Here is a 57,671-nt window from a genome sequence, read left to right as displayed (position 1 = left end):
AGAAGACGATGACCTGACGTGTCTTTGCGAGGTCGACCAGCACGTCGAGGAATCCGCCAATTTTGGCGGGGTCCATCGCCTGGATCGGGTCGTCGAGGACGAGGAACCGGAAGGGACTGGCGGGTGTAGTTGCCCGGGGAATGAACAACGCAAGCGCCAGAGCGTGGAGCTCACCTTGGCTCATCACCGACAGCGCGCCGGTGTGTACGCCATCCACGGTCCCGTCGACGACGACTCTGCGGCGAGTTGCTGATCCATGGAGAGTGATGTTGCCGATATCTACATTGCTTTCGTGACGCATCTGGGCCCAGAGGTCGGTTGCTTGGGTAACCATCGGCGCCAGGCGCCGCTCGCGCAAGGTGTCTGCGCAGTCGCGGATCCAGGTGACGGCAGTCTTCACACGCAGGAGACGTTCGTCGTCGGCCCTGGCGGTTCTCTCCAGTTCGATCCAGGTGGAGATCGCGCGGGCGGCAGGAGCCCAAGCGTCGTCGAGGTCGTTGGCACGCTGCGCGGCTTCTCTTCGTAGCGCACCGGCTGCTGCGGCGAGCTCGATCGCCGCTGTTTCCACGTGATTTGGTAGGTCGGCGAGGTTTGCAGGCACACCAATTGCTTCTTTAAGAGCGTCATCGAAGTCGGACAGGGACGCGAGATGGATCCCGTCGATCGGCGAGATGGCCTCTACGTTGATGAATATCCGCGCGCCTGCGACGCGTGCTTGCTTGAGACGCCCCGCGGCCTCGCGGTGTTGGGCGGCGGCATCGTCGGCGCGGGCAAGCCGTGCCGTCGCCGCGGCGCGCCAGGAGTCGTTGAGGGTTCCGGTCTCGCACACCGGGCATGGTGTGTCGCCGCCGTGCGCGTGCAGGTTGAGCGCGTCGCGCAGTAGATCGGCCCGCGCGATCAAGGCGTCATCCACGGCAGTGGATTCTGCGGCGAATGCATCGATCGCTTCGCGTAGTTCAGTGGCGATCGCTCGGACTTGGGCCTCGGCAGGTACCTCGGTCGCAGCGATGGCGCGCAGCCGCGTGATCGTCGCGGCCTGGTCGGTGGCAGTGCCCAATGTGGTGGAAGTGATCGCGTCGAGGTCGTAGGGCGCTTTGGTCGTGTATTCCATCACGAGCGCTGCACGCGGGTCGGCTGATTCTCCGAGAAACGTACGCAGTTGACCGCGGGCTGCGGTGGCCGCCTTGCGCGGCTCGGCGAGTTCCTTTTCGACCCGTTTGAGTCTGGCGTCAGCGTCGCTGATGTCGTCGAGCCCAAGCAGCAGGTTCAGTGCGTCGTACAGCGCTGACTGGCCCTCGTCGAAAAGGCCGCCGAGTTCGTCGTACGACATGAGTGGTCGGTGTGTGTAGAGGGCCTGGTCCCAGCCGAGTGCTGCGACAGCGTCACGTTTGTGACCTTTGATCTGGGACCAGCGTTGGGCGTTGTCCAGCTTGGCTTCCGGTGTCCACGTCGCACCGACAAGAGCCGTTGTGCCCGTTCGGTGGTCGTCGGCTTCCATCGCGAACTCGGCGGTGATGGCGCAAGGTTCGCCGGCATGCAGGTTGCGCCAAGCGGATTGCCATTGCTGGCTCTTTTTGTTCTGCCACCGGTAGCTGGTGCCGGTGAGTGCGTACTCCAGCGCTTCGGCGAAGCTTGACTTGCCCGAGCCGTTGCGCCCACTCACGACTGTGATCCCGCAGTACGGGTTCACCTCGAGCACAGTCTTAGGGCCAATCCCGCGGAATCCCTCGACGGTGATGGAGCGGATGAATGCCCGAAGAGGGGCAGGTTCATCGGTGGCAACCGCTGGTTCTGGACGCGCCGGGGCCGGGGCATCGCCGCCGAGCTGGAAGGCCAATGCATCTTCGCCCTCTAGGGCTGCGGCAACGAGATAGGTGGTCTCGTCCGCTACCCCTTCATCTGCGTCGAGCAGCTCCCAGACTTCGGCCACCACTGAACCACCGTCGCTGACACCCATAAGTGTTCCTCCCGTCCAATCCGAACGTAGTTTCACACGAGCATCGGACAGATTCGTGCGACTCGCGTGAGGTGAACGAAACCCGACAGCCGTTGCAGCTGGCGCGGCCGCGGTCCGACCAGCTCGACGGATACGCGGGCGGCAGGTTCTGTACGCTGACATGACGCCAACTAGGCATGGTGAGTGGTCGTGCGGCGCGCTGGTCCGCGAATGAATATTCCTCGCGGAGGCGGTCTCAGTGAGTCGAACGGAACGTGCAGGATCATAATCCCTGCAGACAAGCGATCTGGCGATTAGCTGATGCGATAGGTATCCACGAAGGCTTTCTCGGCCTGTGTGTACAAAGCGGTGAGTTCTTTGAGTTTTTGATCTCGCTCGAGGAACACTATTGAAACGATCTGCTCGGTTGTAAATAGGCGGAGGGGTGAGCCCAACATCACGATTCGGTCCTGGAGAAGTTGCTGCAGACCTGCGTCATCTAGGTGCTCTATGCGAGCCCAGTTAAAGATCATCGAGACGACTCCCGGGGAAAGGGTGGCAAGTGATCGCTCGTATGGAAACAAGAATTCGGCGGTGATATCGAGATGTTCCAGGGAGAATTTATTGCCCATGCCGGTTAGGTCGAAATAAACTACATCCGCTAGCAGGGTAAGGGCCTCTAAATATCTCGATTCTTCAGCGATAAATTTTGCCATAAATAGTCTGCAGTTTCGAAAGTGTCCCCAATTCCCTGCTACTGCTTCCAATACGAGCTGCTCATTTAGATGACGCCAGACTCCGTCCCGCCAGCGCCCTGAATAAGCAACTATCGCAGTATCAACCGTAAAGATGTTGAGGGTAATAATATTTGGATGATGATGGATGTAGGGGATCTGCGGGCTCAACTTCAGTGCATCTTCGCCGGTAGGGGTGAGCATGTAGTAACGTTCCGGGAACTGTTTATCTAGTGAGTCGGCGGAGATCGACGTCATGACTCGTTGCACTAACGAAGATTTTCTGCCGGAAACTATGAGTTTGTGGGCGCGAAGGAATTCCTTCAGAGTCGCGACCGTCTGCGCTTCCACCGCCTGTTCCGCAGTACCAGGAGTGAGGAACCCGCGGGCAGCGAGATCAGTGAGCAGCGCGTGAGGGTCGCTGACACCATACTGATACCACCAGAATCCTTGAAACTTTCGTGATGCAGTAGTGAAGCCTGGCGCATAGCTGAGCATGAGGACTTCGTGGGGATACAGGCCCGACGGCCCCTTGAGGCTACCTTTTAGGCGAACCTCTATGGGAACTGTTTCCATTCTACCAACGTACGATAAGTCAGCACCCGGGTGTTGTCGTCGCAAGGCTGACCGGGTCGCTTCGCGGTCGTTCGACTGGAGTCTCAGTGTGCCAGATGGTGAGGCAGTCGCACTTTCGGTGATTGCCCAAGGATGGCATGGGGGTGAAATATGCAGTGCGACACCTGGCACAGCGCTGTTTATCGAACAATGCGGCCTAGATCGGGGACCCTGCGCGCTCTCTTCACCGGGGCACCAAGAAATGCAGTCATCCATAGAAGTGGCGTGCGTGAAAGGTCCGCCCGGTCGGGTCGGTGGGTGTCAGAAGGGTGCAGTAGCTTAATCGCATGGTCAACGGCAAGCAGATCGAGCCAGCAACGAAGTTCGAGCAGACGCTGCGGGCTTCGGCTCAGATGCCTGGGGTGCGGATCCCCCGTGAGGCGTTCCTCCGCAGTGAGCTGAAGAGGTTCTGCTCGGAGGAGCAGGTTCGCCGCGCAATCGCCACGACCCCTGCCGACGCAGGTGTGCCGCTGAGCGTGGTCGACCAGATCGCCAAAAGTGTGATCAAGTACGAGACAGGCAAGGTGACTGCCATCTCGGCTGTGGCGGGCATTCCGGGTGGACCCGCGGCGTTCGCCACGGTCCCTGCCGATATCGCCCAGTACTACGGCCACGTCTTGCGAGTCGTTCAGAAACTCGCCTACATCTACAGCTGGCCTGACCTCTTCGATGACGATGGGGACGGCATGGACTCCGCGACCGAGAGCATGCTCACACTGTTCATCGGTGTCATGTTCGGGGTGAACGCGGCGCAGGCCGGTGTAGCGCAAGTGTCGGCGCTGATCGCGAAGCAGATGGCCAAGAAGCTCCCGCAGCAAGCGCTGACCAAAGGCACGATCTACCCGGTAGTCAAAAAGGTCGCGACGGTGCTCGGTGTACAGATGACCAAGCAGATCTTCGCCAAAAGCGCAGCCAAGATCGTCCCGCTGGTAGGAGCAGCGGTCTCGGGCAGTCTCACGTTCGCCACATTCATGCCCATGTCTAAGCGGCTCCAAAAGCACCTCGCGAGCCTGCCGTTGACCAAGCCGAGCGATGTGAGCGTCCCGCAGCCGTTCGAACCCACACTGGTCACGGAGTAGCGACCTGGCCAGATGATCGAGGTGACGCGTGGGCGCTTCCACTTCAACGACGTTGAGAACACCAACATCGCTATTAGTGAGTGTGCTCCCTCTAGAGCGGTACGCGGGCTCCCGGTATGACTTAACGCGTTGATGGTTGTGATATGACCTGCTGAGGATCTGTTTGTTTATAACTGTGGGGGAGCGCGATGGCACGGTTCACTGAAGGTGACCGATCGAAGATCGACCGGACGACCGAGCGGTGGGAACGTGCCTGTCTGTTGGGCGATGAGTCACTCGTTTTCGACGGCCGCCACGATGTGTGGACACAGAAGAACGTCGAGGACCTGTACGAGCGATTTAACGGCAACCAACTGGCGGGAAACACGGCCGGCGGCCGTTTTGTCACCAAATGGGAAGAGCAGCTCAGCGGAGCGTCCGACGACGTTAAGCTTTTGGGAGCAGAAGTACTCCTCGTGCATTTCCTGTTTGTCGATTCGGTGACCAGGCGGGGCAAGTTCAACGTCCTCACTCGGTCCCTCGAGGGCACAGGCATAGACCTGCCAACGGATGCGGTCGCGGTTCAGGCAATGAGCCAAGGCATTGGTCATCCGGGCATAGGATTTAACACCCGACGCGACGTCCAGGTTGCCTATCTGATCGACTTCGTACGCCGTTTGAAGGTGCTATCCGATCTAGAGCGGCGTGCTGTCCTGGCCGCTGAAAGCGCATTACGCGAGTTTGCGGACGACACTGACTGGCCGATCCGCGAGATGCGACACGTGATGTTGCACCTGCTCCGGCCCGAGTACTACGAACGCATCTCCAGTGGTACGCACAAGCGCGAGATCGCCCATGCTTTCTCAGGGCTCCTCCCCGAGGGGATCTCCGATGATGTTGACGAGCAATTGTGGGCGATCCGCCAAGAGCTTGAGAAGTACATTCCCGGAGGAAACACCAGGAGGGGGACCGTTGACTTCTACTACGAGCCTTTGCGCGGTGTCTGGGAGAGCTCCGGTGGCGCGACAGCCGGCGGAGTGGGCGACCTCGAAGCCCTGGAGTGGAAGAAACAGATCGTTCTCTACGGCCCACCAGGGACGAGTAAGACCTGGCAGGCGGAGGCATTAGCGAAAGCAGTGATTCGGCGTGCAGCGCTAACACAGTGGGGGCCTCAACGCTACTTTTCCAATGCTGCCGCAGTGGAAACGGCGATGGACACGAATATTTTTCGGCTCCAACTGCACCCGGGATTCGGCTACGAGCAGTTCATTCGCGGACTGCGCCTGGAGGGCGATGTCACTCGATATCAGACCGGATTTCTGCCCTGGGTAGTGGACAAACTCGAACATCAGCAACAACCGGGCGGGCTCGACGCACTGCCGGGCGTGTTGATCTTGGACGAGATCAATCGGACCAATCTGACAGAGATGCTAGGAGAAGCGTTCAGCCTCCTCGAGCGCGATCAGCGGGGAAAGCAACGAGAACTCCCTGGCTTCGACGCCGGTCAGGAACCAGATGTCCTGGTCATCCCGGAGAACCTCTATGTCATCGGCACGATGAATGAAATCGACCAATCCGTGGAGACACTCGACTTCGCGCTTCGACGACGGTTTTTGTGGCGAGAATGTCCGTTCGAACGCGAGACGCTGCTGTCGATAGTCGCCGATCGCTGGGATCGTGATGTGAAGCGTCATTCGTACGACGACGCAGCCGAGCAGCTAGAGCAGTTCGCCGACCGGGCACAGGCTCTGAATCGGGCGATAGAGGAGTCGGACGAGCTGGGCAGACAGTACCAAGTGGGCCACACCTACTTTGCTGACATCGCGTTCTTCCTAGGGCCGTGGGTACGCGCACGCAAGAACAAGCCATCCAAGGGCACCTACCTCTGGACTTCAAATGGGGCAGTTCAACCGGCACTGGACGACCTCTGGTCTAGATCACTGGAACCCCTGCTCGCCCAGTACCTCGCCGGTTCAGATGCGCAAACAGAAGAACTGAAAGCCTTCAAGCGAACGTTTCTGTCTCGTGACTGACAGGCTCATATTTCATGACCTGGTCGGACCCGTTCGGCCCCTGACCACCGAAGACGACCGATGGCTCCAGGAGCTCGCCGAGACAACCCAGCCTGCAGACTTCACGCTTCGAATGGGCCGCTCGCTCGCCGCGGACACTCCTGGCCCGATCGTGCGACGTGAACTGCACGGCTGGAAGGCGGGTCGGTATATCGGTGAGCTGTACCGTGACGGACGAATCCTCGAAATACGCCCACGCCTGGACTTCAACACTATCGCTGCCTGGGCTGGTGCAGCGCTTAACCTGCACGTTATTCCGCGGAGTGCTCAACATGTCGCGGCTCCGACCTTCATCGCCGAACTACTCGCAGCAACGTGGAGAGCAGCACTCGTGGACGCCGCGCGGCACGGTCCACCGGGCATACGCACCCGTCAACTGCACGTGTCGGAGCACACGAGAGGACAGCTCGATGTGCACAAAACGTTGATGCTCCGCGCCGGACGCAGACCGATGTTGGCGTCGACTGTCCGTCCCAAAAAGATCGACAATCCTGTCTCACGGTCGATCGTCCTCGCTGATCGAGTTTTAGATCGGCGCATTCACCGCGGCGACTGGCGCGGGAACCGTGTTGAGGAGCTCATGCCGCGGCTACGCGCGGCGACCGGGCCCCGGCCGGTGCTGCCGACCTGGCGGGAATTGCAGACAGTGAGGTATACGCCGATTACACTGCCCTACAAGCGAGTTGCCGAACTTTCCTGGCGGATCGTGCGACACCAAGGGTTGCGATCGACTGCCACAGCAGATCGCACCGATGGTGTCCTCATCGACGTTGCAGAGCTCTGGGAGCTGTTCCTTCTCCACTGCGCGAAAAAGGCGTTCGGCGCAGCTGACGTCTTTCACGGCACACACCTGCGCGATGGGCACCCGCTGCTCCGAAGCACGCACACCGACAAGGCATTCGGCCGAATGTATCCTGACATTGTGGTCGGACCAGTGGATCGGCCGCGAGCAATCATCGACGCCAAGTACAAGCCACTGGCAGAGCCGCGCGGTGTCGATCGCGAGGACCTTTATCAACTGAATGCGTATCTCTCCGCGCAAACTCAGCTCCCTTTGCCCAGCGGCGCCCTGGGCTTCGTCACTTTCCCCGGACAGGCCAACGAGCCCTACGCCGAGCAGTATGGCCCGTGGACAACGTCGAAAGGGCACCACGTGAGTTTTACACGCCTGCCAGTGACTGAAATTGAGTGTGCCGAGCACTTACGAAAGCTGTTTGCGAGCAGGTGATCCCTGGGACGGGTTAAGTAAATGGCCCGACTCCAGGAATGTTTCGTCACCTGAAAGTGGGCTTCGGATGCTCACAGGGGTCGACTGTCCGCGAGTCAGAGGCGAAATATTCCAGATGGCCTTCCGGCGGAGGGGAGGGCGTAGGATACGAGCTGCATCGAGTGCCGGGATGATCTTCACCACGAGGAAAATTACGCGGCAAGTGAAATCACAAGGCCTGCAACACGCGCTGTTATCTAATGGTCGCGACGTCTGACCAACGGGTTTTGGCTCTAGCTCTATAACACCACAGGAACCGTGAGCTGAGGATTTCAACCTAGCCGCCGCGACACATCGGATAGAATCTGGCCCAGATGGTTTGGTGATCGCGAGAATGGGCTGTCGACGCGGCGTGCTCAATTCGAGAGCGGTCGGCCTGGTCCAACATTTTGACGCTTACCCGTTCTGCGCACGCGCCGGCTCAAGTTGGGTCACATTCGCGAGGGCTGCGTGGGCGGCGGCCACAGACATAACGCCTTGGAAGATTGGACGGTGAAAGTGAATTTTCGACTGGCTCCCGCCTGCGCTTACGTCGCTCTGGTGAGCGCTGCACTCGCGATCGGTGCATGCGGCGACGCCGAGGATGGCGAGAACATCGCAAAGAGCACAACCACGACGAGCTCGGCCAGTACACAGTCGATGACGCCGGCACCGCGACCGAGTAGCTCCAAAGCCTCCGCTGTCCAAGAAGTGGTGCCCAAGTACATCTCATCGCCGTGCGACTTCTTACCGGTGGCACCTATCACAGCGATTGGAATCGAGGTTGGAGACCTGGACGCCAGCACTGTTGTCGCCAGCCGCGACAAAGAGTCTGCCGAGGCATTGCAACCTTCAGGAAAGACCGCGCTGTCCCTCTGCGACGGAGGCGGAATCTCTGTGGCATACCGCGTGTACCCAACACCCGAGCAAGCCCTGGCCGACTGTGCTGCCAACGTGCGCAGCAATGAGGAGTTGTCCGGTGCGCAGAGTTCTCCCGTGCCAGAGATCCCTGGTGCGATGGTCGTCATGGCTGAGGACGGCGGTAGCGGTGGTGTCCAATGGGTCAGCGGCAACGTATCGGTCTCATTGGTTGCCAACTACGATCAGGACGAGATTTCCGTTGACACTGTCCGCAGCACCCTGATGACGGCCGCGGAGAAGGTCAATTCGCAGATGTGAATGCCCCACGGTCTGCCGAGTTCGACGCGAAGGTGCCGTGTGTATTCATGTTCTCCTCACTTGCGTCTGACTCACTGGGGTGGTGTCGGACCTTATAGGGCTTGTTCCACGCCCACGAGTTCGTCACCGACACAGACGCATAGTTCTCGCGGTGGGCGACCATCCGCGACCTCACCCTGCGCCGCCCGTCACCGATGGCGTGGGCTCCGGTCCTGCACACCGCAGCGCCTCGCGCCCAGGCCTCAGAGGTCTTCTGGCATGAGCATCACAACCCCGACGCTGCGTTACTGCCGACCTTCGACCGGTGGGGCAACCCCACCGCACCGATCGGCGACACCACCACGGGCATGAAACCGCGTGCCATCGACGCCGTCCTACACACCCATCTGCGGGCACCGGGGCGGCCGATCACCGCGCGCACCGACTGGACAACGGGGGTGCTCAAGCGCCGCGCCCGCCCCACCGAGAACGTCCCTGCCCCATTGTCGCGGCGCCCTTGGACGACACCTACGACGACGGCATCGCTGCGCGGCGCCGCGCCGCCGGCGACCTGGAGAACCTCGACGACATCTTCGATGCCCTCGACCATCAGATGGCAGCACTGCTCGAGCGCACCGAACACCTCCTCGATCATGCTGACATTCCGTAGGCGCGGCGCCGGTCTCACCGCGCCTGGTGCATGTGCCGACATTCCCGCCGCGTGCGATGAGAAGTGCTGCGGCGCAGCCGAACTGACCGACCTTCTGGGCGTGCTGCGGCGATGCGTTGCGCGCCGACCGGATCGCTCAAGGTGTTGAGCGGTCGGTGAAGGCTGTGAGGATGTGCGTGGGGATTCTCCCGCGGTCACCGAGTTCGTAGCCGTTGTCTCTGGCCCACTGCCGGATGGTGGTGCTATCGGTCCCGGCCACGACCGCGATACGTGTGGGTGCGGTGGTGGTGTGGGAGGGCCTATGTTTGCGTCCGCCGACCCGCCGCGACGTGGCGAGCAGAGTCGCCAGGGGTACCCGGCCGTGTTCGATCCGGTCGAGATTGGCTGTGCTGGTCTCGAATTCGTAGTCCACACCTAGCCAGGACCAGCTCACCCGGTTGAGATCGTCGATGTCGAGCGCCTTGCCGTCGATATCGTCGGTGAACTCGACACGGGTCACGGTAGCCACAAATGCACGTCCTTCATTGCTCAGTTGAGTGTTGTTGATCCGATACTAGCGGCGACTGTGTGCGGCGGATCGTTAAAAGGCCAGCTAACGCGGTGGGTCGGCGCGGCGCCGTACCGCGCTGGGCGGTAGCCAGAACCGTTCGGTGATGACGCAGCGGGCGTTCGTGCTCCACAACTGGACCTCGCAGATGCCGATCCATTGCCCACTGCTGGCCCGCAGCCACGCCAGCAGCAGGCCGGGATGGTCCGGTTCGAACCGGACTCCGTGGGCACGGGTATCGAGGGAGACCCCGATGGGCGGGCGGCGGGTGGCGAACGCCCACCCCAACACCACAGACAGATCGACGGTCACCGGCACAGCAGGGGTGCAGATCCGCAGCGTCCGTCGGTGACCCCAGGACTCGGCCACCCCTGTCGATGCGAACATACGTTCGATACTATGGGACGGTGCGGGCCGATGGGGTAGCGATACCTGGGTGCCTCTGTGTAAGTCAAGGCCACGATCCGTTCGAATTGATCTCCCGCACGGCTGGGTCATTGGCTGAATGGCTATCGTTCGGCGGTCAGCATCAAGGCTTTAGTGCCAGAGGCGGAACTTGTCTTTGATTCCGTTCGCGGGTGGCGACGAGCCAGGCCGAGCCGGTATCGACCTAAGACACGCGATAGTCCCAGCGCAGTTCGCCGGTGTCGAAGCTGGGTTGCCAGCCGTTGAAGGGTTGCCGGTATTCGATGGCGACGGCAAGCTCGTTGAGGAGGCGTGGCAGTGATCGCCATGTGGTGGGGGTGTCGTCGGCGTCTACCTTGTCGAATTCGCGCACCAGGCCATGCTTCTTTCCGCTGCGCGTGTCGACGAAGAGAACGTATCCGTCGCGTTCAGCGATGGGGATGAACTCCGGGATGAAGGTGTAGGCGGCCTCGCCGGCGGTGGGGGAGGTGTCGTCGTCGGGTTCCCAGGCGTCGAGCATCCGTTGTCTGGTCTGTATCGATTCGTCCAGGGTGAGTGCATCGTAGGAGGGTAAAATTCTAGGCTTTTGGGTCGGGGTGAGCGCCAGGATCGCGAACCACTCGATTAGTGGACCGTTCAGATCGATGCCGCTGGCACTGGCCGCATCGCGCACTGCGTCAAGGTTTTCCATAGCGCGTTTCGCTGCGATCGCATCATGCAGTGTGGTTGTGCTGTCGCCGGCCCGTAGTAGGGCGAGCATGAGCCGGTTCCATTCCGATGAGATATCGACTGCTGTGGGCGCTTTCGAGCGAGGAACGGTTGCTGGCTTGTGCTTGATGCGACGCAGTGCCGCCGGCTTTGCGATCGGCCACAGGTCGATACGCACCCGCGGATGTCCAGTGTCTGCGGCTGCGTTCAAGTCGCGAACGCTGGCCCTGAGCATGTACCAGCCGCCAGTGGCGATCTGGCCCTCGGTGGCGGTAGCCACTTCGTCAAGTTCATGTTCGAAGGTATCCATCATTGGCAGTACGGAGCTGTTCATGCGTACCCCGGCCTCCTCGATACTTTCCCAGGCCTCTAGATCCACTCCTGGGTCATCGTCCCCAAGGTGCACCTCCAGGGCGATCGACGTTGTCGGGCCTTTTTGGGTGCGGCGATCTTGAAAGTCAATGGATACATAATTGGCTAGATCGTTTGCGGGCGGGAACGGAGGAGGACTGCCGTCTGCACTGAGGGGTTGTCCTCCTGCGCTGAGGATCTCTCCGCGATGGTTGTTGGGCCACCTGATGAAGTCGGCGGTGATGAAGAGCTGAGGTGTGTCTTTGGGCAATGAGATTCGAATGGATACCACCGCTCCATTCTCTCAGCCAGAAATGTCGACGAACAAGTGAAGTCATCGACGCGCGACGGCTCCCTTCATCGACGAGTCACATATGATTGCCCGCCGTATCCACTCTGCTGTATTCGGTTCCATGCGACTAGTAGGGGTGGGGTGCTCGAAATCCGCGGTATTGCTAGGTTGTGGCGCAGGAGAAGGAGGCAGGCGAATGCTAGGCATTCGTCTGCGAGCTATGGTTCGTCCGCGCGGTTGATTGCCACCGTAGGGTTAGGCTCGTATCAAGGGTGCCAGGCCAGGCGGCGACTAGCACAGGTGTTCGATTAGCGATAGCATTGCGACGCGGAGGCCTGGCGTGCCTGAGGCATCTTGGGTGCGCGGGAAGCAGGCCTCCGCGCTCTGTTGTCATCTTGTAAGCGCGCACGGGCATCGCCGCCTGTCGGGAGAGTTCTGGACAGCGGCAGAGAGTGCGATGTGGACCTAAACGGCGGCGGGGTCTCTCAGTTGTTCTCGTGCCTCCCACCGGCGGTGGTCCTGGCACATGGTTCGCCAGACCTTTTTCGCCACTTGGCGTTTGAGGCAGCGCATCGCCGAGCGTCGGGTCATGCCACCTTCGATTTTGTTGTGCACGTAGGGGTAGCCGGGACTACTGAGGTTTCTTCCCTGACAGACCGCGATGACATGGAGCGCGGAGTTGAGCACGCGGTCGCCGTCTCTAGACAGACGATGGCGGTTAGAGTCTGCCGAGGCGATCTGCACTGGTGCGGTCCCGGAGTAGGTAGCGAACGCGGCCTCGGAAGCAAACCGGAACGGATTGCCGGTGCGGGCGATGATGCGTCCGGCGGTGACAGATCCGCAGCCGAAGATCGTCGTCAGCGTCGAGCCGCAGTCGGTCAGCGTGATTTCGGTGCGCTCGGAGATATCGGCGAGTTGCACGTCTAACCGGCGGAGGTCTCCCACCAGTTCCAGAGCGATTCGATGCCGCATCACATCAGCCGGCGATTCAGGTACGAACCTGCGCAACAGCACCGCTGCCTTCTCCGAGTCCAGATCGACATCTGCACCACCGGGAAGGAGTTGGCGCAACACGGCGTGCAATTGGTTCACCAGTTTGCTCTTGGCGCTCAGCAGGCTGCGTCGGCGGTCGTCGAGCACCCGCAAGACACTGGTGTAGTCCTCGCAGAACACGGGTCGTTCGTCGCCTTGCAGTGCTGCCACGCATGCGGCGGCCGCGGCATCGATACGATCATTCTTTCGTCGGCCACCGCGGGAGAGTTGTCGGACGCGTGCGGTGGCTGTGGAGGGGACGTCCACGACTGATTCACCCTGCTGGACAAGCCATAACGACAGGTGATGTCCGAGGCCTTTGGCGTTCTCGACGGCCCATCGATGGTCGGGCCAGCGCCTGGCCCATTCCAACAGAGCTCGGTAGTCCGGCTCTGTCGAGCGGATGCGTAGCGATCCGAGGTCGACGTTCGTCGCAGGGTCAACGGCGGTGGCGGTGTGGCTAGATTTATGTGGATCGATACCGATGACGATCAAAAGGGGGAGTCCTTTCAGTGAGCGGTTGTGGAGATCCCCGGCCGGCAATCCGACTTCCAGTCACACCGTCGTGCGTGCGCTCATGCCTCTGTTGAGCCAGGCCAGAGACGGAAAGCGCAGAGAGTGACACACCCAGACCAAGCCATTCCCTCAACAGCGCGCCCTCGGGACGGCACGAAGCACCCGAGCCACACCCCTGCGCTCTCCTACGCCAGGCTACGAACCCGCCGGTTCGAACGCCACGACGTACTTACATACAAGTCGGAAGCATCGGCCCGCACCACATCACCACATGTCCTCTGGCATTATCGGCGCAGAGTTCGGCCAGGTGGGCGGAGGGCAGTAGCTGTGTTTGACGAGATCGAGCGGGAAGCGCTGCTCGCCGAGGGCCTCGACCCCGATAGCCCGGACACTGCTGCGGCGATAGATCTGGTTCGCTGGCAGCTTTCGCTGCTGAAGAAGTGCTGCGACCCCGACTCTGGTCAGTGACTGCCCGGCCAGTCAACATCGCTCGGGCCCTTGTCATCTCGCAGGCCCTTCCATGCTGGGTGTCTGAGCCGGTCGGTGAACTCGCGGTACTCGACGTCGCCGACCAACGTCGGGCTCACCCAGTGCGCGCCCTTGGTGAGCGAGCGTGGGGGAGCGGTGTCGAAGGGCGGGTCTGGTTGTTCGGTGGGTTCGAGCTGGGTGAGGAGCTCACGCCGGGCTTTCGCCGTGAATTCGGTCCCGACATGGCCGATGTAGACGAGTTCACGATCGGTGTTGTGCGCACCGAGCAGCAGCGATCCGATGCCGCCGGACGCAGCTCCTTCGCCCTGGGATCCAGCCGCACACAACGACTTCGGTGTTGTTGCGCAGCGGCGTCTTGATCCAGGACGGGGATCGTTTGCCCGGTAGGTAGAGGGAGGTGGACTTCTTGGCCACGATCCCTTCGAGGTCGTGGTCGCGGGCGGTGTCGAGCATCGATGGCCCGTCGGCGTCGGTCCAGAACGGCGGGGTTGCCACGGCCGTGGTGGACAACGCGAGGTCCTCGAGCAGCTCGCGGCGGCGCAGGTAGGGCAGGCGGGTGGTGTCTCCGCCGTTGATGGCCAGGACGTCGAAGACGTAGAACGCGACGGGTACCTCGCGCTGCAGCGCGGCGGTGGGTGTGAGGACATGCATCCGGCGCTGCAACCGTTTGAAGGACGGGACACCCGCAGAGTCCAGGGCGACGATTTCGCCGTCGAGGATGGCCGAGTGGTTGCCGAGTACCTTGGCGATTGCTGCTGTGAGGTCGGGGTAGCTGGCGGCGACTTGGTTAGCGTTGCGGGTGTTCAAATATGTTGTGCCATTGTCGATGTCGGCGACGATGCGCTGTCCACTGGAGTGCAGACGGGTTCCATCGGTCCTGATTGACCGAGGTTGCTGCGTGTCTGCTGGTCACGGCCTTCGAGTTGGGATCTAGGAAGCGGTAGAAAAGTTGGCAAGAACTCCTGAAATCTGCGAGTTACTCGCCTATTATCAGCGTTCATGGCAGATTTTCGGACTCGTCGGGCTGCTGCTGTTGCGGCCGAGTCCGGCGGCACCGCCGCCGACACCGGGTTGGCTGATGTCGAGACCCTGCAATCTCGAGCTGTACGCACCACCAACCCAGAGGACGAAGCGACCTTCTATTTGGAGACCCTCGCCGAATACAGCTGGGCGCGCGATGTTGCAGGCCTCGCCCCATCGACGCTGAAGTCTTTGATCAAGCCCGTCATTGAGGTGTGCGAGTACTACGACTGCGTTCCATGGCGTCTAACACCTCGGGAGTTCGACCGGTACTTCTCTGGCCCAGGTAGACAACATCGAGCAACCACTCGGAAAAAGGTAGTCCAGGTCGACAACTACTTCGCGTTTCTCGAGCGAAGGTACGGCGGCGAGATCTCCCGGCGGTTCGGGGTGAGCGTTGAATCGCCGGTCGACCTGTTCAACCGGCCGCGCCACCGTGGGGACTTCGCGCTGCGCATCCCACCGACCGAGAAGGCGATGAACGACTTCTTCGCCGCGTGGCGAGTCGACCTACCGCACTCACGCAAGTACCCGATTGCAGCTCGCGACTACGTGATGGCCAAAATCTGCTACCTCTCGGGTGTGCGTGCCAGCGAATTGTGCGCGGTGAAAATAGGCGACGTGCACTGGGAACGCGGACAGTGGGGGAGATTCGTGGTCACAGGCAAGGGCGCGCGAGGCTCTGGGCCCCGCCAGCGTGAGGCGTTTCTGTTCGCCGAGGGCCGAGAGTTGTTGTGGTGGTACATGGAAGAGATCCGAGGCCAGTTCTGCGACGACCCCACCAACGACGCGGGACCGCTGTGGCCCTCAGAACGCCTCCCCGCCGCGGTTGCGGCACTCAATCTCGCCGTCGCGCCCGCGATCGTTCCCGAAACGTTCCGCAGAACCCTCAAACAGTTCTCACGCCGGTACCTGCCCGGTCCGGTGCCCGAGCTCTACCCCCACCTGATGCGCCACGCCTGCGCCACCCACAACTACGAGAACGGCATGCCACTGTGGGACGTACAGAAACTTCTGGGACACGAATGGCCCAGCACCACGGTCGGTTATCTCGCCTCGGCGGGCGCGGACCCTGAACGAACAGTCCTGGAATCAACACAACGGGCAGTACGCCGCCTCGGTATGGAGGGTTAGATGAAGTGGAATCTGCGGATGGTCGCCGCCCAACGAGACATCTGGCGGCCCACGCAGCTGCTGAAAGCTTTCGAAGAGGTCGGGTTTGAGCCATCGCTGAGCAAGGTCGCCGCCCTGTGGTCGCACTCACCTGTGACGGTCAGGCTCGACGACCTCGACAAGATCTGCGCGGCGCTGGACTGCACCGTCGACGAACTGATGCAGGCTGAGCCCCTTGCCGGCGCTGGTGCGGTGGACACGAAGCCCCGGGCGGTCGGTGAGGCCGATAAGCAGTACCGGCCTGTTCCCCGCACCAAGGGACGCCGATCGCTGCCACCAAATTAGTCAGCGATGGACACAACTCGCCCTCGTCGGGAGGGCACTCCTCCGGAGGATCCTGCTGCGCCGGGCCGCGACGAACGTGCGGTTGGGCGGTACATGACCGATGTGCCAGCCCAATTCCGCAGCGACATCGGTGTGTGGGTACAAGCGTTGCGCGGCAACGGCTCCAGACCATCGATCCCGGTGCAGTGGGTGACAGTCAGGACCTACGTGAAGTTCGCACTGCCGGTGCTCAAGAAGTGGGCCAGGCGGTATAGCTCGCTTCGGGAGGTGACACGCAAGGACGTCGAGCTAGCACTGACACGCCATCGTGGTAACTCGCCGCACAATGTGCATACCGCATTGCGGTCGCTCTTTGGCCGCCTCAAACGAGAGAAGCGGGTCTTCACTGACCCTGCCCGAGGAGTGGTCGGCCACTTTGCCCGGCGGCTACCTCGCCCGCTGCCGACTGACAGACTTCGTGGGCTGTTGACCCAGTTGGAATCACCCAAGCATCGGCTGATCGTGGCACTAGTTGCGGTGCACGCCGTGGGTATCTCGGAAGTCCAGGCCCTGCAGCTCAGTGATGTCGACCTTGCTCACGGAACTCTGACCGTCAAGCGAAAAGACCTACAGCACATCATTTATCTTGACGAGGCAGTGCACCGGCTCGTCCAGGAATGGATTGACTACAGGTACCGGTATTGGCCGGGCACGCCCAACCGGTACCTGTTCGTCAGCCGCTACTCAGCGGACGTGCACAAACCTATGAGCCCGTATGGCCTCACCACTGGGTTTCGTATCATCGGGATCGGTGCAGGCACGTTGCGCGCAGACCGGATCTTCGACGAGGCTGCGCATACGTCTGACCCCGTCAGGTTGATGAATGTGTTCGGAATCGGGGTCACCACTGCTGTGCGCTACGTTCGTGCGGCGCACCCCACGCGCTTCGACCTCGATCCGATATCCGAGTGAACGACGCGCTAGGCCACAATTGAGCTCGGCTGATAGTTGGGGATTCAATCTGCACACTTCCTGCGTCCGCGCGTTCCCTCGAGCCGCGAGCGGGGCTACAGGCCGCCGACACCTTTGCCGATGAGCACGACGCCGATGACGAGGATCAGGACGGCCATGACTGTCGCGTTGTTCGCCTGGAGCCATTGTTTGAGGGCGTCGAGTGGTGCTCTCAAGCGTTGTGCGGCAACGAGGTAGCCGATCACCGGGATCGCGACGGTGGACGCGGCGATCACCGTGAAGACCGCAACGGAACCGATCTGCTGTCCCAGCGACAACGACGCCCCGCCGATGGTGACGCCGGCGGCCACACACATGAGGAGGTTCTTCGGGTTGATGGCGGCGAGCGCGAATGCGAGACCGAAACCTTTGGCGGCGGTGAGGTCGTCGATCGCGGCCATCCATTTCGGGGTGGCATGCTCGCCGCTGCGGCCACGCCACTGCCGCGCGCCCACCGCTAGCAGTAGAACGCCCAGAACGAGTTTGATCACCGACGCGGTCGTCGACGGACCGTCGTCGGAGGTGGTGATGGCTCCGGCCAGCGCTACGAAGATGGTGGTGGCGACCACGATCCCGGCCAGCCAGCCGAGCGCGAATCCCACACTGGTACTGCCGGCTCGTTTGGACAGCAGCATCAAGATGGCCGCGATGATGGGGACCGGGGAGACGGCCACACCGACCGCCAGTGGCAGAAGATCACCGATGACTGTGCCCACGTCTGCTGCTCCTTCGCTCGATCAGACCCAGCGTTTGTGGTGGGCCCGCCAGCGTCGGCCAGCTGCCCTCAATTTAACCCACGCAACGCGACGGCGGCACGGCAAATGGGCCGGGCGCGTATGTCTGTTGGATTCGGCTGTGGTGCTGCAAACTGATCAGGGGATGCCCTCGCGCATCTATGACAGGTAGATCCGAGCACGATGATTGCTGGAGGTTGGTCTGTGAGTGATGTGCCTGGTCGGTTGGGGCAGGTTCGCCGCGATGGTGAGCTACCCGAGCGCGACGATCTGCCGGTGGTGTTCGACGAACTCGACTATCAGATGGCGTGTCAGGTGTACCTGTGGGCGTTGCCGCTGGTGTCGTACGCGCAGTGGAAGAAGGTGCACTACGAGGTGTTCGGCGCCACGGGCTCGGACATGGTCCATTACGTGACCTACCGTGATCGGCTCGGTCTGATCACAGCGAACGCCACGACCCCGTACATCCTGAACTTTTTCGACCTCAGCCAGACCGGCCCCCTGGTCATCGAGCTGCCCGCCGGCCCCACCGCGGGCGGGTTGTCAGACTTCTGGCAACGGGAGATTGGTGTGATGGGCGAGATGGGCCCTGATCAAGGTAAGGGCGGTCGCCACTTGGTGATTCCGCCCGGCGGATCGGTACCCGAAGGCGCAGACGGCTACTTCCTCCAACACTCCAGCGGCATGAACATCATGTTCGGCTTCCGCACGCTCGATCCCGACCCGGCGCGGGCTCAACAACTGGTCGAGGCGGTCAAGGTCTACCCGTTCGCAGACCGGGACAACCCGCCGGCGACGACAGTGGTGTCTCCGGAGGGCAGACCATGGTCGGGTGATCAGCCCCGCGGGCTGGAGTACTGGGTTCGGTTGCATGGGATCTATCAAAGCGAGGTCGTCGATGAGCGCGACCGCTTCTACCTGGCGATGCTCGCGACACTCGGTATCGAGAAGGGAAAGCCGTTCACCCCCGATGAACGCCTGACCACCATTCTCGAATCCGCCACTGCCGCTGGTGAGCTGATGGCGCAGGCGAACACGTTCGCCAAACGATTCCCCGACTCCAGGTACTGGCCGGACCGGCAGTGGGATCTGGTTCTGGCATTGGACAAATCGAGCCAGCGAGCCGAGTTCTACGATCAATTGCTCGAGCGGGCCGCATGGTTCTACGAGGCGGTGAGCTTTTCAGCAGCGATGAAAAGTCAGACACCGGGCCTGGGCCAGGCCTACTTGGGGTGTTACACCGACAACGAGGGCAAGTGGCTCGACGGCGAACGAATCTACACCCTGCACATCCCGGCGGATCCGCCGGCGAAGTTGTTCTGGTCAGCCACGGTGTACTCCGTGGACACCCGGTGCTTGATCGACAACGAGCAGCAACGCGGCGACCGCGGGTCGCGCGACCCGGACCTGGTGTTCAACGACGATGGCTCGGTGGACCTGTATTTCGGGCCGCACGAACCCGAAGGACACGGAAGCAACTGGATTCAGACTCTTCCCGGCCAGCACTGGTTCTCGTACTTCCGGTTCTACGGCCCGCTGGAGAGCTATTTCGACCGCAGCTGGAAACTCGGCGATGTCGTCTCGGCCTGACCCTTGCCGATGACATCGCTGCGCCTGGGCGGGGCTGTGTTCACGTCGCTGCACCACTATCGCTCGGCGTACCTGCGGCCCGATGTGGTGGCTGGGCTGACGGTGTGGGCGGTTCTGGTGCCCGAGGCCCTGGCGTATGCGGCGATTGCCGGGGTTCCGGCGGTGGTGGGTTTGTATGCGGCAGTTCCGGCGCTGGTGCTGTATGCGGCGGCCGGGAGCTCGAGACATCTGGTGGTCGGTCCGATGTCGGCGACTGCGGCGTTGTCGGCGGCCATCGTCGGCCCGATCGCCGGTGACGATCCGCAACTGTTTCTCGCTACGACGGTCGCGTTGTCGATCGCGGCCGGTGTGGTGGCCCTGATAGCCGGTGCCCTGCGGATGGGGTTCATCGCCTCGTTCATCTCCGAACCGGTTCTCAAAGGGTTCATCGTCGGACTCGCGCTGACCATCATCATCGGACAGATCCCCAAACTGTTCGGCGTGCCGAAAGGGTCAGGGAACTTCTTCGAACAAACCGGTTCCTTCATCACCCATGTGACGGAATGGAATTGGCGGACCACGATCATCGGCGTCGCCAGCCTCGTACTCGTGCTGGCGATCCGGCGGTGGCTCCCGCTGGTCCCCGGATCGCTGGTGGCAGTCCTGGGCGGGATCGGTGCGGTGTGGCTGCTGGACCTCGACGACAAAGGCGTTGCCATCGTCGGACACATCGATCCGGGGCTGCCTTCACTCGGGCTGCCGTCCGGGGTGTCGATGGATCAGTACCTCGCATTGGTCGGTCCCGCAGTCGGGATCGTGCTGATCGGATTCGCCGAAGGCCTCGGGGCGGCGAAAACCTATGCCGCCAAGGCTGGGTACACCGTCGATGCCAACCGCGAACTCATCGGCCTCGGCGCCGCGAATGTCGGATCCGGTCTGTGTTCAGGCATGGTCGTCAACGGCAGTCTGTCGAAGACCGCGGTCAACGGGGGCGCCGGCGCCAAGACGCAGGTGAGCGGGCTCGTCGTTGCGATGCTGACCGTCCTGACCTTGCTGCTGCTGACCGGCCTATTCGAGAAACTGCCCGACGCGACACTGGCCGCGGTGGTGATCGCTGCGGTTATCGAGCTCGTCGACATCGCCGCGTTACGGCGCCTGTACCGGGTGTGGACCACCCGGCTGGGCAGCATCTACGGACGCGCGACCCGGGTCGATTTCATCGCTGCCCTGGCGGCGCTGTTTGGGGTGCTGGTATTCGACACCCTGCCCGGTCTGGTCATCGGCGTCGCCGTGTCCATGCTGCTGCTGCTCTACCGGGTCTCGCGGCCGCACGTGGCGACGTTGGTCAAAGACGGAACCAGGTGGGTGGAGGCGGCCGCTGGCGAGGCAGACTCGCGGCAGCTCACCGGGGTGAAAGTTGTGCGCGTCGAGGCCGGGTTGTTTTTCGCCAACGCCGACGATGTCCGCGACCGGATCACCGCCCTGGCCGGGTCAGATGTCGGCACCATCGTTCTCGACGCCGAAACATCACCGTTCATCGACGTCAGCGCGGTGTCGATGCTCGTCGAACTTCATGATTCCCTGGCCCACAGAGGAGTTGCGTTCCGCATTGCACGCGATGTAGGCCAGTTCCGCGACGTCATTCACGCCGCCGCCCCGGGCACGGATCTGCAGATCTTCCCGGCCGTCGCGCAGGCTCTGGCCGATGGGCCGCCGGACGATACCGGTCCGGCGGCCGCACCACAGCCAAACGATCGTGAGCAGTAGCGCTACCGAGTGCTGGGCTCGGTTTTCCAGGTCGTCACTGCCCAGATCACGATGAGATCGAGGGCGATGACCAGGATGGACCACAGGGGATAGTAGGGCAGCCACAAGAAGTTGAGGATGATCGAGATCGCGGCGATGACGATCGCGGCCGAGCGTGCCCAGAGGGCGCCGGTCAGCAACCCAAAGGCGATGGCCAGCGCGAGAATGCCGGCGATCAGGTGAATCCATCCCCACGCGGTGATGTCGAACTCGTAGGTGTAGTTTGGTGCGACCACGAAAACGTCGTCGTTGGCTATCGCGGAGATGCCCTGGAAAATGGCGAGTAGACCGCCGGTGAACAACAGGACGGAGGCAGCGAATGTGGTGCCTCCGGCCAATCCCTGTTTGACCGCGTCGTCGTGGCGGGGTTGCGTTGTCACAGTGTGTCCCTTTCGAAGTGACCATCACTGTTACGCAACAAACCCCTCGTCTATTGCCGTAGCAGTCCTCAACACCATGCCGTCCGCAGCGATGAAAAGGAATTGTTTGTGCGCCATCGGTTTAAAGTCGTGACGATCCTTGAATCCTCACTCGGGCACGCATCGAGTGGGAATGTGGAATGCAGGAGTGTGGGAACCGTTAGGTTGTGTGGAGGCGGGTGATGGCGGGCACGACGTAGGTTTGATCGAGCACGGTCGGGTCGGGTTCGTACATCCGCAGCACCGGCCGAAAGTCCCCGGCAGGCGCGGGAAGCCAATTGGCCCGTGCCACGGGATCTGCGGGTTCGGTGTGGCTGATGGTGATGGTCAGTGCGCCGTCGGCATCGCGGCGTACGCCAGGGGTGCGGTCTCCGATGGAGTACCGGTCGATCGGATTGTCGACGAGGTAGAAGTCTGGGACCGAGTACATGGTCAGCGACCAGAACGCGCCCACCGGCGGTGTCGGATCCAGCCGCAGTGTGTAGGTGTTGGTGCCGGTGAGCTTGTCGCCGGCGTCGTCGAGGTAGGTCATGATGTACGCCGCTTCATACGGATGGTTACCCCACAGTCCGCCTTTGGCGGCCGCGGCGCGCTCGATGATGCGCAGCTGGGGGTTGTCGATCTTGAATGCCGGGTCGTCCAGCGCCCCGACCTCGAAGTAGTCGAGGTTGTAATCGAATGCGTGGAACGTGAGTTTCCAGCCATTGACCTCCGGGCTGGCCCCCTTGGTCAGCGCCGTATGCAGGTTCTCCTCACCGGCGTGTAGACCGGCGGCAAGTTCAGCGGCGAACCCCGGTTCCGGTGTCGCATAGGGGGAGGCGCCCTGGGTAACGATGCCGACGGGTTCCAGGGATGCTTGCAGGTCGCGGTCTCGTGGCGCCGGCGGAAAGGATTGGGACCACAGGCGCAGCTTTTCCAGAAACAGAAGTTCAGCGTCGACACCCGCATCTGGCTTAGGTAGCCCAGTCGGCGCAGCGTCGGCATCGAGCGCCGTCAGGACGGTGGCGTCTTGTAGAGCGTGAACGGCGGGAAGGTCGTCGGTGCCGTCGCACGCCCACCGCCCGACGATGGAGGCGACGGTGGTCGGGAAAGTGATCACGGTGGCGTCCTGCGGGGTCGGGCCGTCCCATCCGGGCGGTACGAGCACGAACTGCCCGGCACCGGTGCCGGTGGCGCGGTGGCCGATGTAGGCGAAGTTGTTCGTCCAGGCGTCGACGAACTGCAGGACGTAATAGCGACCGGCGGTGTCGGGTACCTGCAACGTCACCGGGCCGACGGACAGATCGAGCTGCGCCATCGAATACACGGTGTCGTTGTTGATCGTGACGAACGTATCCTTCGGGCCGGCCAGCGTGCGCGCATGGCTGAACGAATTGAACGGCGCCGCAGGGTTTGCGCCGATTCCTTCGCTGACATATCGGTTCATCTGATCGAGATTGAACACTAACGGAAACCCGTACATATACGCACGTGCCGCAACCTCAGGCACTGCACCAGCGTCAGCCATGTTAATAGCCTACTGCGCGTGCTGACGATGCACTCGGTGTCGGGAAAGGTCTTGCAGCGCTCGCGATTCGCGGCGTTTCGGTGTCCGTAATGGTGCTGTTCCTTTGTGCCTTCCGCCGGATACGCATCGCAATGTGTGGCTCACAAATGTGGTCTTTGCATCCTGCTGTACTGTGCCAAGCCCAGATCGGCGGCTACTCAGGTTCGTTCATCGTGGTGCCGAAGTCATGGATCAAGGTGATGGTGGGGTGCCAGGGCAGCAGGTCGGTTACCGACGCCTCCAAGTCGGCTATGGGTGGGAGCGTAGGTGGTCCCAATACGGTGATGGTCGCCTTGTTGCCGTGCCAGGTCACCCCTGAGACATCTGCCCCAGGAGTCCCGGACAGCCAGTCCTCGGTGGCGGTGTAAACCTGGCGGGCCCACAGCGATGACAACGAGTTGACCACCATCGGCACCGCCACCACGACAAGCGCTACCGTCAGCACCAGGTAGGCCCGTGCGCGCTGGTGACGGCGGTCGTCGGCTGAGACGTGGTATTTCGCAACGATGAACACCACCGCTGCGGTGATGATCATCGCGATGACGTTGGAGGCGAAGAGTACGAACGCGCCGAGTGCGAGGATCGGTGCCGACGAACCCAGGCACACTCCTGCGACCGCGAGTGGGGGAACCAGCGAGATGGCGATCGCGACACCAGGCAAGACGTCTCCGACGTCGCGGCGGGTGATGGCGACGGCACCGACCAGCCCGGTGGCGAGTGCGGCCAGGAGGTCCATCAGCGTCGGCGAGGTGCGGCCAAGAACTTGGGAGTTCGACAACACGTTCGTCGGATTCGGGAGCAGCTGGGCAAGGAGGAACCCGACGGCCACGACCAGGACGATGCCGGCGAGGACGTAGAGCAGGCTGCGCGCGATGAGGGCTCCCCGGCCGGTGACGATGCCGAGTCCCACACCCAGAATCGGTGTCGACAGCGGAGCGACGATCATGGCGCCGATCACCGTGGCGGTCGAATCTGACGTGATACCCGCTGCGGCGATCACGCTCGACAGCAGCAGCATCACCCAGAACGCGGACTGCTTTGCCCGGCTGTCACCGATCGCCAGATCGAGGCGTTCGTCGAGTTCGTCGGTAGAGCGACGCTGGTTGTCCGGTATCAACACCGACATGGCGTGTCCTTCACCGGGCGGTCAGGGTGTGACGATGGCGAAATCGGGGTCGGGTTGGTCGAGGTAACCGGCGAGTTCGGCGAATCGTGTCGCGTCTCCGTCGACGGACACCGCACCGTCTGAGATGGCGCTCTGAAGGTCGACCCCTCCCAGCAACACGCTCAGCAGTGCGGTTTTGGTCAGGGTGAACGTCGCCTCGGCGGATCCGGGTCCGTCGTCGGGAACGTCGAAGTGGACGAGGAGACCATTGCGCAATTCGGTGCGATGTCGGCGGTTCTGATCGCTGATGACCCAGTCGATCGTGATGTGAGCGTCCCAGCTCGCCGGCCCGTCGAGGCGCAGCGCGATCGCATCGAACAATTGCTCGACGGTCATGGCGGCGATGATGTCAGGCGCGGCGGCGGTGGTGGGGGTGCCCACCGCTCCGTTGCGCAGCTCGTAGGCACCCATCAGAAAGAAGTTCCGCCAGGTCCCGTTCTCGGCGCCGTATCCGAGTTGCTCGAGGGTGTCTGCTTGCAGATCCCTGGCCGCGACGTGGTCCGGGTCGGTGAACAGTACGTAGTTGAGGACGGTCGCCGTCCACCGGAAGTCGCCATCGGCGTAAGTCTTTCGCGCTTTCTCGACCACAGCCTCGACACCGCCCATGAACTCCACGTGACGCTTCGCCGACTCGACCGGAGGGTGTTCCCATAGGTGGGCTGGATTGCCGTCGAACCACCCCATGTATCGCTGATAGATGGCCTTCACGTTGTGGCTGACCGAGCCGTAGTACCCGTGGGTGTGCCACGCCTCGCCCAAGGCGGGCGGCAGTTGGATGTCCTCGGCTATCTCCAGGCCGGTCTTGCCCTGATTGAGGGCCCGCAGAGTCTGGTCGTGCAGATATCCGTAGAGGTCACGCTGGAGTGCGAGAAACTCGGTGAGTTCGTCGGTGCCCCAGGTCGGCCAGTGGTGGGAAGCGAACAATACGTCCGAGCGGCCGGCAAACAGGTTGATTGCTTCGGTCAGATACTTCGACCACACGTGCGGATCCCGGACGAGCGCGCCGCGCAGCGTCAGCAGATTGTGCAGCGTATGGGTGGCGTTCTCGGCCATACACAGAGCGCGCATCTGCGGGAAGTAGAAGTTCATCTCCGCGGGCGCCTCGGTGCCGGGGGTCATCTGGAACTCGATGGTCACGCCATCGATGGTTTCGGTATGACCGGTCTTCGAGATGTTCACCGTCGGTGAGATGAGTCCGGCGTGCCCGGTGGATGTCGACTGACCCAAGCCGGCTCCGACGGCGCCTTGCGGGCCGCGGGGCAGTGCCGCGCCGTACATGTAGGCGGCCCGGCGTCCCATAGCTGTTCCGGCATAAACATTCTCGGCCACAGCGTGTTCAACCAGACCCGACGGAGCAACGATCAGGCAGTCGCCGGCGTCCACAGCCTCCTGAGTGGTGACCCCTTTGACACCGCCGAAGTGATCGATGTGGCAGTGGGTATAGATGACGGCAACCACCGGTTTGTCGCCACGCTGTTCCCGATAGAGCTGGAGACCCGCGGCCGCGGTCTCGGCCGAGATCAGCGGATCGATGACGATCACGCCGGTGTCACCCTCGACGAGGGTCATGTTCGACAGATCGAATCCTCGGATCTGATACACGCGATCGGTCACCTCGTACAGACCGTGCCGGGCAACCAGTTCCGATTGTCGCCACAGACTGGGATTGGCGGTGGGTGGGCAGCTTTCGGTGAGGAAGTCGAATTCGGCGCAATCCCACACCGGATTGCCGTCGTCGCCTGCGATCACCGATGAATCCAGAGTCGCGATCAGCCCACGGGAGGCATTGTCCAGATCGCGGGTGTCACCGAATGGAAGCGAGGAACGCGCCGCCGAGTTCGCATCGGCCACGGACGAAGTGGCTTCTTGCGGATTTCCCATCACGCTCACCATGCCTTTCCTTGGTTTGACGTCGTGAGAACCATTGTTACCTGTGTTGGACTGCAGCGCAGGCAATATGAATCGATAGCGACGTCGGGTGTCCTTTCATTTCTGCTGTGCGTCGTGAATAGCGATCAGCGACGCCGGAAGAGTGATGAAAAATCGGGTCAAGTGTGCTGCTCAGAAATTATGGTCAAGGTCGCGTTGATTCGCTGAAGCGCGGACAATGGTGACGCGCGGCAGTAGCCTCTCAGGTATGTCTGACAGCACCGACCGCCGCACCGGAAACGTGCCCGCGAAAGGCCGTTCACTTCCGGCTCTCTCCCTGTCGCGGGGGATAGCTCTGATTCTGACGATTCTGGCGGTCGTGTTCATCCTCCAGAACCGGGACTCGATTTCCGTCGATCTGTTCTGGGTCAGTGTTCGGTCGCCGTTGTGGTTCATTCTGATCGTTCTGTTCGCGGTCGGCTGGCTCGCGGGTGTCCTCACCGCTCGGGGTCGCAGCAAAAGAAAAGCAGCGCAAACAGTTTAGAGAGATCATCCAGAAGTACACATGGCGTCGGGAGGTGGCGACAATGCGGGTGGTGATCCTCGGCGGCGACGGATTCTGCGGTTGGCCCACGGCATTGCATCTTTCTGAACACGGCCACGATGTCATCATCGCCGACAGCCTTGTTCGTCGCCGAATCGACGACGAACTCGGGGTGCGCTCACTCACTCCGATCGCCACCATCGACGAGCGACTGGATGCGTGGCGCTCGGAATCCGGGAACGGCATGGATTTCGTCGAACTGGACCTCGCGCATGACTACGAATCCCTCATTTCCATGCTCGCTGCGATTCGGCCGGATTGTGTTGTTCACTTCGCAGAACAACGGGCAGCTCCATACTCGATGAAAACGCCTGCACATAAGCGTTATACCGTCGACAACAACATCAACGTCACGCACAATCTCCTCGCTGCGGTCGTCGATCTTGGCCTTGATATCCATATCGTTCATCTGGGCACGATGGGTGTCTACGGGTACGAGTCTGTGCCCGTAGACCTGCCGGAGGGATACCTGTCTGTCAGCTACCCGGACCGGAACGGTGACCTGCACACGCGCGAGATCCTCTATCCCACTGCACCGGGCAGCGTCTATCACCTGACCAAATCGATGGACCAGTTGTTGTTCCAGTTCTACGCCCGCAACGACAACGTGAGGATCACCGACCTTCACCAGGGGATCGTCTGGGGGACCCAGACCGACGAAACGAGACGGGATGACCGACTCATCAACCGGTTCGATTACGACGGCGACTACGGAACCGTCTTGAATCGGTTCCTTGTCGAAGCGGCGGTGGGATACCCGTTGACCGTCCACGGCTCCGGTGGTCAGACACGAGCGTTCATCAACATCAGGGATTCGGTGCACTGCATCCGCCTCGCCGTCGAGTCAGGGGCCCAGGTGTCCGGACGCGTCCGGGTGATGAACCAGTTGACCGAGACGCATCGGGTGCGCGACCTGGCGGACCTGGTGGCAGCCACCACCGGGGCCACCGTCGGCCCGGTGCTCAACCCGCGCGCCGAAGCCGATATGAATGATCTCGAGGCCCGCAACGATCACCTCACCGAGTTGGGCCTGGAACCCACCCGGCTGGTGTCGGGTCTCCTGGCCGAATCGGCGGAGATCGCCCAGAAGTACGCCGATCGCATCGACGTCAGCCGAATACCCTGCGTCTCCTACTGGAACGGTGATCGCAGGTCGGCGGCCCAGGAGCAGAGCGAATGAGCGACGACGACTCACCCGAGGGCGACGCTCGGCCGGGGGCACCGAATGAGGATGTGCGCCGGGCTGACCGGACTGACCCCGAGTACTTTCGCGGTGAGCAGGGGCGTTCGGTACCTCGTTCGGCGTGGTGGGTGCTCGGCATCGCACTGGTGCTGCTGCTCGCATTCGTGATCGTACGGCCGTCCTGGTTCGATCGTGACGCCGACGACGACAGTCTCGACGTCCCGGCCGATCGGCATTTCACGAAGTCGCTGTCCGGTGCGGGCTACGAGGACGGCGTCTGGCTGACGGACGATTCCCCGTCGTCGAGTTTTCTCGTGGCCTTCCCGGCCGATTCCGGGCGCGATGAGACCCGGCTGAAGTTGACCGGTACCACCCAGGTGGCACAGGACAGCGTGGTGTTCCTGGTCATCCGGATGGACGGCCAGCAGGTCTTCAAGAGCGAATTGCCGCGGGGGAGCAATCCCCTGGAGGCCTTGATCGACGTTCCCGATCAGCTCTCGAGCGACGGGCAGGTTCGTGTCCAGGCGCTGGTCCAGGGAACGCTCGACGACCGGACGTGCACTCCTGATCACTCGGCCGGTATGCAGGTCCACCTCGACCCGGCGAGTGTCGTCGAGGCAGCACTGGACGAACGTGTCCACACCATCCGCGACGCCGTGGTGTCCTGGGATCGCCGGGTCACCGTCGTCCTCGCCGACACCGGTGACCCATGGCGCACAACGGCGGCCCACCTTGGCATAGCGCTGACCCGATCGGGTCACGAGGTGACCTTCTCGGGTGAAGTGCCCGATGAAGACGTTGAGAACACAATCCTGGTCGGCCCGCGGCAGGCGATCGAAGATCTGAACTGGTCGGGCTCCGACGACTCCGACGATCCGCTGCAGATGGGCACTGTGAAGAAGAACCCTGTCGTGGCGGTTCTCGAACCCGACGGCGCGTTGATCTCACGGTTCTTGACGACACCAACAGTCGAAACGGCTGACTCCGGACAGAGCGATCCGCAGATACTTTCCTCTCCTGTTCCCGACGGAAACGAAGTCGGATTGGACGCTCTTGGCGCCGACACGACTGTGGTCCAGATCGCGGACAGCCATCGGTGGGGCTCCGGCTACTCCCTCGCCGACCTGCCCGGCGGGAGATTGCCGCAAGCGGTGCGGGTCGCTCTGTCGCTGCCCGCAGCCCCGGACGATCTGACCTGGATCCTGAACACCCAACTGAACGGGCAGCTGATCGACAGTCGACGACTGAATTCGACGGCAAGCCAGGTAACGATCGCGCTACCGCCGGCGGCGCAATTGCTGGAGAACTCGCTGACACTCACAGTTCAACGCGATCGAGATCTCGGTGGATGCGACGTTCGGGTGACAACCTATCCGATGCAACTGGAGCCGAGCTCGGCACTGCTCCTCGGTGACGATGGTGGTAGCGGTTTCACGTCCGTTCCTCGGGACTTGGCCGGAGGGTTTGCGGTCTACCTTCCCGATGCTCCCGCGCCGGCGGCGATCGAACAGCTCAACGCGATCGTTCCGGTACTCACCAAATTCACACCGGCGCAGTACGATCCGAATATCCTGTGGAATGCCGAGCCGGCCCCGGGTCAACCGTTTGTCCTCATCGGCCAGAGCGCGACCACCGATCCTCTGGTTCGGCTGACCGACGGCCGGATCGAAGCCGGACCGGCAACACCGAATCTGAACATCTCGGCGTTCGACACCGGCATGATCGTCGAACCCGCCACCAGTGACACCAGTACGGCCGGCTTGGTCATCCAATACGCAGGCAGTCCTGGGCTGCTCACGCTCCCGGCATTCGGAACCGAACCTGCACAAGTCATCACGAGCCAGGGCAGCTTCGTCATCTATCCGGACGGAACCACCCGCGCGAGTGATCCGGCCACAGCGAATCCATCTCGGTGACCGGGCTTTCATGACCGCACTCGAGGATGGACCGGAACACACCGAGGCGATCGCGGACCATTTCCGCTCAGTCGACAGCGCGCCGGTCGGCTACGCAGTCGACCGACCGCCGAGCGGGACCAACGGCTTCCTGATCACGTTCGCGGGGGTGTCCATCATCGCCATGTGTGCCCGTACCGTGATCGTCCATGCCGGTGGCTGGGACGACCTGCCCCGCGACTTGGTCGTGCTCCACGAAGCCCGCGGACAAGTGGTGTTCCCGCTCCGACTGTTCCTGGTCCTGTTCTTTCTGACCTACGCCATCCACGCGTACAGCAATGTCTGGCGGCGGATCGCGCTCGGTGCTTCCCTGCTCGGCAAGTACGCTGTCTTCTGCTTCCTCATCGACTTCTTGACCTGGTTACTGCACGATGCCGGCATCGTCTCGATCTCCGTCTACGGTGCCCAGATGTTGTCCGGGCTCATCGCTCTCGGTATCTTCCCGCACACGGTTCTGAGACAGGCCCAACTCCCGGTGCAGGGGCCGCAGCGCCATGAAGGGCGAATCGACCCTGCAGCGTTCGCGACACTGGTCGGGTGCCTCGCGTTCGCGATCGTAGGTGCGGCCCTCGCCCTCCACGTCTTCTTCGACGTCGTGGAAACACTGAAGCACTGGGCAATCCTCGGAGGCATCGGTGCCGGTGTCTTCTTGATGCAGCAACTGCTGGCGGCCTCCACAGCGCTGTTCGGCGCTCACGCACTGAAGAAGTCACGCAATCACGAGTTCTCACCGCCCACAGCCATACTGGTGCCCGCGCACAACGAAGGCCACAGCATCGCTGCCACCATCGCGGCCGTCGACGACGCGGCAAAGACATATCCAGGGCGCATTCGTCTGTACGTGGTGAACAACGCATCCACGGACGCGACTGCCGCCGTTGCGGGGGAAGCGATCGGGGAGTGTGCTCACATCACCGGGGAGGTACTCGAGTGCCCGACACCGGGCAAAGCCATCGCGTTGAATCTGGGCATCGCGCGGATCACCGAGGAGTTCGTAGTCCGTATCGACGCCGACACCGTCATCGGGCCGGGCTGCCTGGAAACAGCGATGAAGCACTTCGCAGATCCCGAAGTCGGCTGTGTCGGAGGAATTCCCATGCCTGCCGAAGAGAAGACCTGGATAGACAAGTGCCGACTCATCGAGGTGTACATGCGTCATGGCTTCTTCCAGGTGTCGCTGGACGGATACCAAGGTGTCATGGGTATTCCGGGTATGTTCGCGGTCTATCGCCGTAACCAGTTGCTCAGGGTCGGCGGAATGGTCCAGGGAATGAACGGCGAAGACACCGACATCTGTATGCGTCTGACCACTGCGGGCTACCGCAGTGTCGCCGACCCGAAAGCGGTGTACTACAGCGAGACCCCGGCGTCGTACGCTCACCTCCGAGAACAACGCACCCGGTGGTTCCGCAGCATCTACCACCTCAGTGCCCGCAACCGGGCCATGCTGCTGGACCGACGCACGATGGTGGGGACCTTCGTCTTGCCGTTCAACCTCGTCAACGCCGCCCGTCGTGCGATGCTCGCCCCATTGATCATCTTCGCGGTGATCGCCGGCGTCGCCTTCGGCTCGACGTTCTCGTCGTTGCAATGGCAACCTGTGGTCGCGACCTTGCTAGGGATGTCGATGATCATGACGGTCGTGGTGTGTGTGATCTGGCGTCCGAGCGCGGTGAGGTACATCCCGATGTACCTCTGTTTCCGCCTGCTACGCAGCTACTTCACACTCGGATCGACCCTGACCCTCATTTATCCACCACTCCACCCCAGCCGCCCGACAAAGTTCGGTTCCCGGGCACCTTCAGATCTCCGCCGCGGTTGATCGCCCTCAGCCAGAACAGGTCGGTGCGAGGCAGCGACGAGCAACCTCGTCGGTCACCGGCGACCAGAGTCAAACCGTTCCTCTCCCGGCCGCGTTCACATTTGTGCCGACCCACGGGCAGACCCGTTTGCACCATTAAACGGTCCGAACCCGTGGACACATTGACCAGAACTGCGCAACGTCCGCCGAGTTAAACACATATGCGCGACAGGATTCCGAGAACCCGTGGGATTCCGTCCCACTTCATTTCGAAGGCCCACCCCTCACCTGTGGGCGGGGTGCCCAGGGTGGCGAGCATCGGCGACGGGGCAGGCGACATGGATCTAGTGTGCCTGGCTCGTGTGCGATCGCACAGCAGCCTCGGGCGCAGAAGGGTAACGAGGCGGGCGCTGTCCGCCGCCAGGTCTGCAGTGTGTGACCGCCGGTGGTTGGGCCCACCGGCGTCGGCAGGCGACGGCGGGAGCTGGTCGGCCGTTGTCGCCGATCAGCGGTGAGCGATGGCGTCCTGCGCATCGACCGCCATGTGCCTGCCGTGGTGAGGGCCGCCATAGGGGCGATGTCGGGTGTCGTGGTGGCCAGAGTGCCGGGGCGCTCGTAGGGTGGGCGCGGGTGCCGGACCCGGCTCCCGCAGTCGTACACAGGAGGTCATGCTCATGGGTGGAATTGCCGACAAGTTCGATAAGGCCTACGAAACCAAGCCGATCAGTGATCTCGCCAACGCCCCTGTCGAGGCGCTGCAGGGCGTGAGCCCCGGCGATGCCCAGCACCTCAAGGACGCCTTCAACATCAAGACCGTCCGGGATCTGGGCACCAACAAATACTTCCTCTGGGCCCAGGCCGTCGCCAAGCTCGCCGACTGACCACTACTTCATCGAGGCAACAGCCGCGGAACCGTTCGTACTGGTTCGGCGGCTGTCGCCGTCAATGGGGGCTACTGCGCGCACGGCCCTGGGACGCAGTCACGTCGCCGCTGATGAAGGTCGACCTGCCCATGTTCTCCTGAGGAGCGAGCGTCGGAGCGTGCACTCCGGCATTGAAGGGGCTGTGGCGGTGGCGCGTTCGCGGCAGTTGCCGGGCTACCGGCTCGCGTGAGTCTAGGTGTCGGCGTCGAGATGGGTGATGGTTTCGTCGACGGCGGAGGCCAGTTCATCGTCGGTGGGCACCAGCTCGCGAACGAGGGCGGGCAGGGTGTCGTAGGTGTAGTCGGCGACCGCCAGCGGCGCTGTGGTGCCGGCGAGGGAGTAGCGCACGACTTTGTCGTTGCGGCCGGCGCAGAGCAGGATGCCGATGGTCGGGGCGTGCCGGTCGTGGTCGCGGAGGTTGTCATCGACCCAGGACACGTAAAAGCCGAGCTTGCCCAAGTACTCGGGTTCGAATCTGCCGACTTTGAGCTCGACGACGACGAACCGGGACTGTATCCAGTTGAAGAACAGCAGGTCGATGTAGAAGTCGTCGCCGCCGGCGTTGAAGTGGTACTGACGGCCGGCGAAGGCGAACCCATGCCCGAGTTCGAGGAGAAACCGCTCCAGCCGGGTCATCAGGGCGGCTTCGAGTTCGCGTTCGGCGACGCGTTCGTTGATGTCGAGGAAGTCAAATACGTAGGGGTCGCGGACCAATTGATGGGCCAGGTCGGAGTCCGCGGGCGGTAGGTGGTCGCCGAAGTTGGTGGGCGCCGCACCGACCCGCTGGTCGAGGTGGTTGCGGATCTGGTGCGTCAATACAGCCCGCGACCAGCCGTGCTGGACCGCAGCGGCGGCGTACCAGTTGCGGGTAGCGTGGTCGTCGAGCTTGTCGATCAGGACGGTGAGGTGCCCCCACGGCAATTGTCCAACAGGCTGTTGGACAATTGCCTCCCGCGGCCACGTGCCGGCGATGGTGCGCATGTAGTGCAGGTTGCTGCGGGAGAATCCCCGCATCTCGGGGAACTCTGCCCGCAGATCGGCCGCAAGCCGATCGATGACCCGGCTACCCCAGCCGCGGGCGTCCTGGCGGTCGAGGATCGCCCGGCCGATATCCCAGTACAACACCAAAAGCTGAGTGTTGACGGTGCGGGTGGCCTGCACCCGAGCGCCACGAACTTTCGTCTTGAGCTGCTCGAGCACCTCGCCGTAGTCGTCGGGTACCTGCGCCAGTTCGCTCACACCGGCCATCTTTCCCCACACCATCCATCGAGCCGAGATCACCAAACAACCAGCGGGTCGTCAGGCGGCTATGTGTGCTGTGGGTCTCTACTGGCGAGGGGCCGCGGCACCGGCCTGACCGGCAGTCGCACTGGACATGCCTAGATCGTCGCCAGAGCTGGTGCGGGTGACTACCCAGCCAAAGACGGCGGCCAGGGGGTACATCACGATGGAGTAGACGGCGACGGGTATGGCGACGTCGATGCTGTTGAGGACACTGAGCGCGATGGTCAAGGCGACGGTGGTGTTGTGCACGCCCACTTCCATCGACGTAGCAATGGCCTGGCGGGTATTTAGGCGCAGCAGGCGCGCGCCGAGGTAGCCGATGGTCAAGCTCAGGGCGCAGAACAGTGTCACCGCGCCCCCGGCTTGGCGAACATAGTCGGCGGCATTCTCGCGTTCGCTGATCAGCGCGCCCACAGTGACCACGAACAGGACCGCGACCGAAAAGATCCGCACAGGTTTGTCTGCCTTGGCGGCGAACGTGGGCGCGAGGTGTCGAATGGCCATTCCGATCAGCACCGGTATGAGGACGATCGCGATGACCTGCACGATTTTCGCGAACTGCAATCCGAGCGTGCCGTCGCTGTCGAAGTGGTCGATCGCCAGGTTGGTCACCACGGGGATGGTGGCGACGGCAAGCACCGAATTGATCGCCGTCAGTGTCACGTTGAGGGCGACATCGCCGCCGAAGAGGTGGCTCAGCAGGTTCGCGGTGGTTCCTCCGGGGGAGGCTGCGAGCAGCATGATGCCGACCGCGATCAGTGGCGAAAGTCCGAAGGCAACAGCGAGTCCGAACGCGACAGCGGGCAGTACGAGGACCTGCAAGGCCAGGGCAACCAGCACGGCTCGCGGCGTGCGGAGAACGCGGGCGAAGTCGCCTGGGGTCAGGGACAGGCCCAGACCGCACATGATGATGGCCAACGCGATCGGTAGTCCGATCGAGATCAGCGCGGAGTCTTTCATGCACGAAGTCTGCACGAACGGTCACGGCGACGGAATGATCGCCCACCGTCCGAGGTGCGGGCCCCCGCAGATAGTCGCGTAATTCGGACCTGCCGGGCTCAGCGTCACAACCTTCGATCGGCGCCCGGCCACAGGTGGGTCCGCCGCCACCACCGCAGGTGACCGCGACACACTAGCGGTATGGCGATGCCGGTCCCAGACTGTGTGAGCCCCGGCAGGTGTCCTCGTTATAGCCATCGTTGGCGGCGGAACACGGCATAGAGCGCGATGGACGAGGTCACCATCGCCAGCACCGCCATTGGGTACCCGCCCAGCCGGCGTAGTTCGGGCATGTGCTCGAAGTTCATGCCGTAGATCCCGGCGATCAGGGTGGGCGCGAACAGGATTGCGCCCCACGCGGAGATTTTCTTGACTTGCTCGTTTTGTTCGATGCTGACCTGGGTCATTGCCCGGATCTCTTCGTTTTGTTGTTGGGTGACCAGCGTCGCGTGAACCGTCAGCGCGTTCTGCAGGGTCATCCGGAACGCGTCGGCGCGTTCAGTGAGGCGCAGGATGTGATCAAGGACGTCGCGGAAACTGCGGCGCAGTTCGAGGTTGCCGTCAGCTTTGGCGTCTTCGCGCAGGGCTTCGACCATCACGACAAGCGGTGCGGTCGCCCGCTGGAACTCCATCACCTCCCGCGACAGGTCATAGATGCGGCGCGCAACGTCGGGCTGGCCAGTGAACAGCTGGTCTTCGATTTCGTCGATATCGGTCTGCAGCCCGTCAATGACCGGTTCGTATTCGTCGATGACCTGGTCGATGATCGCGTAGAGCACGGCGTCGGTTCCCAGGCCCAGCAACTCCGGGGTCTCCTCGAGGCGGTGGCGCACGCGCCCGAGGTCGGGGGATTCGGCGTGGCGAATGGTGACCACGAAGTCCGGGCCCACGAAGACGTGGACTTCACCGAACTCGACTTTCTCGGTCGCCTCGATGTACCGCGCCGGGCGTAGCACCACGAACAGTTGATCGCCATACCCTTCGAGCTTGGGGCGCTGATGGGCCGCGATCGCATCTTCGACCGCCAGATGATGCAAGCTGAATTCAGCTCTTACGGAATCGATCTCGGCCCGCCCGGGGCGGTAAAGCCCAATCCATGCCATGCCGCCGCGTTCGCGCATCACCTCGTAGGTCAGGTCGAGACTTTCGGGGTTCTTCGTTCGTTTGCCGTCGACGTACACGGCATTGTCAATGATCGCCACACCCCACCCCCCGTCGATGCCCTCTAATGGCTCGCATCCTAGCCCCGCGCCTGGGGGCACGGCTCCCCGATGGTGGTGCGGGCCGCAGGCGTTTTCTCGGGCTGTTGCCCCCTCAGACGCATCACCCGCGAGGTACCGTGGGCGTCGAACGCGTCGGCGAACATCCGGGGGTGCGGAAGATGGGCGTTCAGGTCGGCGGTATCGAGTTATTCACGGGACCTGCCGTGCTCGGCGGACCCGACGACATCGATGCTGTGATCCGCGACTTCATCTCCGGCGCCAAGCATTCACTGTCGATAGCGGTGCAGGAACTGGACTCGCGGCCTATCGCCGAAGCTATCGTCGCCGCCGCCCACAACCGACTGCGCGTGCGCATCATCTTAGAAGGCGACTATCTGATCGAGAAGCCCGCGACCGCGGACCCCTGGGCGCTAGGCGGGGGTAACGAAGACAACCGCACCATCTACGCCGCGCTGCTGCGCGCCGGCATCGACGTCATCACCGACCTCAATCCCGCGATCTTTCACCAAAAGTTCGTCGTCCGCGACGCCGGACAACCCGGGGCGGGCGTGCTGACCGGGTCGGCGAACTTCACCCACACCGACACCGGCACGAACACCGCCACCACCGGCCGCGTGATCGGCAACAACCTCAATCACGTTCTGATCCTGCGGGGTCAACGCGCCGCCGGGCAGTATCTCGACGAGTTCACTCGCATGCGCTCGGGCACCTTCGGAGACCTGCACGAACGAGTCGAACCACGGCCCCGCGAATTCAAGCTCGGCGGCGTGCGGGTCAAACCGCTGTTCGCACCGCGGCACGGTCCCGAGATGGAAATCATGAAACAGATGCTCAAAGCAGCTGTCAGCGTGGATTTCGCGATGTTCACCTTCGCTCAATCCTCCGGCATCGACGACACCATGATCCGCCTGGCCCCCGCCCTACAACGGCTTCAGGGCGTCATCGACCGCGGACAAGGCGGACAACAGTGGGCCGCCACCGCGCCACTGCTCGAGGCGGGAGTGGAACTGTCGCGCAACACCATTGGTACCGGCGTCCGCAAGATCCATCACAAACTGATGGTCATCGATGAACGCCTGACCATCGTGGGCAGCTTCAACTACACCGCACCAGCGACGACCCTGAACGACGAGAACATCATCGTGCTCGGCGACCTCGAAGAAACCGACCCCGCAGCCGAAGCAGGACAACAGCAGATTGCCGGATACGCACTCACCGAAATCAACCGCATCACAACCACACTGGCCGAACCCATCAACCACTAACCCGCCGGTCGTACGTCAGTCGCCCGTCGAAGAGCGACCCGCGTGACTATCGAACACCACCGGTCTTAGATGGGTGTTATGTGGTCACGCGACGCCTCTTGGCCACTCTGTAGGTGCCCAGGTCGGTCGACGCCCTCACCACCGCAATACGAGGTTGTTTAGGTCTCGGGTCGCTCTGACGTACACGGTGCAAGTGAGCGCAGATGATCAGCCCACTCGACTAACACTGCTTCCTACCGTGCCGGCGGGGCACCGCGCAGTACTCGCTTCTGCGCTGATTGGTTGCCGGACAGCCGGTGTGAACGCAGAACAAGCGCGTCCAGGGGCTGGGCACGCTGACCGTGCGGCGACGTACACGCGTCGCTTTACTGTGGGACGGGCGAAAACAGGCGTCGCTCGTCACCGATCGCATCACTTCGCCCCAGTGGCGATGAAGTGGGCCAGCTCAGTTTGTAACGGATGGCCCAACCTATGCAGAAGGGGTGCCCAGCAGGATCGGTGTACACCTGGTGGCCCTGAGCTGAATCACCGTGACAGCAGTCGCGCGCCCGCCGGCGTTGCCTGCTCGTGGGCCGGGCGGGGATCTGACATGTGCAGGTCTAGATGCACTTGCTGCGTAGGCACGCCTTCTGGCCACACCGGAGGCGCGTGTGGTCAAGGTTGAGCTGCACCCTCGATACGCCACTGCCCATCGCTATCGATGACGGTGTGCCAGCGCTCATCTCGGATCACAGGTCCGCCGAGGTGTGACGCACAGAAGGTAGCCCTCCGCATCGAGGTCGGCCCCTTCGAAGACCACGCCTGCCGCATCAGCTGCATCTCGACGATACCGCAACGACGACAGCCGAGCGACGGTGTCGTATGCGTGCCGGGACTATAGGACGCCGCCAGCTCGGTCGCCGTCGGGTCCGGTGGTGATGTCGGCCAGCGCGTGCATCAGAGCGACACCTCGGCCGTGTGCGGCTGATGGCCGTGGCGGCTCCAGTGGTGGCAGGCCATGACGCCGCCATCGGATGCGTGTCACGACAGGTATTGGCATACGGCGACCAGGTCCGGCCGCTGGTCGGCGGCGTGAACGCTGGTCTGTGCGAATCCCTACATCAGCGGTAGCTCGCAGGCGCCCAGCCGCGGGTGTGCTCGGGTTGGCGTTCCCTTCGTCCCCATGATCGCAGACCTCAACTCAGGGTGCGCGCGTCGACGACGACCAAATGGCGTGCTGCTGGGATGTGGCGCAACGACATGTCGGCGATGGTTGGGATCTCGACCCTGACGGCAAAGTGCCCTGGGACGGACCTGCTTTCCTATGGACGAACCAGCCCCCTACATCGTGCCTGCCAGCGACCCCGACACCCACCACACGCCGCCGGGATGGAATTAACCCCCACGCATCATCCTGGCAAACCTCGGCGGTTCATCCACGGAACGGGATGCTCGACGCTCGTCCGGTTGTCTTTTTCTGTTCCTACATGTCACCACGGGACTTGGTCCCGAGTCGTTGGAAGATCGGCCGGCCGCCGCACCTCTTAAGAGTCGTCCACACCGTCGAACCGGTCCAGCCACCACCGGCGGCCTGTGATGAACCCATGCAAGTGACTGCCGTCTATGAACGGCGGGCGCTCTGAGTGTTCAAGTTGTCTCACATGCCAAGTCGAACGGCGAATCGTTGGACTAACCAATCAACGCGGACCCGGCCCCTCGGTCTTATCGATCATGCTCAGACTGCTACAGCTTCCGCAAGCGCAGGCGGCAAGTCGGTGCTATTTTGAGCTTCACTCTGTTAGACAACTATGAAGGCTGGGGCGTGCGAAAATGGGGGGTTTGCTGCAGATGGGGTCTTCGCACCCACCGAAGAGAGCAACGCTGTCTCAGGCGGGCCACCCAGCGTGGGTACGTAACGTTCCGATGCGAGTGAATCGGACTGACCTCGAATCGAGTGCCTCGCAGTGAGTCCAGCGTGGAACGAGCCAGAGGCGATCAACGCAGTCCTCGAGGGATGCCCGCAACACATACGAGGCCCGGTTGACGCGTACGTCGTGGACCAGAAAAACAGTCGGCACCTGGCGATCTCAAGCGATTATATCAGTGCAACCCAAGCCTTTCCGGGGGAAGACGTGCGGTCCCTCGTCCGACGAGGGCTGATCGAGGCGATCAGCGACCTCGCCGCAGTTGGCGCTGAGTTCCACGGGGTTCAGATCGATTTAAGGGCCCCCGGTTCCTTCGATTACGCTGACTTCCATGCTGTAGGACAAGGGGTGCAGGACGTACTCGTCGAACACGGTGGCTACCTTCTGCAGGCTTCGAACATGTCGCGTGGCGAGTTCGGCGTCAGCAACACAGTGATCGGCACGATTGACGACTGCACGCCGATGACGCGAGCGGGGGCCCGAAGTGGCGATCAAGTCTTCATCAGCGGCCCAACGGGTGGCTGGAATTCAGCACTGGCGCTACTGAACTACGCGGGGGCGGATCTGTCAGAGTCCGAGTGGATACTAGTCCGTGACGACTTCGTGGACTACCGGCCAGAGCTTGAGTTTGGTCAAGCACTAGCCGCAAGCGGGTTAGTCTCTGCATGTACCGACGCTAACGACGGTCTGGACAAGTGTCTTCGCGACCTTGTTCGGCCACTCGGTCTTAGCGCCGATATCGACGAGACTATGGTTCCTCTATCTAATTCTGCTCTGCTGGCCGAGAGAGAGATGGGAGTTCAACCGCACGCCCTAGCGATAATGGGTCTAGCTGGCGACAATCGACTCATTTTCACCGCGGCAGCTTCCCACGAAAGCCTCTTAGGTGATGTGGCTGCGTCGTTTGGCCGTGAACTTTACCGAATTGGGACTGTGCGACACGGTAATGGTGTGGTCTCTTACCGCGAATTACACGGGCGGACAACAGCGTCAGACATTCGAAGCAATGAGATATACCACCAGTCATTCTCGGCGCCTATAATACTTCGACCTAATCGATTTGGAGCCTCCGGTATCGTCCTTGGACCACAATATTCTCCAAGTGAAACAGGGTTCGCATGAGTAGCATGGAGAACGTCCAGCCGTCCTCGCCGCGGCCCACCCCCAGCAGCGCTGTCACGGTGGGCGGAGGGACGCCGACGGTAGATTTCGCGCGCGGTAAAGGTGTATGGCTGTGGGATCGCAAAGGGCGAAAGTTTCTAGACTGTACATCTCAGAGTTGGGCCCTATATCTCGGGCACGCCCACGATGAGATCCAGCAACATGCGGCCGAAGTCATGCGCAGCTTTTGGCATGTACATCAAGGTTTTGCAACGGACAGTCGAGAGGAGTTCGCGGAGAAGCTACTTCATGCAGTGCCTCGCAATGAGCATCGCGATATCTACGCGAAGGTGGCGTTCACCGCCACATCGGGACTAGCGATCGAGACTGCACTTAAGCTTGCAACTTTGAACCGTCCCGGCCGGAGTCTGGTTGGACGAGTGCAGGGCGGGTTTCATGGCACGACGCTCGGAACCGCGCAGCTTTCTTGGCCAGCTACGGACGACGTCCCCGGCAACCGGCGGAGTCTATCCGCCTTTGCCCACATGGGTGTGTCTTCAGTGACACTCAGTTTTCCTGACTCCAATCCCGACATCGACGATGTTGCGAGGGAACGCGCTATCGCCGTCATGAATCTCGAGCTTGATGCTGTGGCAGACAAGTTGGTCGCCGTGGTTGTAGAGCCGCTGCAGGGTTCGGGTGGACAGCGAGAAGTCCCAGTCTGGTGGTTAAACGCACTGATACGTCGTGCCGACAAAGAGGGATTCACAGTCGTATTTGACGAGATTCAGACCTACCTGCGAACTGGACGCCACTACACCCAGCCGGAGCTCCTACGCCCGCACTTCATCGTGCTAGGAAAGGGACTCTGTGGCGGGTTCGCTGCCGGAGCTGTGTTGCTGAGGTCCGACATCGACGGCTTTCCAGGAGGTGGTACCTACGACTTGCACACGTTTGGATCTTCAGCGCTCGCCCATAGTGTCGGCATAAAACAGCTGGAGATAATCGACCGAGACGATGTGCTAAACAACGTGAAACATCGGGGGGTCCAATTGAGGAATGCTTCTGCTCAGATGTGCGCGCAGGCGACGGTTTTTAGCGAAATAAGGCAGGTGGGGCTTCACGTGGGGTTACGCGTTTGCGCGGAAACCTGGCAACAACGAGCGTCCCTGGCTGCAACGGTGCGGATGCGTTGCATTGACGCCGGGCTGGTCGTTGGGTTAGGAGGTTACGACCCGTCGATTGTAAAGATCAAACCCCCGCTAAATATAACTGCCGACGAGACATCCGAGTTGATAAGCCGGCTCACTGAAGCAACGGCCAAGGTGCCAGTATGAGCTCATGGAGTCATTCGGATTTCCTGAATCAGGCGCCCAACCTTACGGAAGACCACCGTTATCTAACCAGGCAGGAAATCCAGAAAATCCCCGTCGGTGTCTTCTACAAGAAGAAGGACGTCCTGACGCGGCACCGGTTTATTAAGTTTATCTTAAGCCGCGGCGGCGAGGTCATTCTTTGCGAGGCCGTCGACGACCGTGGATTCTGGCGAATAAATACTAAAGAACTGGAACGTATCGCTATCGAGTGTGGTGTCCGAGCCGGAGTTTCTGAAATAGCTATTCTAGGTGAGCTGGGCTTGCAAGGCGTGGTATTGCCTTCCGATGTCGAGATACCTAGGGGCAACATCGGGACTCCAGAGTCGAGACACGACATCGAACGCTTGTACGCCGATTACACAGACATGCATGCGCAAGGTCACTTCGACCAAGACAGTCCAGATCTAGATCGGCTTGAACTGCTGACGTCCTGGGTACCAGATGGTGCGCGCACCCTTGATCTCGGCTGTAACAGCGGGGCTTTCGGAGCCGCGCTTCTCACCAAAAATTGCGAGGTGCACGGGGTCGACCTGAGTTACGCATTGGTTGAAGAAGCGCGGGGGCGGGGTGTGAACGCAATACGCTGCTGGGCCGAAGATACGCCGTACCCAGCTGAGATGTTTGGCGCGGTAATTTGCGCTGAGCTACTTGAGCATGCGTTGAACCCCTTGGAGATATTAGTAGAAGCCCGGCGCGTGCTCATATCTGGAGGCATACTGGTGGGCTCAGTTCCGCACGCGCACGGGCCGTGGGGACACGAAGATATGGGCCATCATCCCGAGCACCTGTGGGCGCTCGAACAGTCCGACTTGGAACGGATGTTCGACAGCGCAGGCTTCACAGCGGCGCAATTCTTGATCCAGACGCATGGCACGGCTCATCCGATCGGACTGGCATTTAAGGCCCGCGCTGCATGAGTCAATTGCGAACTGTGGTCCTGGGCGTTGGTAAGAGCGGAAGTCTTTTTGTGGACGCACTTGTCTCGCACCCGCTTGTGGAGCTTAGTGCCGTAGCTGCCGGGAGTCGTCTGTCGGCTGCGCGTATAGCAGATCCTCTTGGGGTGGTGGCTCTGGGACCAACTGACGACTGGACGGCGTACAACCCCGATCTGGTGGTTATTGCGACGCCGCATGATTGCCACGCTGGACAGCTTGTACACGCTCTGGCATACGGCTCTTCTGTGCTTTGCGACAAGCCGCTAGTCACTACCCCCGACCAGTGGTTTGCGCTAATGGAAGCAGCTGCCAACTCTAATGGTGGTCGAGTCTTCTGTTCGCTTGTGCAACGATGCAGCCCAGCAATGCTCGAGTGCCGAGATTATCTTGCGAGTCGGCGTGCTGAAATCACCGCGGTAAGTGTGCAGCAAGTACTCGCGCGCAGCACCGCCTATTACGAGACGTGGAAGGGGAATTTGGCGCGGTCAGGGGGTGGTGTATTGATGAACCAGGCTATTCACGCGCTAGATCTGGCGCAGTTTGTAACCGCAAGCGACTTCCAGCTGAGGTCATGTTCTATGTTGACCGTGTCAGAAATGGAAGTGGAGACCGTGGTAACAGCACTGCTCACCCTCAACGGCGGTACACCGGTCGTTCTTGCAGCGACCACTGCGTCAGCAACTAATGAGAGTCAAATTATACGAATCGCGCTGGGCCAAGATCTTGTAGTGCTGGTTGGGAGCGAAGTAGTCTCTTGGGGTCTAATCCGGCATGGGGCACCGGTTGAAACGCAAATCGCACAGTTAGTGCGCGCAGGCGATGTATACGGGCCAGGCTATCGCGAGGCGGTTGACGACGTAGTTACATCTCTTTTAAACGGCACGCAGTCTCGGTATAGAATCGAGTTGCCGGATACCGATTCCCTACACCGTCTCGTATTTGAAATGTATTCGCGCGGAAGACGGGACTAACATGACCAATCACAGCTTTTACGATTCACATGTCACTGCCGCTGGATTCTTGCGAGAACAACTCGCACATGGTGAGCATCGATTGATGGAATATATAAACAACCGCGGCGGCCTAGTATTGGACGTCGGTTGTGGGTCTGGAAGGCTCCATGACGCGTTTACCAACGTTGACCAGATTGTCGGTATCGATTACGCGCTTGCGCAGTTAGCGCTGTATCGTAGACTCCACCCCGAAGCCCCGCTTGTAAATGCGGATGCAACTCACTTACCATTCTTCGACAACAGCTTCGATTCAGTACTTCTAGGATACCATATGATCGAGTCGGTGCTTGGTGTTCAATCGCGCTTTGCGGCGATCAGTGAGGCGGCGCGGATTCTCCGGCCGGGCGGGCTGCTTTGCTTAACGCGACATGTGCGGCGAAATTACCGTCTCCCGAGGCAGATTCTGCATTTCGTTGCCGGGCGTGTGAATGAGTTCGGTGATGTACGCGGCGGCGGTTCCAATCACGCCGGAGGGGTATCTCTAGAGGGATTCACGATGCACATACTTTCGGACTCTGAGATGCGGGTTCTGGCGAAGGCCGCTCAGCTCAAGGCGGTGACGAGCTGGGATTTCGACGATGGTCGATGTCAGCGTAGGCGATCGCGAGCTGTTATTCAGATTTATTCTAAAGGCTGAGGTGTCGCACCTTTGGTCATGTAGTCGTTTGTGACAATCCCGATCTAGGGTGATTAGGGCGAACCATCGGATAACGACATATCGACGGGACAGCCCGAGTGAACGGGTTAGATTAAGTCTGACATGGGTGTCCCTCGACCGTATTCCCGAATGTGAATCGCGTGCATTTCGCGCAGATTGTTAAGCGAGGTAGCCTGTTGCAACCTGAAATCCCTGCAGATGATGCCGCGGTGTCATCGTTGGACAGCCAGAATTTCGTTGAGGACTTACCGAGGGAGGAACCACCGACCTGGTCCGTCGTGGAAAGCACGGATCTGCACCGTGACGATTGGGTAGTGGCCTTGAGACAAGATGTTCTTCAGCGCACAAGCGCCGATGGCAATTCGACTGTCTTTCGCCGTCGGGTACTGGAACACCCCGGGTCAGTCGTCATTCTGGCGATAGACGACAACGACTGCGTTGTATGTATACGCCAATATCGCCACGCACATCAGCGTCGCTTCATTGAACTGCCAGCAGGCTTATGTGACAGCCCTGGAGAAGACCCGATGCACGTCGCCCAGCGTGAGCTGCAAGAAGAGGCGGGGCTGGTGGCCCAGCGATGGGAGCCATTGTCTACTACGTGCTCCTCGCCGGGCATGAGTAGCGAGGTTGTCAGGATTTACCTCGCGAACGACCTAACCCCGGCGCCCCTAGCGAGTTTTGAGCCGGCAGACGAAGAGGCCGACATGGAGGTTCTTCCTATTCCGTTCGATGTTTTGCTTGATGCTGCACTGACGGGTCGGGTTTCGAACGCCCAACTTGTTATCGCGGTGACGACCTATGAACTCAAGTTTCGTAACAACAGTGGGCGATGATTTCTGGCTGAGTCGAGCTCGCGAGCAGAATCCCTCGCGCAATCTGGTTCGACGACTGGTGGCAGTCTGAACTGGTACTGAGACGTGTTGATTGGAGACGAGTTGGCTGCCCCTGGCGAATCGACCTCTGCGAGCTGGGGGTGGGTACAGTTCATTCGTGGGAGAGTCTCCCGCATGAGAGGACTGGATGGTGCCAAGCGTGCGTCCTCATCGGACAACTGGTGTGTAAGAGCTCTGAAGAGTTAGCAATCGTCCGCAAGTATGTGACGCTTACTCGCGCCGAGCCTGGGTGCGTTTCGTTTGAGGTCCGACAAACGTCCGATCCGGCGATACCGCATCGACGATTCTGGTAGTTCGAGTGCAAACCGGGCAGACGGCAGCTAGCGATAGCGAATGTCACACAGCGGATTTCACGTCCTTCTCTTACGCCGATGACATATATTATGTCAAGTAACACTTGACTTCATGCCAACTACTGCTTGACAACTCTGATCGATGTGGTCACGCTTGCAGCGTGACAACGGCCCGTCTGCTTTCCATCCTCGATGCCCACCAGGATGCGTACGGTGTCCGCGACGCAGAATTGGCACGCCGTATCGGCGTGACTCGCCAGAACTTGCACCTGTGGCGGACCAAAGGGGTTCGCGGGCTACCAACCCGCGCGACCCTCGATGGCATCGCGACAGTGACCGCCCGCCCTTATCGGACGGTTCTCGATGCCGCCTTGCACGACGCCGGATACCTCGATGACGATGCAGATGGCGAACCGGTGTGATCGCCTTGCACATCGACGCGCTAATGCGCGCACTTGCAGCCCTGCACGTCGGCACGCCGTCAGCTGCGCCCGCGCCGTCACCAAGGGCCGAGCCAGGGGCATTTCTCACCCAACCGGTCGCCACAGTCATCGGCGGCCTCTGCGTCGTCGCCGCAGGTGTCCTAGCGTTCCTCGTCGCCTACTGGAATCGGCGGCAAACCGAAAAACACTGGCGCACAAGTAACCGGCAAGACCGATTCACCGCGATCGGCACCCAGCTCGCCGATAAATCAGCAGCAGTCCGTATCGCCGGCGTTTACGCCATGGAAGCCCTCGTTGACGACTGGCTGAAACCCCGTCCAATCCCCTGGACCTGGTACCTCACCAAACCTACGGTCACGTGGAACACAAAGGGTCGCACAAAAACACGCAATCACCTCGCCCAGCGCAGCACCGGCCAAGCCCAAGCCTGCATCAACGTTCTTTGTGCCTACCTCCGGCTTCCTCCCATCAAAGACGGCAGCAAACAAACGCGAATCTACGACTTCACCGCAGGCTTGGCCGCGAAGACACCTCCAGTGGACCTCCACGTTCGGCAAAGCATCGTCCGCACCATCGCAGCCCACCTCACCGACAAGGCACCAGGTGAACAATGGAGCCACCTCGACTTTGACCTCTCTGGAGCCCGCTTGTACGATGCGAAGTTCGCCGGCTCCCACTTCCGTGGGACCGCAAACTTCCAACAAGTCCAATTCTACGGCGAGTCAACTTCGTTCGGCGGGGCACAGTTTCACGGCAAGAACACCTCGTTCAGTCAGGCTGAGTTCCATAGCGATAGAACCTCATTCGGACGTGCCCATTTTTACAGCGAGCTCACGACGTTCTTTAGGACCCAGTTTCATGGGTGGACAACATCGTTCAGCCAGACTGCGTTCCACGGTAAGCGCACCTCGTTCAGTCAGGCGGAGTTCCGCAGCAAGAGCACGTCGTTCACCAATGCCCAGTTCAGCGGTGAGCAGACAACATTCAAAGAGGCCCAGTTTCACAGAGGCCGCGCATCGTTTAACCAGGCGAGGTTCTGCTGCACTCGCACCTTGTTTGACCAAGTGCAGTTTCGCGGAGAGCGCACGTCGTTCAATCAGTCGCAGTTTCGCGGCGAGCGTACTTCGTTCAAAAGAGCCCAGTTTCACAGCCAGGCCACGACGTTCTTTAAGGCCCAGTTTCACGGACAGTTGGTGTCGTTCTACCAGGTCACGTTCGACGGCCAGTCCACTGCGTTCACCGAGGCACAGTTCCAGAGTCGCCGCATCTCCTATCTCGACCCGGCCGTTTGGGAGAATGTCCACTTCGATTGGGATTGGCCACTACCTAGCGCAGAACAAGGTCCAGGCCTAGCGAAACCGGACAATGTCCAACCAGACCCATGGCCGCCACCATTGAGCATTGCTGAGCTTTGTCAAGAAGGAACGTTGCCGTGAGGGCGCGTGGAGCCGGTGGGCGCAACAACGAGGCGCAGTCGTACAGGTAGTCATTCCCGGCCAGAACTGTCTAGCCATATCTCGAAGCTGCCGCGCGGCGCCGATCCCTCCCGCCGTGTGCGCAGTCCTGTGGGGCGTGCCGGGTCGACGTTGAAGCCCGCGTACTATCTGCGGCATGAGAATCGTCCGATGGATAGGACGGTCGGTCGAAGCGGTGCCACGGATATTCGTCACCTTTGTCGGCCGACAGAACCGGCAAGGAACGGTTAAGCGATGAGAAGCCAGGTTGCAGCGTTGCGAAAGTTCTTTCCCGTCGACAAGTGGCCGGCGCTACCGTGCCCGAGGTGCGACGCGACGCTGACTGCACTCAAAGGGGACATCCACTACGACCGCCTCAGCACGACGATGGCGCGCTGGAGTGAACTCGGTTATGAACCCGACGACATCCGCGGCGTGTTCAGTGGTCGTCTCGTGTGCGTCAACCTCCTCTGCGGTGAGGTTGTCTCCGTCCTAGGTGACTTCGCCGTCGGATGGGACGAAGGCCCGACAGGTCGCACCGAGCTCGGCGAGTTCCTGAAGGTCCGGATGCTCCATCCGGCCTTGTCGCTTGTCGAGACCCCGAGCGGTGTACCCGAGCCGGTTGTGACCGAACTCGACCGGGCCGCTGCAATCATCTGGTCAGATCCGAGATCGGCTATTACGGCTCTTCGAACTGGCCTTGAGCGTCTTATGGACGCGCAGGGCGTACCCGCACAGGCCGCTTCGGGCGGGCCGCCCCTGGGGTTGCACAAGCGCCTCAAAGACTTCCGCACTGGAGCGGCATCCGGCACAACCGACGCCGCAACACGCGCCAACGCCTCCGACCTCCTTGAGGCGGTCAAGTGGGTCGGCAACGACGGAACCCACGCTGGCGGAGCAACCATCGACGCCGCCGCCGTCCTAGAGATGGCCGAGTTCATTGAAATCGCTCTCAGGATGCTTTACGCACCCAACAATGCCGCAGCCTTGGCGCGGGCCAAACGTATTATCACCAGTAAGGCGCTGGTGGACTAACCTACTGATCAAAATCCATTCATGCACATCGATTTCACACCGAGCGTCCCGGTCGACGAGCGGCGGCTCCGGTGGGCGGGGCCCTAGTCCGGAATGCCCGCGTTGAGAAAAGCGCTGGCAAACCTCGGCGTCGTCACAGGAGTCAAATGGGGGTTAAGTCGCGTGTGTTTCCTTTCGGAGGTCACGTGCCTGCTTGTGGAGGTTGACCGGTGTCGCGTCGAGCACGCGCTCGATCAAGGTCGCCAGGAAGACTGCAGGAGATAGGTTCTGCGGCGTTCGTTTGTGATCGATCCCGACTGGCGGGAGCTGGGCAAGGTCTTGGCTGATTTGTGACTCGGGTAGATCGAGAGGTTCTTCGTCCACGCCTTCATCCGGTGACGGCACGAGACCTGCTGTTACGCTGCGGTCCTCGTCGTCGTCGCCGTTGTCGATAGGCACCGCTTCGTCCTTGCTGTACTCCATCAGGATCACGCACGTTGCATGGTATGCGTCATCTTCGCGCCCAAGCTTTGCCAGCAGGTCGAGCAGCCATTCGGCGGTAATGGGCTCCTTCGTGAAGACGTCAGTGCGCAGCCCGAAAGCAAAACCGAGCGCGGCCATCGGGTGTCGCAGCCTCAGATTCTTGGCATCGCCGTAGGACTCCTCGATACGGTTCGGCGCGTTCTTCCCGTAGGACGAGTCCATCCGCTTCGTTGAGATCAGGACCTCGGGACCGGTCTGCCAGTCGGTCATTATGACGTCGACTTGCTTGAGGTAGTTTTTCCCCAGGATGGACGCTGAGGACCCGGTGACGTTCTTTATGTTGCCCTTCTTGGTCAATCTGTTTCGTAGGTCGTCTTGCATTTTTGCAGGCAGCGCGCCTTTGTCTAAGAGTCGCGCGACTGGACCGGGAAGGATGCGTGGATGGCTGGCCCGCGGCCAGACGGCGTCTTTATCAAAACCGGCCCGTCGTAGTTCGTACGCGAGCCACACGTCCAAAGCGAGGGCGGGCACGCCTGTCTGGGTGTCTGCGGCCAGGTGCAGCGGCACACCGAGAAGTCGCTCGAGGGTCGTGTAGTCCGGCTCGTATCGAAGTGTTTCGTCCGGCCGGCGCACCCAGGGCGTCACGTATTGCCCGTCCGGTGCGGCTTCAGCGACGATGCGGTCGAAGAGAACCCACGCTCTATCTTTTGCTGTCGGCTTAGCGGCCACTGTTTGCCCTCGTGGTTCGACGGGCTGCAAGGTCGGTGCGCGCCTGCCGCACATGCGAGATCTGCCTCGTACCCACCTTGCGAGAGTCGATAAGCAGTGCCTGGTCGACCAGTTCGACGGCTTCCAAGAGGTTGCCGGTTTTGAGTTTGCGGGTCACTGCGGTGCGGATCTTTCGTAGCGCGGGCGCGCGGCTCTTGACCAACGAGGGTGCGGGCATCGCCCATACGTCTGCTTCCCTAGGCTCGAGCTTGAGGATGCCGCCGCCATAGGCTCGTCCGACCATCTCGGCGTTGAGCAGCGTGAGCGAGTTCAGGCTGGCCAGCGGTAGTAGTTCTTTCCCGATTTCTTGGTGCTCGGGAGCTAGGTAGACACCGTGTATGGAGTTGAGGTGGTAGGCGTGGGCCAGGTTGGTCGTCAACCGTGGTGTGTCCGCATTCATGCAGGTCAACAAGAGGTCGGCAGGTTTGACCAGGGGTACCCGATACCAGATCCTGCGGACACGGCATTTGTAAGCCTTCTCCACTCCGGTCTTCTCCCCGGCCTCGATGTACGCCCGCGCTTCAGCCGACGGGTTCTCGCCAGGGTAGAAAAGGTAGGTCGATTTTCCTTCGCGACCTAAGCGGTTGAGCATCGCGGTCGAAAGAACTAGCCCCCGAAGGTGTGACGACCCTGGAGGGGACAATCGCAGGAGCTCGTTGGGTTGCAGCCCAACCTTTTCCACGTCGTGCGGTGACAGGGTGAAGTAGTGGTTCGCGCCGGTGACCATACCCAGTGTCGTGTCACCCCACGTCTCGAGATTGGTAAAAGCTTCGCTCTGAACAAGACGCCGCAGAGGTGCAATGCCCTCGGGGGGGACCAGGGATCCAGTCCACTTTCCGGCCGGATCCGGCGGCGTCCATGGTTGCCCGGTGCCAAGTGAGGGCAGGTCGGTGGCGTTCTTCGCCTGGCGGATCACTGCGTGGTCAGTCGGCCCCATCCGATAGCCGTCGGCCAGCAATAGCACGACGTCGGCCTCAGCTTCGGGGAAGATCTGCTCTTCGAACAGCACGAGCTCGACAGATTTGAAGTGGCTGAACAAGAACTGGCGTACCGGCGCGGCGTAGTTGACGGACAGCAATTCCGCCGGCAGAACCAGTCCCAGGCGCCCACCCTCCTTGAGGAACAGAGCGGAGTGCACGGTGAACGCAGCCCAGCTCGACGCGAGACCCGTTAAGGCGACGCCGGCTCGTAGGGCGGCCGCGCGAGAGCGCGTACGTGCCTCGCCCGTCCAGTCCTGATACCGCACGAACGGCGGGTTGCCGATCACGACGTCGTACGACGGTTCTGGATCGACAAGGAAGAAGTCAGAGACACGAACATGGGCCTTGCCGCCGGCCTCGCGCACACGCTTGCGTCCGACGCGGGCGGAGTATTCATGGATCTCGATGCCCTCGACAACCGGCTCGAAAGTCGGATCAGAAGACAGCTCTTGGAGCCGGTTCACCGCTGACACCAGGAACGCCGCGTCGCCGGCGGACGGCTCGAGCACCTTGTCGTTCACTGACGCGATGGCCCAAGTCGAAATGAACTGCGTGACATCATCAGGGGTGAAGAACGCTCCACGCGCCTTGCGCGTATGCGCTGAATCGTCAGGGTGAAAAGCGGGAGTTAAAGGCGCCACATAGAACATCTTGTCGTACTTCAACCAGCTCGAGAGACGACACGACGGTTTGTGCTGGCCCTAGCTGACTGCCGTGAGCGAAAGCCCAGGTCGGGCCATCGTCCCGAGGGTAGATGCAGGCCGCTTTCAAGCTAAGCAAGAGCATCCCGCAGGATGTCAACCCGATGTGCGATGTCTAGGGCGCCACCCGGAGTGTTGTGTCGCGCTACCCAGCTCGTAGCGGCGTTCAGTAGCCACTCCGTGCCCATTCTTCGTGCGATCCGCACCTCATGTGCCACGAGCACACCAGCAGCCAACTCGATCAGATCCTTCACCACCTGGGTGGACGCGTATTCGTCGTCAGGGCCTTCGGTGAACTTAGCTAGTTGTGCCCGGCGCTGATCAAACTGATGCTGCTGGTGTTGGAGGCTGAGGGCTTGGCGGGTCGCGCCGTGTCGCTTCCTGGTTGACGAGCGGCTGGGACGGTTTCGTGTCGGGACCTGCGCGCGTCACTGCGGAACGCCCGTCGCCGGGCGGCGAGGCAGGAGTATACGCCTGCGTGCATGGGAACTCAATACTTGTGATCCATCTGTCTGCGACGTAGATTTACGACACCGGTAACTTACCGAGCCCGTAAATCTACTGGCTCTGGCGCAAAGGATGTTCGTATGAAGGCACTTCGTTTCCACGGTAAAGGCGATCTCCGGATCGATGACATCCCCGAGCCCGAGGTAACACCCGGCCACATCAAGATCAAGGTCGAGTGGTGTGGGATCTGTGGGACAGACCTGCATGAGTACCTCGGTGGCCCGATTCTCATTCCGGATGCTGACAGTCCTCACCCTCTGACCGGTGAGGTGCTGCCGGTGACCATGGGTCACGAGTTCACTGGCCGTGTCGCCGAAATCGGCTCCGGAGTAACAGGATTCAACGTTGGTGACCCGGTCATCGTGGAACCAAACATCCGAGACAACACGTGCCACGAATGCCGCACAGGTTCGTACAACCTGTGCCCGCAGGGAGGTTTCTACGGATTATCAGGATGGGGCGGTGGGCTAGCCGAGTACGCCGTCATCGATGCTCGCAATCTCTACATCCTCCCAGAGACGGTGCCTACAGACGTTGGTGTCCTGATCGACCCTCTAGTCGTCGCTTGGCAAGCGATGGTCGATTCCGGGTATGCACCGGGCCAGAGCGCTTTGGTCATCGGTGCCGGACCTATCGGGTTGGCGTTGCTGCTGACATTAAAGGCCAGCGGCGCGCGCTGGGTAGGAGTCAGCGAGGTATCAGCGGCGAGGAAAAAGCAGGCGGTGCACTTCGGGGCAGACGATGTGTTCGACCCGACCGTCGATGATGTTCCAGCGCTGGTCCGTGAGCGAACGCAAGGGCTGGGTGCCCACGTCTCCTATGACGCCTCCGGCTTGAACAGCACGCTGCAGACGGCGGTCGAAAGTGTCCGTCCCAAGGGCACAGCGTTCAATGTTGCGATCTGGGAGAAACCAGCGACGTTCGACGTGAACTCGCTGGTGCTGGGGGGCAAGAAGCTCGCCTCGACCCTCGGTTTCGCTGGTGTGCACCCCAGCGTTCTGTCTGCGCTCGATGATGGTCGGATCAAGCCTGCTGACATGATCACTGCCCGAATCTCACTGGAAGATGTGGTGGAGGGCGGGTTCGAGGAATTGATCCGCAACAAGGACGAACACATCAAAATCATCGTCCACCCGTAACCCATCTGAGAGCTGGTACCAACCATGAAACAAGAAGCAGGATTTCTGTTCCGGATAGCGGCACAGCATCACCCGGATCGAATCGCACTTACTTACAAAGGATCTGACCTAACGTTCGCCGAACTGAACGTGCTGGCGAACAGGTTCGGATCCGGCCTGCTGCAGCACGGGTTGTCAAAGGGTGACCGTGTGGCGGTACTGTCCTACAACCGTCCCGAACTGGTGCAGGCATGGCTGGGCTTGGAGAAGTTTGCTCTAGTCCGCACCGCTCTTCATACGCATACCCCACTCGAAGACCAAGTCGAGCTGCTCAAGCACGTCGAAGCTCGAGCACTGGTATTTGACACCGCGTTCGCCGACCAGATCGACTCCGTCCGTGACGCACTTTCCCCGCACACCGTGTTCGTTGCGTTCGGTGAGGACTGCCCAGAGTGGGCCGTGTCCTCCTCGGAGGTGTCGGATGCGGGTTCGCCTGAGGATCCGTACATCGAGGTCGACGAAAACGATGCCTGTTTCCTCCAGCTGACCTCAGGTACCACTGGGATGTCGAAGCCTTGGGTGAAGACCTACCGGTCTTGGGCGGCTGTGATCACCCAGAACACCATTCATCTCGATACTTTCACCGACCAGCCCGCCGTTGACGAGAACGACGTCAATCTTCATTTTCATCCTTTGCAGTGGGCCTCGGGCTTTCAGACGTTGTACCCGTACCTGCTTCGGGGTGCGAGAACGGTGCTGCTGTCGGACGAAGAGTTTGATGCCGACGAAGTAGTTGATCTTCTGATCGCTGAAAAGGTGACCGGTACCTTCGCGCCAGGGCCGCTGCTCTCTGCAATTCTCGATGTGCTCGCATCGCGGGGGAGCAGCGATCTGTCGCTTAAGCGGATAGTTGTGTTTTTCGGATCAAAGGATCTGCTCGAACGAACTACCTCGCTCATCGGACCCATCTGGGCCCACGGCTTTGGAGCAACAGAACAGGGAGCGGTCACGACTCGACTGCTGCCGTCTGATGTCGCCAACGGCGGCGAGCATCGGCTAGAGAGCGTAGGACGACCGGCCTCGCCCAACATCGAGATCGCGACCGTAGACCCCGAGGGCAGGCGACTGCCGGCGCGGTCGGTAGGTGAAATCGTGGTGCGTTCGGCCATGTCCGACGGCCGGTACTGGGGTCTGGCCGACAAAACCGAGGCCGCATACTTCCCCAACGATTGGTTCAGAAGCGGTGACGTCGGCTACATCGACTCCGATGGCTACCTGTTCTACGGCGACCGCGCCGGCGACACCATTCGTCTCGACGACAATGTCATCTACCCGCACATCATCGAAGCCTCCCTGCTCGCACACGAGGATGTCGCCAACTGTGGGGTTGTCTACCTCGAGGGCGATCGGCAACCGTCTATCGTCGCAGCAGTGACCCTCAAACCGCGTCGTCAAGCCACCGACGATCTGCACCAGGCACTGAAGGTGCTCACCTCGGCCCATCTGTCCGAGGTCGCTGTGCCCGGTGACGTGGTATTCCTCGACGAACTTCCGACCGTTCTGGGCGGCGCTAAAGTGCAAAGAGGTGCGTTGCGTGTTCTGCTCCAGGAGGCCCCATGATTGCCGGCAACGGTACGCGGATAGCGTTGAGGTCCGCCCAGGACCGGATTCTTGTCCACGACGGCGACGCGTCCTACACGGGCAGCCAACTAGACAGTGCGGTAGACGTTCTCGCCCACGACATCCATGAACGGACCGGAGGCACAGGCGAAATCGGTCTCTGGGGGTGGAACAGTGCTGAACTTCTCGTTGCCCACCTCGCGATAGAACGTGCCGGCCTGACCCGAGTGCCGGTCGACCCTGCCGCGCCGCACACAGAAGCCGTCCGGCTCTTCGACAAGACGGACGTCGATCTCGTCCTGGTCGGGCCGCAGCACCACCTCGACATCGATAGACCGACTATGGAATTGACCCCCGACATCTGGTCGCGAGAGTCCGCTCCCTATGCGCCGCGGACAATATCCGGGGTCGGGGTGGCACTTCGAATCATCCGCGGGGTCATAGGCGAAGAACTTCTGGCAATCCCACTGTCCTTCGACAACTGGGAAGCACACATGGCTTTGTCGGAGCGGCTCTTTCGAGACGGAACCTTCGGACAAGCTCCAGGCCCCGACGCGTGCTATCTGACCGTGCAGCAAATGCAGTACGGCACGGGGCTGCTCGGAACCTTTCCGTTCCTTCGTATGGGACTACCCCAGGTTGTTCTCGACAAATTCGACGCTCAGCGCGTTGTAGGAGCCGTGAACAAGCACGCAATCACGGCATCGTTCATGGTCCCCGCCATGGTGACCCGGATCGTTGACGCACTCGGTTCGGACAAACCCGACTGGAATCTGAACATCCTCTGCGGGGGAGCGCCCTTCGAGTTCCAGGACCTCATCTCATGCCTAGAGGTCCTGCCGCAGATCGCCCAACTGTACGGCCGTTTCGAAGGTGGTTGGCCCCTGACCGTGCTCAGTCAGAAGGACCACGCGCTGATCGTGCATGGCGATCACTCACTGGCGCGGAGCGTTGGACGAGCTGTCGACGGCATTGAGCTCGATCCCCGGCCTGTCGCAGGATCAAACGAGGCTGAGCTTTGGGTCCGCAGTGCCTGTGTCTCGCGCCCGTTTAGCGACCCCGACGGATGGTGCGCCCTCGGTGATCTGGTCACCGTCGACGACGCCGGCTACTACTACCTACATGGGCGACTGGACGGAATGATCAATTCGGGCTCGTTTCACATCTACCCCCAAGAAGTGGTGGCAGCGATCCGCGCGGAATTCCCAACAGTCAAGGACGTCCATGTCGAAGGCAAACCCGACGACCGATGGGGTGAGGCAGTCTCTGCGCTGCTGACCTGGAACGGCGACGTGACGCCACCATCGGACCAGGAGTTCCGGGACAGAATGGGCCGCCGACTAGCCAAGTACAAGGTGCCCACCCTCATCGACCATCGCACGGAACGCGCCCCGAAAGCGCAGCTAGGGAACTAGGTGACCCCGATTACCGGACAACAGATCGACCCGAAGCCCGACTACGCCTCGCGGACCAGGCGTCGCGAGGTCACGCACGCAAAGATCCTCCAAGAAGCCGCCAACACCTTCTACCGTCGGGGCATCACCAGCGTCGGGATGGAAGACGTCGCCGAGGCAGCCGGCGTCAGCAAACCAACGCTATACAAGCACTTTCCGACCAAGGATCTACTTATCGCCGAATGCTTGTCCTCGGTGGATGAGAAGCACTTCACGTGGTTCGTCGACCAGCTCGCCAAACTGCAAACAAACGATGAGAAGCCGGCACTCGCTGTCTTCGACGTACTGACTAAATGGTTCAATTCGTCAGCATTTCGTGGATGCACCTTCATCAACGCATCAGTCGAGGTCGGCCACGTCAACGAACGCGCGCAGCTCGCCGTATTGAGCCACAAAGACCGCACCCGGGTCTGGCTCCAACAATTGGCCGAAGAATCCGGAGTCCCACCGTCCCGATCGGCGACAATCGCGAACCACCTCATGCTGCTGATGGAGGGCGCGATCATCACCGCCCTCGTCGAGGGGGACATGGATGCCGGCCGAAGTGCGAAGGACGCAGCAGCCATCCTGCTCAGAGTTGCGTTGGAGTAGATCACTCACCGCCTGATCACTTCTGACGTCCTCGGCCGCCGCGAGCTGCCGCCCAAACATCGAAACCGAGGCACGTGTGACCCGTGCCTACCTTGTCGTACCCGAAACACTGTTCTCTCCAACAGCATCAGGTGGAGATTCAACCCGAACGGAAGCTAGAAATGAGTGAGACAAACAGTATGGCGGACCCTTTTTGTTCGCCTCGGACTTATCAAATCGATTGCTGCAGCGCATGTTCGGGGCTGAATCCGCCCGTCTCAGTGACCCGGCGCAAGCCGCCTGACCTACAAACAGAACAGAAGGAGTGCCATGTCTACCGTGCCCACCAACCAGCTTGAGCTGACTGTCGCGGACTCGGGGCGCATGCCCTGGGACCTGCTCGAGGTACCACAAATCAACGCTCAGATCCCCGTGAAGGTGCTCTTCAGCGACCCCGATACCGGCATGGAAGTGTTCCTCATCCGGTACCGAGCAGGCTTTATGAACACCTGGCACACCCACCCGCACGCGCACGGCATGTACATCATCGATGGCGTCCTGAACACCCACAAAGGCGAGTACGGGCCGGGGAGCTTCGTCTGGTTCCCCGAAGGCGGCTGGATGGAACACGGCGCTACCGCCGTCAACGACGTCACCCTGCTGTTCATCACCAACAAACCCTTCGCCATCTGCTACGAGGTCGACGACAACCACCCCTACCCCATGAACACCAACGACTGA

50 protein-coding genes (1 of these 50 running past the window's edge) are annotated in these 57,671 nt (G+C 61.3%); 30 read left to right on the top strand and 20 right to left on the bottom strand.

Translation table 11 applies throughout. From position 1 onward, the window contains the following. Window positions 1-1,957 carry the 5' portion of an AAA family ATPase gene (locus J3S28_RS26280; RefSeq protein WP_207843945.1) on the bottom strand. Its footprint begins 500 nt before the window's first position, so the window shows 1,957 of its 2,457 coding nt (coding positions 1-1,957); the start codon lies at window positions 1,955-1,957; its stop codon lies off the left edge, out of view. A gap of 293 nt (window positions 1,958-2,250) precedes the next feature. After that, window positions 2,251-3,246 carry an SAP domain-containing protein gene (locus tag J3S28_RS26275; protein ID WP_207843942.1) on the bottom strand — a complete coding sequence of 332 codons (996 nt, stop codon included), beginning with the start codon at window positions 3,244-3,246 and terminating at the stop codon, window positions 2,251-2,253. Window positions 3,247-3,572: 326 nt separating this feature from the next. Between J3S28_RS26275 and J3S28_RS26270 the strand changes: the two genes are divergently transcribed. The 4 genes from J3S28_RS26270 (at window position 3,573) to J3S28_RS26255 (ending at window position 8,840) form a co-directional block, all read left to right on the top strand. Next, window positions 3,573-4,364 carry a hypothetical protein gene (locus J3S28_RS26270; protein ID WP_207843940.1) on the top strand — a complete coding sequence of 264 codons (792 nt, stop codon included), beginning with the start codon at window positions 3,573-3,575 and terminating at the stop codon, window positions 4,362-4,364. Window positions 4,365-4,552: 188 nt separating this feature from the next. Then, on the top strand, window positions 4,553-6,376 hold the full coding sequence (locus J3S28_RS26265) for an AAA family ATPase (RefSeq protein ID WP_207843938.1): 1,824 nt from the start codon (window positions 4,553-4,555) through the stop codon (window positions 6,374-6,376). A gap of 151 nt (window positions 6,377-6,527) precedes the next feature. After that, window positions 6,528-7,643 carry a 5-methylcytosine restriction system specificity protein McrC gene (locus J3S28_RS26260; RefSeq protein ID WP_207843936.1) on the top strand — a complete coding sequence of 372 codons (1,116 nt, stop codon included), beginning with the start codon at window positions 6,528-6,530 and terminating at the stop codon, window positions 7,641-7,643. A 489-nt stretch (window positions 7,644-8,132) separates the two neighbouring features. Next, entirely contained in the window at window positions 8,133-8,840 is a 708-nt protein-coding gene (locus J3S28_RS26255) for a hypothetical protein (RefSeq protein ID WP_207843934.1), read from the top strand. 265 nt (window positions 8,841-9,105) lie between these two features. Here J3S28_RS26255 and J3S28_RS26250 read toward each other — a convergent pair whose 3' ends face one another. The 5 genes from J3S28_RS26250 to J3S28_RS26230 form a co-directional block, all read right to left on the bottom strand. Then, a complete protein-coding gene (locus J3S28_RS26250) occupies window positions 9,106-9,474 on the bottom strand; it encodes a hypothetical protein (protein ID WP_207843932.1) in 369 nt (122 codons plus the stop codon). A 151-nt stretch (window positions 9,475-9,625) separates the two neighbouring features. Then, a complete protein-coding gene (locus J3S28_RS26245; protein WP_207843930.1) occupies window positions 9,626-9,997 on the bottom strand; it encodes a histone-like nucleoid-structuring protein Lsr2 in 372 nt (123 codons plus the stop codon). Window positions 9,998-10,081: 84 nt separating this feature from the next. Beyond that, the gene (locus J3S28_RS26240) at window positions 10,082-10,423 is read right to left on the bottom strand and encodes a hypothetical protein (protein ID WP_207843928.1); all 342 of its coding nucleotides are present in this window, start codon (window positions 10,421-10,423) and stop codon (window positions 10,082-10,084) included. Window positions 10,424-10,646: 223 nt separating this feature from the next. Then, window positions 10,647-11,792 carry a hypothetical protein gene (locus J3S28_RS26235; protein WP_207843926.1) on the bottom strand — a complete coding sequence of 382 codons (1,146 nt, stop codon included), beginning with the start codon at window positions 11,790-11,792 and terminating at the stop codon, window positions 10,647-10,649. A gap of 465 nt (window positions 11,793-12,257) precedes the next feature. Further along, window positions 12,258-13,319, bottom strand: coding sequence for an IS110 family RNA-guided transposase (locus J3S28_RS26230; protein ID WP_207843924.1), 1,062 nt, complete (start codon window positions 13,317-13,319; stop codon window positions 12,258-12,260). A 348-nt stretch (window positions 13,320-13,667) separates the two neighbouring features. Between J3S28_RS26230 and J3S28_RS26225 the strand changes: the two genes are divergently transcribed. Beyond that, window positions 13,668-13,808 (top strand): hypothetical protein, encoded by a 141-nt coding sequence (locus J3S28_RS26225; RefSeq protein ID WP_207843922.1) that lies wholly within the window; start codon window positions 13,668-13,670, stop codon window positions 13,806-13,808. On the opposite strand, the gene J3S28_RS28515 is transcribed toward J3S28_RS26225, so the two are convergent. Together J3S28_RS28515 and J3S28_RS26220 are read right to left on the bottom strand one after the other, a co-directional pair. Continuing rightward, on the bottom strand, window positions 13,802-14,155 hold the full coding sequence (locus J3S28_RS28515; RefSeq protein WP_237342151.1) for an ATP dependent DNA ligase: 354 nt from the start codon (window positions 14,153-14,155) through the stop codon (window positions 13,802-13,804). The two genes, J3S28_RS26225 and J3S28_RS28515, sit on opposite strands and share 7 nt — an antisense overlap. Then, a complete protein-coding gene (locus J3S28_RS26220) occupies window positions 14,070-14,669 on the bottom strand; it encodes an ATP-dependent DNA ligase (RefSeq protein ID WP_443735580.1) in 600 nt (199 codons plus the stop codon). Before J3S28_RS26220 ends, J3S28_RS28515 begins: the two co-directional genes overlap by 86 nt. A 159-nt stretch (window positions 14,670-14,828) precedes the next feature. Between J3S28_RS26220 and J3S28_RS26215 the strand changes: the two genes are divergently transcribed. The 3 genes from J3S28_RS26215 (at window position 14,829) to J3S28_RS26205 (ending at window position 17,258) form a co-directional block, all read left to right on the top strand. Then, a complete protein-coding gene (locus tag J3S28_RS26215) occupies window positions 14,829-15,983 on the top strand; it encodes a tyrosine-type recombinase/integrase (RefSeq protein WP_207843920.1) in 1,155 nt (384 codons plus the stop codon). Beyond that, complete coding sequence (locus J3S28_RS26210) at window positions 15,984-16,307, top strand: helix-turn-helix domain-containing protein (RefSeq protein WP_207843918.1); 324 nt, start codon at window positions 15,984-15,986, stop codon at window positions 16,305-16,307. Window positions 16,308-16,400: 93 nt separating this feature from the next. Continuing rightward, on the top strand, window positions 16,401-17,258 hold the full coding sequence (locus J3S28_RS26205; RefSeq protein ID WP_207843916.1) for a tyrosine-type recombinase/integrase: 858 nt from the start codon (window positions 16,401-16,403) through the stop codon (window positions 17,256-17,258). Between the two features lie 95 nt (window positions 17,259-17,353). Here the strand turns inward: J3S28_RS26205 and J3S28_RS26200 are convergent, their stop codons facing one another. Then, entirely contained in the window at window positions 17,354-18,013 is a 660-nt protein-coding gene (locus tag J3S28_RS26200; RefSeq protein ID WP_207843913.1) for a GAP family protein, read from the bottom strand. Between the two features lie 222 nt (window positions 18,014-18,235). Here J3S28_RS26200 and J3S28_RS26195 point away from each other — a divergent pair, with 222 nt between their 5' ends. After that, window positions 18,236-19,621, top strand: coding sequence for a DUF1254 domain-containing protein (locus J3S28_RS26195; RefSeq protein ID WP_307797441.1), 1,386 nt, complete (start codon window positions 18,236-18,238; stop codon window positions 19,619-19,621). A gap of 9 nt (window positions 19,622-19,630) precedes the next feature. Continuing rightward, window positions 19,631-21,367: a SulP family inorganic anion transporter gene (locus J3S28_RS26190; protein WP_207843909.1), complete on the top strand. Its 1,737-nt coding sequence runs from the start codon at window positions 19,631-19,633 to the stop codon at window positions 21,365-21,367. 2 nt (window positions 21,368-21,369) lie between these two features. Here J3S28_RS26190 and J3S28_RS26185 read toward each other — a convergent pair whose 3' ends face one another. The 4 genes from J3S28_RS26185 to J3S28_RS26170 form a co-directional block, all read right to left on the bottom strand. Continuing rightward, complete coding sequence (locus J3S28_RS26185) at window positions 21,370-21,786, bottom strand: DUF7144 family membrane protein (protein ID WP_207843907.1); 417 nt, start codon at window positions 21,784-21,786, stop codon at window positions 21,370-21,372. A 199-nt stretch (window positions 21,787-21,985) separates the two neighbouring features. Then, a complete protein-coding gene (locus tag J3S28_RS26180) occupies window positions 21,986-23,332 on the bottom strand; it encodes a DUF1254 domain-containing protein (protein ID WP_207843905.1) in 1,347 nt (448 codons plus the stop codon). Between the two features lie 193 nt (window positions 23,333-23,525). Beyond that, window positions 23,526-24,497, bottom strand: coding sequence for a TIGR00341 family protein (locus J3S28_RS26175; RefSeq protein ID WP_207843903.1), 972 nt, complete (start codon window positions 24,495-24,497; stop codon window positions 23,526-23,528). A 21-nt stretch (window positions 24,498-24,518) separates the two neighbouring features. Next, window positions 24,519-26,417 carry an alkyl/aryl-sulfatase gene (locus J3S28_RS26170; RefSeq protein WP_207844079.1) on the bottom strand — a complete coding sequence of 633 codons (1,899 nt, stop codon included), beginning with the start codon at window positions 26,415-26,417 and terminating at the stop codon, window positions 24,519-24,521. Window positions 26,418-26,673: 256 nt separating this feature from the next. Between J3S28_RS26170 and J3S28_RS26165 the strand changes: the two genes are divergently transcribed. The 5 genes from J3S28_RS26165 to J3S28_RS26145 all read left to right on the top strand — a co-directional run bounded on the left by J3S28_RS26165 (window position 26,674) and on the right by J3S28_RS26145 (window position 32,829). Further along, entirely contained in the window at window positions 26,674-26,949 is a 276-nt protein-coding gene (locus tag J3S28_RS26165) for a lipopolysaccharide assembly protein LapA domain-containing protein (RefSeq protein ID WP_207843901.1), read from the top strand. A 43-nt stretch (window positions 26,950-26,992) separates the two neighbouring features. Beyond that, complete coding sequence (locus J3S28_RS26160) at window positions 26,993-28,189, top strand: NAD-dependent epimerase/dehydratase family protein (RefSeq protein WP_207843899.1); 1,197 nt, start codon at window positions 26,993-26,995, stop codon at window positions 28,187-28,189. Further along, window positions 28,186-30,108, top strand: a complete 1,923-nt coding sequence (locus J3S28_RS26155) for a hypothetical protein (protein WP_207843898.1) — start codon at window positions 28,186-28,188, stop codon at window positions 30,106-30,108. Before J3S28_RS26160 ends, J3S28_RS26155 begins: the two co-directional genes overlap by 4 nt. Before the next feature lie 10 nt (window positions 30,109-30,118). Beyond that, on the top strand, window positions 30,119-31,969 hold the full coding sequence (locus J3S28_RS26150) for a glycosyltransferase family 2 protein (RefSeq protein ID WP_207843895.1): 1,851 nt from the start codon (window positions 30,119-30,121) through the stop codon (window positions 31,967-31,969). Window positions 31,970-32,622: 653 nt separating this feature from the next. After that, a complete protein-coding gene (locus tag J3S28_RS26145; RefSeq protein ID WP_207843893.1) occupies window positions 32,623-32,829 on the top strand; it encodes a hypothetical protein in 207 nt (68 codons plus the stop codon). 234 nt (window positions 32,830-33,063) lie between these two features. Here J3S28_RS26145 and J3S28_RS26140 read toward each other — a convergent pair whose 3' ends face one another. The 3 genes from J3S28_RS26140 to J3S28_RS26130 form a co-directional block, all read right to left on the bottom strand. After that, window positions 33,064-34,119 (bottom strand): PDDEXK nuclease domain-containing protein, encoded by a 1,056-nt coding sequence (locus J3S28_RS26140; protein WP_237342149.1) that lies wholly within the window; start codon window positions 34,117-34,119, stop codon window positions 33,064-33,066. Between the two features lie 78 nt (window positions 34,120-34,197). Then, a complete protein-coding gene (locus J3S28_RS26135) occupies window positions 34,198-35,115 on the bottom strand; it encodes a bile acid:sodium symporter family protein (protein ID WP_207843891.1) in 918 nt (305 codons plus the stop codon). Between the two features lie 227 nt (window positions 35,116-35,342). After that, on the bottom strand, window positions 35,343-36,356 hold the full coding sequence (locus tag J3S28_RS26130) for a magnesium and cobalt transport protein CorA (protein ID WP_207843889.1): 1,014 nt from the start codon (window positions 36,354-36,356) through the stop codon (window positions 35,343-35,345). A 179-nt stretch (window positions 36,357-36,535) separates the two neighbouring features. Between J3S28_RS26130 and J3S28_RS26125 the strand changes: the two genes are divergently transcribed. Beyond that, a complete protein-coding gene (locus tag J3S28_RS26125) occupies window positions 36,536-37,642 on the top strand; it encodes a phospholipase D-like domain-containing protein (RefSeq protein WP_207843888.1) in 1,107 nt (368 codons plus the stop codon). Window positions 37,643-38,167: 525 nt separating this feature from the next. On the opposite strand, the gene J3S28_RS28980 is transcribed toward J3S28_RS26125, so the two are convergent. After that, complete coding sequence (locus J3S28_RS28980) at window positions 38,168-38,281, bottom strand: hypothetical protein (protein ID WP_504970641.1); 114 nt, start codon at window positions 38,279-38,281, stop codon at window positions 38,168-38,170. Between the two features lie 1,304 nt (window positions 38,282-39,585). Between J3S28_RS28980 and J3S28_RS28930 the strand changes: the two genes are divergently transcribed. From J3S28_RS28930 to J3S28_RS26085, 9 genes are all read left to right on the top strand, one after another. After that, complete coding sequence (locus J3S28_RS28930; protein WP_372436078.1) at window positions 39,586-40,668, top strand: thiamine-phosphate kinase; 1,083 nt, start codon at window positions 39,586-39,588, stop codon at window positions 40,666-40,668. Further along, window positions 40,665-41,984, top strand: a complete 1,320-nt coding sequence (locus tag J3S28_RS26120; RefSeq protein WP_207843887.1) for an aminotransferase class III-fold pyridoxal phosphate-dependent enzyme — start codon at window positions 40,665-40,667, stop codon at window positions 41,982-41,984. The genes J3S28_RS28930 and J3S28_RS26120 overlap by 4 nt, the downstream gene beginning before the upstream one ends. Then, the gene (locus J3S28_RS26115) at window positions 41,981-42,940 is read left to right on the top strand and encodes a class I SAM-dependent methyltransferase (RefSeq protein WP_207843886.1); all 960 of its coding nucleotides are present in this window, start codon (window positions 41,981-41,983) and stop codon (window positions 42,938-42,940) included. Before J3S28_RS26120 ends, J3S28_RS26115 begins: the two co-directional genes overlap by 4 nt. Further along, window positions 42,937-43,929: a Gfo/Idh/MocA family protein gene (locus tag J3S28_RS28925; RefSeq protein WP_207843885.1), complete on the top strand. Its 993-nt coding sequence runs from the start codon at window positions 42,937-42,939 to the stop codon at window positions 43,927-43,929. The genes J3S28_RS26115 and J3S28_RS28925 overlap by 4 nt, the downstream gene beginning before the upstream one ends. Window position 43,930: 1 nt before the next feature. Then, window positions 43,931-44,608 (top strand): class I SAM-dependent methyltransferase, encoded by a 678-nt coding sequence (locus tag J3S28_RS26105; protein ID WP_207843884.1) that lies wholly within the window; start codon window positions 43,931-43,933, stop codon window positions 44,606-44,608. Between the two features lie 161 nt (window positions 44,609-44,769). After that, a complete protein-coding gene (locus J3S28_RS26100; RefSeq protein WP_207843883.1) occupies window positions 44,770-45,465 on the top strand; it encodes an NUDIX domain-containing protein in 696 nt (231 codons plus the stop codon). Window positions 45,466-45,979: 514 nt separating this feature from the next. After that, window positions 45,980-46,240: an XRE family transcriptional regulator gene (locus J3S28_RS26095; protein WP_207843882.1), complete on the top strand. Its 261-nt coding sequence runs from the start codon at window positions 45,980-45,982 to the stop codon at window positions 46,238-46,240. Further along, a complete protein-coding gene (locus tag J3S28_RS26090; RefSeq protein ID WP_207843881.1) occupies window positions 46,237-47,697 on the top strand; it encodes a pentapeptide repeat-containing protein in 1,461 nt (486 codons plus the stop codon). Before J3S28_RS26095 ends, J3S28_RS26090 begins: the two co-directional genes overlap by 4 nt. A gap of 273 nt (window positions 47,698-47,970) precedes the next feature. Further along, window positions 47,971-48,750 (top strand): DUF4145 domain-containing protein, encoded by a 780-nt coding sequence (locus tag J3S28_RS26085; protein WP_207843880.1) that lies wholly within the window; start codon window positions 47,971-47,973, stop codon window positions 48,748-48,750. A gap of 153 nt (window positions 48,751-48,903) precedes the next feature. Here the strand turns inward: J3S28_RS26085 and J3S28_RS26080 are convergent, their stop codons facing one another. Continuing rightward, window positions 48,904-49,941, bottom strand: a complete 1,038-nt coding sequence (locus J3S28_RS26080) for a hypothetical protein (protein ID WP_207843879.1) — start codon at window positions 49,939-49,941, stop codon at window positions 48,904-48,906. After that, window positions 49,931-51,610 carry an N-6 DNA methylase gene (locus tag J3S28_RS26075; RefSeq protein WP_207844075.1) on the bottom strand — a complete coding sequence of 560 codons (1,680 nt, stop codon included), beginning with the start codon at window positions 51,608-51,610 and terminating at the stop codon, window positions 49,931-49,933. The genes J3S28_RS26080 and J3S28_RS26075 overlap by 11 nt, the downstream gene beginning before the upstream one ends. 638 nt (window positions 51,611-52,248) lie before the next feature. Between J3S28_RS26075 and J3S28_RS26070 the strand changes: the two genes are divergently transcribed. The 5 genes from J3S28_RS26070 to J3S28_RS26050 all read left to right on the top strand — a co-directional run bounded on the left by J3S28_RS26070 (window position 52,249) and on the right by J3S28_RS26050 (window position 57,671). Then, a complete protein-coding gene (locus J3S28_RS26070) occupies window positions 52,249-53,307 on the top strand; it encodes a 2,3-butanediol dehydrogenase (RefSeq protein WP_207843878.1) in 1,059 nt (352 codons plus the stop codon). A gap of 24 nt (window positions 53,308-53,331) precedes the next feature. Further along, on the top strand, window positions 53,332-54,906 hold the full coding sequence (locus J3S28_RS26065; RefSeq protein ID WP_207843877.1) for a class I adenylate-forming enzyme family protein: 1,575 nt from the start codon (window positions 53,332-53,334) through the stop codon (window positions 54,904-54,906). Continuing rightward, a complete protein-coding gene (locus J3S28_RS26060) occupies window positions 54,903-56,321 on the top strand; it encodes a class I adenylate-forming enzyme family protein (RefSeq protein WP_207843876.1) in 1,419 nt (472 codons plus the stop codon). The genes J3S28_RS26065 and J3S28_RS26060 overlap by 4 nt, the downstream gene beginning before the upstream one ends. Then, window positions 56,322-56,951, top strand: coding sequence for a TetR/AcrR family transcriptional regulator (locus J3S28_RS26055; protein ID WP_207843875.1), 630 nt, complete (start codon window positions 56,322-56,324; stop codon window positions 56,949-56,951). It begins immediately after the preceding gene. A 309-nt stretch (window positions 56,952-57,260) separates the two neighbouring features. Next, on the top strand, window positions 57,261-57,671 hold the full coding sequence (locus J3S28_RS26050) for a cupin domain-containing protein (protein WP_207843874.1): 411 nt from the start codon (window positions 57,261-57,263) through the stop codon (window positions 57,669-57,671).

Origin of the sequence: Williamsia soli (genome assembly GCF_017377795.1) — a bacterium.
Lineage (GTDB): Bacteria > Actinomycetota > Actinomycetes > Mycobacteriales > Mycobacteriaceae > Williamsia > Williamsia soli.
Note: the sequence above shows the minus strand (reverse complement) of the source record. Positions and strands in the feature narration are given on the sequence as shown.

Coding starts and splice junctions, on each gene's coding strand:
- J3S28_RS26155 (WP_207843898.1), top strand. CDS start 28,186: ATGAGCGACGACGACTCACCCGAGGGCGACGCTCGGCCGGGGGCACCG.
- J3S28_RS26075 (WP_207844075.1), bottom strand. CDS start 51,610: ATGTTCTATGTGGCGCCTTTAACTCCCGCTTTTCACCCTGACGATTCA.
- J3S28_RS26120 (WP_207843887.1), top strand. CDS start 40,665: ATGAGTAGCATGGAGAACGTCCAGCCGTCCTCGCCGCGGCCCACCCCC.
- J3S28_RS26180 (WP_207843905.1), bottom strand. CDS start 23,332: ATGGCTGACGCTGGTGCAGTGCCTGAGGTTGCGGCACGTGCGTATATG.
- J3S28_RS26215 (WP_207843920.1), top strand. CDS start 14,829: ATGGCAGATTTTCGGACTCGTCGGGCTGCTGCTGTTGCGGCCGAGTCC.
- J3S28_RS26205 (WP_207843916.1), top strand. CDS start 16,401: ATGACCGATGTGCCAGCCCAATTCCGCAGCGACATCGGTGTGTGGGTA.
- J3S28_RS26065 (WP_207843877.1), top strand. CDS start 53,332: ATGAAACAAGAAGCAGGATTTCTGTTCCGGATAGCGGCACAGCATCAC.
- J3S28_RS26265 (WP_207843938.1), top strand. CDS start 4,553: ATGGCACGGTTCACTGAAGGTGACCGATCGAAGATCGACCGGACGACC.
- J3S28_RS26190 (WP_207843909.1), top strand. CDS start 19,631: ATGACATCGCTGCGCCTGGGCGGGGCTGTGTTCACGTCGCTGCACCAC.
- J3S28_RS26050 (WP_207843874.1), top strand. CDS start 57,261: ATGTCTACCGTGCCCACCAACCAGCTTGAGCTGACTGTCGCGGACTCG.
- J3S28_RS26270 (WP_207843940.1), top strand. CDS start 3,573: ATGGTCAACGGCAAGCAGATCGAGCCAGCAACGAAGTTCGAGCAGACG.
- J3S28_RS26085 (WP_207843880.1), top strand. CDS start 47,971: ATGAGAAGCCAGGTTGCAGCGTTGCGAAAGTTCTTTCCCGTCGACAAG.
- J3S28_RS26115 (WP_207843886.1), top strand. CDS start 41,981: ATGAGCTCATGGAGTCATTCGGATTTCCTGAATCAGGCGCCCAACCTT.
- J3S28_RS26175 (WP_207843903.1), bottom strand. CDS start 24,497: ATGTCGGTGTTGATACCGGACAACCAGCGTCGCTCTACCGACGAACTC.
- J3S28_RS28925 (WP_207843885.1), top strand. CDS start 42,937: ATGAGTCAATTGCGAACTGTGGTCCTGGGCGTTGGTAAGAGCGGAAGT.
- J3S28_RS26140 (WP_237342149.1), bottom strand. CDS start 34,119: ATGGCCGGTGTGAGCGAACTGGCGCAGGTACCCGACGACTACGGCGAG.
- J3S28_RS26160 (WP_207843899.1), top strand. CDS start 26,993: ATGCGGGTGGTGATCCTCGGCGGCGACGGATTCTGCGGTTGGCCCACG.
- J3S28_RS26060 (WP_207843876.1), top strand. CDS start 54,903: ATGATTGCCGGCAACGGTACGCGGATAGCGTTGAGGTCCGCCCAGGAC.
- J3S28_RS26250 (WP_207843932.1), bottom strand. CDS start 9,474: ATGATCGAGGAGGTGTTCGGTGCGCTCGAGCAGTGCTGCCATCTGATG.
- J3S28_RS26275 (WP_207843942.1), bottom strand. CDS start 3,246: ATGGAAACAGTTCCCATAGAGGTTCGCCTAAAAGGTAGCCTCAAGGGG.
- J3S28_RS26165 (WP_207843901.1), top strand. CDS start 26,674: ATGTCTGACAGCACCGACCGCCGCACCGGAAACGTGCCCGCGAAAGGC.
- J3S28_RS26210 (WP_207843918.1), top strand. CDS start 15,984: ATGAAGTGGAATCTGCGGATGGTCGCCGCCCAACGAGACATCTGGCGG.
- J3S28_RS26135 (WP_207843891.1), bottom strand. CDS start 35,115: ATGAAAGACTCCGCGCTGATCTCGATCGGACTACCGATCGCGTTGGCC.
- J3S28_RS26240 (WP_207843928.1), bottom strand. CDS start 10,423: ATGTTCGCATCGACAGGGGTGGCCGAGTCCTGGGGTCACCGACGGACG.
- J3S28_RS26170 (WP_207844079.1), bottom strand. CDS start 26,417: ATGGGAAATCCGCAAGAAGCCACTTCGTCCGTGGCCGATGCGAACTCG.
- J3S28_RS26150 (WP_207843895.1), top strand. CDS start 30,119: ATGACCGCACTCGAGGATGGACCGGAACACACCGAGGCGATCGCGGAC.
- J3S28_RS26145 (WP_207843893.1), top strand. CDS start 32,623: ATGGGTGGAATTGCCGACAAGTTCGATAAGGCCTACGAAACCAAGCCG.
- J3S28_RS26125 (WP_207843888.1), top strand. CDS start 36,536: ATGGGCGTTCAGGTCGGCGGTATCGAGTTATTCACGGGACCTGCCGTG.
- J3S28_RS26070 (WP_207843878.1), top strand. CDS start 52,249: ATGAAGGCACTTCGTTTCCACGGTAAAGGCGATCTCCGGATCGATGAC.
- J3S28_RS26105 (WP_207843884.1), top strand. CDS start 43,931: ATGACCAATCACAGCTTTTACGATTCACATGTCACTGCCGCTGGATTC.